Genomic DNA, 57671 nt, shown 5'->3' with positions numbered 1-57671 from the left:
CGCGCGACCCTGAGGGGCTTCGAAACCGTCCACCTCGATCCCGGGGGCCGGCCAAGTAAGGCGCTACGCCGGCTGCCCGGCGGACCAAAGATCGCGATCCTGACTGTCCGCCTGTTCAAAGCGGGCAGTTTGCTCTATGCCGCAATCCAACCATCTTCGCCCGGCATAGGCGAAACCCGGGATCGAAGAACCATGAACGACGCAACGCCCCCAAATCGCTGCCGCATCGTGCTGATCGCGCCGCCCGGCGTGCCGGCCGACCGCATCGCCACGGCATTCGACGGCGGCGACGTCGCCTCGCTGATCCTGCCCGAAAATGGCATGGACGAAGCCTCCTTCCAGGCTTTCGCCGAACGGATCGTGCCGGCGGCACAGGCCGCGGGCGTGGCCGTAATCATCGCCGGCGATACCCGCATCGCCGGCCGTGTCCAGGCCGACGGCATCCATGTCGAGGTCTCCAAGGCCGAGCTTGCCGAGACGATCGGCCATTTCCAGGCGAAGATGATGGTCGGCGCCGGCGGCGCCAAGACGCGCGACGACGCGCTCGAGCTCGGCGAAGCCAGGCCCGACTACATCTTCTTCGGCCGCTTCGGCTACGACAACAAGCCGGAGCCGCATCCGCGCAACCTGTCACTGGGTGAGTGGTGGGCGCAAATGATCCAGATCCCCTGCATCGTCATGGCCGGGTCCGACCTTGCGTCGGTCGCGACCGTGGCCGCCACCGGCGCCGAGTTCGTCGCGTTGTCGAGCGCGGTGTTCGCCGAAGGCGTCGATCCGAAAGCGGCGATCGCCGAGGCCAATGCGCTGCTCGACGAAACCGCGCCGCGCTTCGAGGATTAATGTGGCCCAGGCAAGGCTTTCCCTTCAGGCCCTGCTTGCGGCGGTCATGATCCAGGCCGCCGCCGCCGAAACGATTCCCTTGCCGCAGCCCAAGCCCGATACCGGCGTGCACACCGACAAGCCGATCGAAAAGCAGCTGCCGCAGCCCGCCACCACGGCGGAGCCCGCACCGCTGCCCTCGGCCGACAGCATCAATCCCGACCGTTTCGGGGCGAAGCCCGCGGACGCGGCCTATGGCGCTTTCCAGCGCGGGCTCTACAAGACCGCTTACAATCTGGCGCTGACGCGGGCGCAGAACGGCGATCCGGCGGCACAGACGCTGGTGGCCGAGATCCTGTCGCGGGGCCTGGGTGTCCCGCTGAACGCGGCCGAAGCCGCGAAATGGTATGCGCGCGCCGCCGAGCAGGGCGTGCCGGAATCGCAGTTCCAATATGCGCTGATGCTGCTCGACGGCCGCTACGTTAAGAAGGACACGAAGGAGGCCTATGCGCTGATGCAGGCGGCCGCCGAAGCCGGCAACCAGCTGGCGCAGTTCAATTTCGCGCAGATGCTGGTGCAGCAGGATCCCGGCGATGCTGGCTTGACCAAGGCGGTCTCCTATTATGAACGCGCCGCCGCGACCGGCCTCGCCGATGCCCAATATGCCATGTCCCAGGTCTATGCCAACGGCGTCGGCGGCAAGCCGCACGACGACGCCCAGGCAAGGCGCCTGCTGGCGCAGGCCGCGCGGCAGAACTACGATACCGCGCAGATCGATCTCGCCGCCTGGATGATCGAGGGCCGCGGCGGCCCGCGCGACCTGAAGTCTGCCTTCGGCTGGACCAAGCAGGCCGCCGAGGGCGGCAATGTCGCCGCCCAGAACCGCCTGGCGAAACTCTACATGCAAGGCATCGGCACCGATCCTGATCTGGTGCTGGCCGGCGCCTGGTACATCGTCGCCCGCCGCGCCGGCCTCATCGATTCCGAGATGGACGATTTCCTGCAAGGCTTGGACGACGACCAGACCAAGCAGGCGCTGCAGAAGGCAAATCGCCTGCCCTGACGGCCCGTGCACCGCACGGCGCCGCTCCCTGCCCGCTCGCTCCCTTGCCTCTTCGGGTGTTTTGTGGTCTTGGGAGCCCGAAATCGCTTTTCCCAGCGACCGTCTCATTCCCGGATCATCCCACCATGGCCAAGATCAATGGCAACGAAATCCGTCCCGGCTACGTCATCGAGCACGATGGCGGACTCTGGGTGGCGGTCAGGACCAACACCGTCAAGCCCGGCAAGGGCGGCGCCTACAACCAAGTCGAGCTGAAGAACCTCATCAACGGCACCAAGCTCAACGAGCGCTTCCGCTCAGCCGAGACGGTCGAGCAGATCCGGCTTGATCTCAAGGATTTTTCCTTCCTCTACGAGCAGGACGACGCGCTGGTGTTCATGGACACCCAAAGCTACGAACAGCTCGAGCTGAACAAGGACTTCGTCGGCGACCGCGCCGCGTTCCTGCAGGACGGCATGATGGTGACGGTGCAGCTCTACGAGGAGAGGCCGATCGGCATTTCGCTTCCCGACTATGTAACGCTGACCATCACCGAGGCCGATCCCGTGGTGAAGGGCCAGACGGCGGCATCCTCCTACAAGCCAGCGGTGCTGGAAAACGGCATCCGCGTTCTGGTGCCGCCCTTCATCGGCGCCGGCGAACGCATCATCGTCGACACCAACGAAATCACTTACGTGCGCCGCGCCGACTGATGCATGTCGCCCAAAATTGGCCCCGGTTTTGGGTCACCGACATGCATCAGGACAAAGTTTAAAGCGCGGCAGCAGGAAGAAACTCTATGGCACGCTCAGCCCTACTCAACGTCATGGTCCAGGCCGCAATGAAGGCCGGCCGCTCGCTGTCGCGCGACTTCGGCGAGGTCCAGAACCTGCAGGTCTCGATGAAGGGTCCGGGCGACTATGTCAGCCAGGCCGACCGCAAGGCCGAGGACATCGTTTTCGCCGAATTGTCGAAGGCGCGCCCGGGCTACAGCTTTCTGATGGAAGAGCGCGGCACGGTCGCCGGCGAAGACAGCCAGCACCGCTGGATCGTCGATCCGCTCGACGGCACCACCAATTTCCTGCACGGCATTCCGCTTTTCGCCGTCTCGATCGCGCTGGAACGCCAGGGCCAGATCGTTGCCGGCGTCATCTACAATCCGGCCATGGACGAGCTCTATACGACCGAACGCGGCGGCGGCGCGTTCCTGAATGACCGCCGCCTGCGCGTCGCCGGCCGCGCCAAGCTGGTCGACGCCGTCATCGGCTGCGGCGTGCCGCATCTGGGGCGCGGCCAACACGGCAATTTCCTGATTGAATTGCGCCACGTCATGGCCGAGGTCTCCGGTGTCAGGCGCCTTGGTTCGGCCTCGCTCGATCTCGCCTATGTCGCCGCCGGCCGCATGGACGGCTTCTGGGAAACCGGCCTGTCGGCCTGGGATATCGCCGCCGGCCTGCTGCTGATCCGCGAGGCGGGCGGCTTCGTCTCCGACATGGATGGCGGGCAGGACATGCTGGACAACGGTTCGGTCGTCGCCGGCAACGAGATCATCCAGCGCGCGCTGCTGAAGACGGTGAAAAAGCCGCTGCCGCCGCGTTGAAGCGCCGCAGTCGCAAAACCGCAAACAAAGCTTGAAATACTGTCCGGCGGTTTCCCAGATACAGGGTGACACAGGACGTGAGATGACCAACACACCGCCGCAACCCGATATTCCGTTCATCGGACGCTGGCACTATTCGCGCGCCGAGATGATCGCCGACGGCATCGTCCACGCTGTCGGCATCGTGCTGGCGATCGCGGCCGGCTCGGCACTGCTGGCGCTGGCGGCGTTTCGGGTCGGGCCGGGCGAATACATCGCCGCCGCCTTCTATGTCGTTTCGCTGCTCACCGTTCTGTCGGTGTCGCTGACCTACAATCTGTGGCCGGTGTCCTCACCGGCCAAATGGGTCCTGCGGCGCTTCGATCACGCCGCGATCTATCTTCTGATCGCCGCCACCTACACGCCTTTTCTGGCCCAGCTCGGTGGCTCGCCGCTGGCCAGCGGGATGATCGCGCTGGTCTGGATCGCGGCGGCGACAGGCATCGCCATAAAGGTGTTTTTCCCCGGCCGCTTCGACCGGCTGGCGATCGGCTTCTACCTCGCCATCGGCTGGAGCGGCATCATCCTGGTCAAGCCACTGGTCGAAACGCTGCCGGCCACGTCGATCGTGCTCATCGCCGCCGGCGGCGTCGTCTATTCCTGCGGTGTCATTTTCTTCGCCTGGAAGGGGCTACGCTTCCACAACGCGTTGTGGCATGGCTTTGTCGTCACCGGCGCCGGCCTGCATCTGGCGGCCATGGTCGACTGTCTGGTCATCAACCGCCTTTGATCGTCGAAACCGAATTCGGTTTCCGAGCTGCAAACTTGCGCCAAGGCAATATTGCCAAGCGCCATTCAATTTGGTCACAATTCCGTTTAGAGTCGCCAACTACGTGATCGGCGGCAGCGGCATCGGAAACGGGGCACGGATGGCTTTTCTCAGATCCTTCGGCATGGGCAGGCGCTCCGACGTACTGATCTACGATCCGCATAAACTGTCGAGTCCGCAGGTTTTTCTGCTGACCATGGTCATCTTCCTTGCCATCGTAGCCTTCATCGCCGCCATCCTGACGCGGCAGGTCTCGACGGCTTTCGTCACCAATCCCGGGCTCAACGGGCTGATCATCGGCGTGCTGGTGGTCGGTATCCTGCTCGCCTTCGTCCAGGTCGGGCGGCTGTTTCGCGAGGTGCGCTGGGTCAACTCCTTCCGTGCGGGCTCGGAGACGACCGAACCGGTGCTGCTGGCGCCGATGAAAGCGATGATCGGTCGCTCCGCGACCATGGCCTTCTCGACCTCCTCGATGCGCACCATGCTCGATTCGATCGCCACGCGCCTCGACGAAAGCCGCGACACCTCGCGCTACCTGGTCGGCCTGCTGGTATTCCTCGGCCTGCTCGGCACCTTCTGGGGCCTGTTGAACACGATCGGCTCGATCCGCGAGACCATCGAATCGCTTGATCCCGGCACCGGAGACGCGGCCGCGGTGCTCGAATCTCTCAAGCAGGGGCTGTCGGCGCCGCTGGCCGGCATGGGCACGGCCTTCTCGTCCTCGCTGTTCGGCCTGTCCGGCTCGCTCGTGCTCGGCTTCCTCGACCTGCAGGCGGGTCGCGCCCAGACCCGCTTCTACACCGAGCTTGAGAACTGGCTGTCCTCGGTCACCGATCTGTCGTCCGATATCGTCGTCTCCGATCCTGCCAAGGCCGAACCTTCCGATGAAATCCGTCTGTTGTCGGAGCGGCTGCGCAGCCTGCAGGAGAATGGCGGCGGCTCCAACCCGCGCGTCGCCACCGCCATGGCCAATCTCGCCGACGGCATTTCCGGCCTGGTCAAGAACATGCGCTCCGAGCAGCAGATCATGCGCGACTGGGTCGAGGCCCAATCCGACGAGCAGAAGGCGATGCGCAACACGCTGGAAAAGATCGCCGATGCCCTGAAGAAGCCCGGGGTGCACTGACATGGCGCTCGCCAGGGGCCGGCGTACGGACCGCCGCATCGACTACTGGCCGGGCTTTGTCGACGCGCTGTCGACGCTGCTTCTGGCGATCATGTTCCTGCTCACCGTTTTCGTACTGGCGCAGTTCCTGCTCGGGCGCGAGATTTCCGGCAAGGACGCCGTGCTTAACCGCCTCAACTCGCAGATCAACGAACTGACGCAACTCCTGGCGCTGGAGCGCTCGACGACGCAGGACAAGGAGGATTCGCTGGCCAACCTGCAGGCGTCGCTTTCGGCGGCGCAGGCGGAAAAGAGCCGGCTCGAGCAGCTTTTGGCACAAGGCGCGGGGGCCGGCGACGCGGCCAACCAGCGCGCCGTCGCCCTGTCGGGGGAACTCGACAGCCAGCGCCAGATCAGTCAGCAGGCGCTGAGCCAGGTCGAGATCCTCAACCAGCAGATCGCCGCGCTGCGCAAGCAGATCGGAGCGCTGGAAGATGCGCTCAACGTTTCCGAGACCCGCGACCGCGATTCCAACACCAAGATCGCCGATCTCGGCCGCCGCCTGAACGTGGCACTGGCGCAGCGTGTTCAGGAGCTGAACCGCTACCGCTCCGATTTCTTCGGGCGCCTGCGTGAAATCCTCGCCGACCGCGAAAATATCCGCATCGTCGGCGACCGCTTTGTCTTCCAGTCCGAGGTGCTGTTTCCGACCGGCTCCGAGGTGATCAACGACGCCGGCAAGGTCGAGATGAAGAAACTCGCCGACGCCATCATCGAGTTGCAGAAGGAAATCCCGCCCGAGATCAACTGGGTGCTGCGTGTCGACGGCCATACCGACAACAAGCCGCTCTCGGGTACTGGCCGCTACCGCGACAACTGGGAGCTGTCGACGGCGCGTTCGACCTCGGTGGTCAAGTTCCTGATCGAGAATGGCGTGCCGGCCAACCGGCTGGTCGCCGCCGGCTTCGGCGAGTTCCAGCCGCTCGACCCCGCCAATACCGACGAGGCGCGCAACAAGAACCGCCGCATTGAACTGAAGCTCACCGAACGGTGACTACTCATCACTTAAAAGTCACGCGAACTTGTTCACCGCCTCAACTCTAGCGCGCACATTGAATCCGGCAAGGGCTGAAAAGATTATCTTTTTTTAATTACACTTCGCACCGGAGCGCTCCTAGCTTGCTGCGCAGGGCCGAGAACCGCCGGCGATGCCTCCCATCGCGACGCGACGGAACCGGACGGCCCGCGTCCGGGACGCGGAGTGGCAAGACCGCTCCCTTCCCATGTAAAAGGAGGCGCCGTCATGCGCTCTTCAGCATCTCTCAAGATTGCAACCCTCACCGCGATTCTCATCGCCGCCCCGCTGGCGGGCGCCTATGCCGCAGGCCATCACAAGGGCGCGCTCGACGCGACCGATCCGACCGACATGACCGGCCCGCGCATCGAGGGCCTTATCGGACAGGTACAAGGTGTCCACCAGGGCATTGTGGACGCCAGGAACGCCAACAGCATCACCCCGGCCGTGGCGGAACGCCTGGAAATGCGCACCGCCCGCATCAGCCAGGCGGCCGAGAGGATCGCCGCATCGGATCATGGCAGGATACCGGCCGCCCAATACCATGATCTGCTGCGCCGTCTCGACAATGTCGACCAGAGGCTGAGGGTCGATACCGGCAGCGGCTTCATGATCGGCGACGGCGCCGACGGCGGGAACTATCCGAACGGCTGAGAATTCCTTGTTCACAAAGGTCCAAGAGGAAGGGACCACCTGGCGCCTTCGGGACCCCAATCCCGCGGGCGTCCTTTTCCTCACCAGCCGAGCCAGATCGCGATCAGGGCGATCGCCGCCGGCACGGTCTGGACAAGTAGGATCTTGCGGCCGACCGTTGCGCCGCCGTAGAGGCCTGCAATGGCCACGCACAGCAGAAAGAAAACCTTGATCTGAAAGCCGGGGGCACCGAGGTATAGCCCCCAGATCAGGCCGGCAGCGAGAAAACCGTTGTAGAGGCCCTGATTGGCGGCGAGCACCTTCGACGCGCTGGCGAAGTCCGGCGTCAGGCGGAATGTCTTTTGCCCGCGCGGCGTGTCCCAGAGCACCATTTCGAAATAGACGATGTAGACATGGATCAAGGCCACCAGGGCGACCAGTATGTTGCCGATCATATGCTTCCCCTTCCCGTGTTGCCGGCAGCATTTCATGCACGGCATAGACCGTGCAAGGAGCACCCGTCTGACGGCATCTGAGGGTTGCCAACGCATTTGCGTTGGTGTCTTTTCGCGCCGTCCTCAACCACGGAAGCCGCCATGTCCTTTCACAAACTTGACGACCTCGGCCACAAGCTCGAAGCGCTTGAGCATGCGCTGGCCATCCTCGGCGCCGACGAAGCGACCCACATGGCCGTCGGCGGTGGTGAGAAGCGTGCCGAGGCGATGGCGGCACTTGCCGGCATGTATCACACCAGGGCGACCGCGCCGGAAATATCCGACTGGATCGCCGCGGCCGAAAGCGAGGCGCTCGACGACGAGCAGCGCACGGCTCTCGCCGAGTTGCGCCGGCAATATACCAACCTGACCTGCTTGCCGGTCGAATTCGTCGAACGCCTCACGACCGCGCGCATGCGCTGCGAGCAACTGTGGCGCGACCTGCGCCCCAAGAGCGACTGGGCCGGTTTCCAGCCGGCGCTCGAGGGCGTGGTGACACTGGTGCGCGAAGAGGCCGCCTTGCGCTCCGACGTGCTCGGCCTAGCCCCCTATGACGCGCTGATGGAGCAATACGACCCCGGCAACCGCACCGCCGACATCACCCCCGTCTTCGCCGACCTGAAAGCCTTCCTCAAAGGTTTCGTGCCGGAGGCGCTGGCGATACAGGACGCGCGGCTGCGCAAGCATCCGCTGAAGCCGCTTTCGGGCACCTATCCGATAGACCGCCAGCGCGAACTCGGCCTTGCCATGATGGCGGCGGTCGGTTTCGATCTCACGCACGGCTCGCTCTCGGTCTCGCACCACCCCTTCTGCGGCGGCGTGCCCAGCGACGTGCGCATCACCACCCGTTACAAGACATCGGATTTCCTGTCGGCTTTGATGGGCGTGCTGCACGAGACCGGCCATGCACTCTACGAACAGAACCTGCCGAAGGCATGGTCGCACTGGCCGCTCGGCAAGGCCCGCGGCATGGCCGTGCATGAAAGCCAGAGCCTGTTCGTTGAAAAACAGATCGGCCGCAATCCCGCCTTCTGGCACTGGGCACTGCCGGTGGTGGTAAAGCATCTCGGCGAAGCCTGGTCGCTCGACGACATCCTGCCGCATGTGCATCGTGTCGAACGCGGCCTGATCCGCGTCGACGCCGACGAGGTGACCTATCCCTTGCATGTCATCCTGCGCTACGAGCTTGAGCAGGAGCTGGTCTCGGGCGGGCTGGAGGTTGCCGAACTGCCGGAAGCCTGGGACGCCAAGATGCGCGACTATCTCGGTCTCTCCACCATCGACAATCCGGCCGACGGGCCAATGCAGGACGTCCATTGGCCGGGTGCCGCCTTCGGCTACTTCCCCTCCTATACGCTGGGCGCGATGATGGCGGCGCAGCAATGGGCCGCGCTGAGGCGGGAGCATCCTTCCGCCGACGACGACCTTGCCAAGGGGAATTTCGCGGCCATCAACGACTGGCGCCGCAGGACGATTTGGTCGCAGGGGTCGCGCTGGTCGACGCCGGACCTGCTCGAACGCGCCACCGGCGAAAGGCTCAACGCCGTGTATTTCGTCAATCATCTGAAGCAGCGCTACGGCGGATAAGATCGGCCGTCGTGCCATCCCGATTACCCTGACCTGCGGCGACTGCCGTCGAACAGGAATGCAATGAGGCATCCTTGCAGGACGGTAGCCTTGCGGGATCGCCTCTACTTTTCTATCACTGGTGGTATCCGACGGTATCTGGCGAGACGTGCGGATCATGCGGGCCGGCTGCCCGGGGCAACCTTCGACGTGTTCCGGCGCGAGAAGGATCCCGAGAAAGGCCTGTTCGACGGCTGGCTCACGGCTTATGTGAATGTCGATGATGTTCGCGTCGGCGACATCATCGATTATGGCAGGACCACCGTCAGGACACCGATCGTTGGTGCGGATCTGTTTTTCCACTCGGTCGCAGTGGCCTGGGGCGGGCCCATCGCGCTCATCCGCGAAAAGGTGACGTGGCCGGCAAGTCAGCCCTTGAACATCCGCCAGATCCGCACCGAGATCCAGCCGGAAGTCAAAACCGAAAGCGCATCGAAGTCCTATACCTGGCAAAGCATCAATCCTGCGCCGGTCAAATCCGAGGACAACCTGCCGGCGGATTTCCCGACCTATCCGACAATCCAGATCTCTTCGACAAGCAAATGGCAGGACATCGTCGACGCGATGTTGCCCTATTACCGGCTCGATCAGGAATTGCCCGCCGCGTTCGCATCGAAGCTTGACGACATCGCCGCCAGATACGCCAATCCCGAAGACCGGATGATCGAGGCGATGCGGCTGGTCCAGGACACCATCCGCTATGTGAGCCTGTCCATGGGCCGCGGCTCCTATATCCCCGCAGCCCTAGCACGGTGATCGCCAGCGGCTTCGGCGATTGCAAGGACAAGGCCCTGCTTCTCGCCTCCAGCCTGCGCCGACTCGGCATTCAGGCCGATCCGGCCCTGACCGATCTCGATGGCGGGCTGGCACTTGGCGAGATGCTGCCGACCATCCGCGCCTTCGATCACGTCATCGTCAGGGCAACGATCAAAGGCCAGGTCTACTGGATCGACGCGACCAATTACCTGCAGGGCAGCAGGGCCGAGAATCTCGTTCCACCCGACTATGGCTTCGCCCTGCCGATTGTCGCCGGTAGCGCGCGGATCGAAAAGATGGAGCGCAAGGGGCTTTTCGAGCCTACCACCTTCGTCAGCGAGGCGTTCGACTTTCCCAAACTCAAGGGCGAAGCGCTGAAGCTGACGGTGCGCACGACCTATAGCGGTGCGGATGCCGACAGCATGCGCTACAGGCTGGTTTCGTCATCCGCCACCAAGCTCGCCGATGACTATCTCCAATATTACAACCGGCAGTATCCAGGCATGACCAGCCTGGCGCCGTTGTCGACAAATGACGACCGCGACCGCAACATCGTCACGACGGTCGAATCCTACGAGCTTTCCGCTGGCGATCTCGATGCCGATGATCTCATCAAGAACTTCCCGCTCAAGGCCGATGTCGGCATCAGCAATCTGCCGGAGCCGGATATGGTCGGCAGGACCGGCCCAGTCTGGCTCGGCAGTCCGATGTTCAAGCGCCATCAGTGTATCGTCCACAACCTGAAGGCCGAGTTCGTCGGCCCCGAGAAGTCCAACGACGTGATCACGCCCTTTGTCGCCTTCAAGGCGCGCTGGTCGAGCGCGCCGACGGAGTTTCAGGTCGACTGGTTTCTCAAGACGATTGGGGACCGGGTTCCCGCCAAGGAGATCGGCCCTTATCTGAAGTCGCGCAGGAAGATGGCCGACAACGCCTCCTGGAGTTACAATTTCGGCTACGCCGAAACTGAGGCGAACTGAGCGTTATCGGAAATTCCTTATTCCGCCGCGCCCCTGAAAGCGCTGGCGCCGGTCTCGAATTGCAGCTTGGCCAGCCGGGCATAGATGCCGCCCTTGGCGATCAGGCTCTGGTGCGTGCCTTCCTCGACGATACGGCCGCCATCCATGACCAGTATCCTGTCGGCCTTCAGCACTGTCGCCAAACGGTGCGCGATCACGATGGTCGTGCGGCCCTGCATCAGCCGTTCCAGCGCCATCTGCACCAGCGTCTCGCTTTCAGCGTCGAGCGCCGAGGTGGCTTCGTCGAGCAGCAGGATCGGCGCGTCGCGCAGGATGGCGCGCGCGATCGCCACACGCTGGCGCTGACCGCCAGACAGCGTCACGCCGCGCTCGCCGACCTGGCTGTCATAGCCGTTCTCGAGCTTGAGGATGAATTCGTCGGCAAGCGCGTCCTTGGCCGCCGCCTCGATCTCGGCCTGGCTCGCCCCCGGGCGGCCGAAACCGATATTGTCGCGCGCGCTCGCCGCGAAGATGGTGACGTCCTGCGGCACGATGGCGATGCGCTCGCGCACCGCAACCGGATCGGCCTCGCGCACATCAACGCCGTCGATCAGGACCTTGCCGGTTTCAGGATCGTAGAAGCGCAGGATCAGCGAGAACACCGTGCTCTTGCCGGCCCCCGACGGACCGACGATGGCCACCTTCTCGCCGGGCCTGACTGAAAAACTCAGGCCATGGACGGCGGCGCGGTCGGGCCTTGCCGGATAGGAGAAGGAGACGTCGTCGAAGACGATCGCGCCCTTGGCGACTGCAGGCAGCGGCTTCGGCTCGGCCGGCGCCTGGATCGCCGGCTTCTCCGCCAGGATCTCGGTCAGCCGCTCGGCCGCGCCCGCCGCTTGCGCTAGTTCGCCCCAGACCTCCGACAGCGCGCCGAGCGCGCCGGCGGCGAACACCGAATAAAGCAGGAACTGCCCGAGCGTGCCCGGCGACAGATTGCCTTCGAGCACGTCGCGCGAGCCGAACCACAGCACCGCCACGACGGACGAGAAGATAGTGAAGATGGCGAAGAAGGTGAGGAACGAGCGCGCGAAGATCGAGGCGCGCGCCGCATCGAACGCAGCCTCCACCGCGCCGGAGAAGCGCCCGGTGACCAGATTTTCATTGGTGAAGGCTTGCAGCGTGCGCACCGCGCCGATCTGCTCGCTGGCATAGGCTGTCGCATCCGCAAGCGTGTCCTGCGCCTGCCGTGACTTGCGCCGCACCGAGCGGCCGAAGGCGACCAGCGGCAGCACGATGATGGGAATGGCTGCTATGACCAGGCCAGATAGTTTCGGGCTGGTGACCACCATCATTCCCACAGCGCCAAGGCCCAGGATGACGTTGCGCAGCGCGACCGACGCGGTTGCGCCGACCGCCGATTTGACCTGTGTGGTGTCGGCGGCGAGCCGCGAAACGATCTCGCCCGACTGGGCGGTGTCGAAGAAGGACGGCGATAGCGTCGTCACATGGGCAAAGACATCACGCCTGATATCGGCGACGACGCGCTCGCCGAGCGTGATGACGAAATAGTAGCGGCCTGCCGATGCCGCGGCCAGCACCGCGGCCATCGCCACCAATGCGGCGAAATATTCAGCGATGAAGGTGGTGCTGGACGAGGAGAAACCGTGATCGATCATCCGCCTTACCGCCAGCGGCAGCGTCAATGTCGTTGCCGCCGCGATGACCAGCGAGATGAGGGCGCCGACGACCAGGGTGCGATAGTGCCCGATATAGGGGAACAGGCGCCGGAGCGGCTTGAGCGAGCGTCTGCGCTCCTCTGCGCTGCTGGTTTGCGCCATACCGGTGTTTCCTCTAGCCGCCTTGTGATCCATGCGCCTCAATATGCGCTTGCCGCGGCCTTGTGATTCAATTTCGGCTGATGTATAGGCACGCCGACCGTTTTAGAAGCCGTGGCTCTTCAATAGCTCCGGCTTCGAGTTTTAAAAAGGGGCGCATCGACGCAGGCTTATGCCCGTCCGCCGCGCCGGCAAGCCAGGAACAGAGCCATGAAGACCGCTATCCATCCCGACTACCACACCATCAAAGTCGTCATGACCGACGGCACCGAATACATGACCCGTTCGACCTGGGGCAAGGAAGGCGATACGATGAACCTCGATATCGACCCGACCACCCATCCGGCCTGGACCGGCGGCCAGCAGACCCTGCTCGACCGCGGCGGCCGCCTGTCGAAGTTCAAGAAGCGCTTCGAAGGTTTCGGCCTCTAAGCCAGTTGCGCCTGCAGAATTTCGAAAAACCCGCCCTCGTGGCGGGTTTTTTGTTGGGCAGAACTCCCTTCTCCCCGTCACTATACGGGGAGAGGAGCGCGTCCCTGGCGGTTTCGCCAACTGTTAGCGCGATAGGAAGCTCAATTGTCTATTCGCCCAGCAATTCCCTGAGTGCCATGTGCTTGTAGGCGGCGACCAGCCTGTCGCCTTCCTCGCGGTCGACGGAGATCGCCAGCCGCATCGCCGCCTCGCCCATTTGCCAGACCAGAAACGCGGTGGTCTCCAGGGAGACTGGATCGGCGCCGGGACGTAAGCGCTTCAGCACCGCGACGAGGAATTCGGCATTGGCTCGGCTGTCGGCGAGTTCGAGTTGGCGCAGCGCCTTGTCGGCCTGCGTGCCCGACCAGATGTCGCGCATCACCGGCTCGGCCAGGAACAGCCGATAATAAATATCGACCAGCTCCGAAAACGCCCGTCGCAACCCTTCGGCGTCACTGACGCCGGCGAGTGTCGCCGAGATGCAGGCCTGGCTTTCGGCGGTGTAGCGCTCGGCCAGCGCCCAGACGATCGCCCGCTTGTCCGGAAAGAACTGGTAGAGCGAGCCGATCGACACCCCTGCCCGTTCCGCCACTTCACCCATGCGCATGGCGTCACTGCCCTGCTCGGCAATCAGCGCCGAGGCGGCCGCCAGCATGCGCTCGACCCGCTCGCGGCTGCGCTGCTGGCTCGGCGCCCGGCGCGGTGAAGCGATCTGCTCGTTGGCCGGTATGCCTTCCATGACTGTCTCCAACAAACGCCTATCACCGGAGATCGCTTGACTCGCAAAATACGAGGGTTTATCACGTTTCGCAAATATGAGGATTGCTCATGTTTTGAAGCGCAAATGCTCGGCGGCCGCAAAACTCACCGATGGCATCCAGCGCGTGCTCGGCCGCGCCGGAAAGACTTCGCCGCCTACGCAACCGAAACCGCCGCCACCCAAATCTGGAGCAACTGACATGATCGCGAAATCTCTCCCCATCCTCACCTTCATCGCCGCGATCGGCGCCGGTGTCGTCGGCGGCGTGTTCTTCGCCTTTTCCAATTTCGTCATGCCGGCACTTGCCCGTCTGCCCGCGGCCGGTGGCATTGCCGCCATGAATTCGATCAACATCACCGTCATCACGCCAACCTTCATGACGGCACTCTTCGGCACCGGACTGGTCTGCCTCGTGCTCATCGCCGGCGCGGTCGTCGGCTGGAGCCAGCCGGGCTCGTCCTGGCTGCTCGCCGGCGCGCCGATCTATCTTGTCGGCAATTCGATCGTGACCATGGTCTTCAACGTACCGCTCAACGATGCGTTGGCCGCTGTCGATCCGGCCAGCAGCAGCGCCGTCTGGACCGGCTATCTCAGGGACTGGGTGATGTGGAACCACGTCCGCGCCGTCACCGCCATCGTCGCCCTGGGCTGCTTCATATTCGCATGGCAGTGAGGGCAGAAAGGTGTGTTGAGATTCAGGTCACTTGGGTACGCGAGCATCGGAAGCGCGGGAAACCATAATTTGCAGGCCGGCATCGCCTGAATATCAACGCAGCTTAAGTGGGGTCTTTTGACTTGTGGCCCTTGCGATCGGAATGGCCGAGATCGCGGTCGGGGTCGATGACGTCGCGCATCAGTTGCTTCAGCTTCGCCGCATCGGGAAAGCCGCCGTCGCGCTTGCGATCCCAGACCAGCACCTCGTTGCAGGAGATGGTGAAGATGCCGCCAGTGCCGGGCACCAGCGTCACTTCGCCGAGATCGGTGCCGAAGGTGGAGAGCAGCTCCTGCGCCATCCAGCCGGCGCGCAGCAACCACTGGCATTGCGTGCAATAGGTGATGCGGATGGCGGGCAGCGGCTTCTCGCTCATCCCAGGTTGAGCTCCGCTCATACTGGTCGCTCACGCCGCGCTGAGCTTGGCCAAGGTCTCGTCGTCGACTTCGAAGTTGGCGTACACGTTTTGCACGTCGTCGTCGTCCTCGAGCATGGCAACCAGCTTCATCAGCGACTGGGCGCGTTCCTCGTCGACCGGAACGTTGTTCTGCGGCTGCCAGATAGGCTTTACCGATTCCGCTTCGCCGAGCGAAGCTTCCAGTGCCTTGGACACTTCGCCGAGATTCTCGAAGGAACAGTAGATGGTGTGGCCTTCCTCGTCCGACTCGACATCATCGGCACCGGCCTCGATGGCCGCCTCCATGACCTTGTCGGCACTGCCGGCGGAGGCCGGATAGTAGATCTCCCCGACCCGGTTCCACATGAATGAAACCGAACCGGTTTCGCCAAGCGCCCCACCAGCCTTGGTGAAGGCCGCACGGACATTAGAGGCCGAACGGTTGCGGTTGTCGGTCAGCGCCTCGACGATCAGCGCCACGCCGCCGGGACCATAACCTTCATAGCGCACGGCTTCGTAGTTTTCGGCATCGCCCATGGACGCCTTGTTGATGGCGCGCTGGATGTTGTCCTTCGGCATCGACACAGCCTTGGCGTTCTGGACGGCAAGGCGCAGGCGCGGGTTCATCGCCGGATCGGGCGTACCGGTCTTGGCGGCGACGGTGATTTCGCGCGCCAGCTTGGAAAACATTTTCGACCGCACCGCGTCCTGGCGGCCCTTGCGGTGCATGATGTTCTTGAACTGTGAATGGCCAGCCATGGCACCCCTGTCGTGTTCGGCTAGAGCATCGGCAGCCAGGTGAACTCCACCGGGGGTTTTGCAAAATGCTCTGATACAAATTTCAGAACGCCTCTGGCGTGTCCGTCAGGACGCAGGGCACTCTATCTCGGAATGGCCGGCTTATAGATAAATCGGCTCAATTCGTCCAGCCGCGCCCATGGCGCGGGTCACCGAACCCGCGACATTCCCCCAATCCGGAGATTTTCCGGTCGCGTTCAGCCTTCGAGATGCGATTCAGCCGGTCGATGATGCTAAGCGTACAACCCACTCAAAACTCAGTGTCCGCCGCCGGACTTCGACTTCTTCCGGCTGCGCGCCAGCATGTTGAGCCCTTCGACCAGCGCCGAAAAACCCATCGCCGCGTAGATGTAGCCCTTGGGCACATGATAGCCCATGCCGTCGGCGATCAGCGTCATGCCGATCATCAAGAGGAATCCCAGCGCCAGCATGACGATGGTCGGGTTCCTGGCGATGAAGTCCGCCAGCGGCCCGGCGGCCAGCATCATCACGGTGACTGCCGCGATCACGGCGACGTACATGATGACGATCTCGTCGGTCATGCCAACGGCGGTGATGATGGAATCGATGGAGAAGACGAGGTCGAGCAGCAGGATCTGGAAGATCGCACCGGCAAGCGAGATCTTGAGCGTCTCGCCCAACATCGCGTCCTGGTGATCCTCGGGATCGACGGTGTGATGGATTTCCTTGGTCGCCTTCCACACCAGGAACAGGCCACCGGCGATCAGGATCAGGTCGCGCCAGGAGAAACCATGGCCTAACGCCGTGAACACCGGCGTCGTCAGTTGGACGATGATCGAGATGGTTGCGAGCAGCACCAGCCGCATGATCAGCGCCGCCGAGATGCCGAGCCGGCGGGCACGGGCCCTCTGCCCCTCGGGCAGCTTGTTGGTCAGGATCGAGATGAAAATCAGATTGTCGATGCCGAGTACAATCTCAAGCACCACGAGCGTCAATAACGCGACCCAGGCGGTTGGATCAGAAACGAATTGAAAATGCGGCGCCAGGAATTCAACGAGCTGCATGGAGGTCGTCCCCTACGATCTAGAGCAGTTTCGTCGCCAGTTAGGTACTATACTCCAGCATATCAATGTCATGACCAGAAGGACGGAGCCGTTTCTTCGAGCCGCGGCCCGCGACGAAACGGCGCGATCCGCTCGGTCAGCCCCGTGCGGTCGGAAATATCGACGCCGACACCACACAATGTCGCCGGTCCGGTCGCTGCCTCGAAACGCCCTTTCGGCACTTTCGACAGGAACCGGTTGAGCGGCTCCTCCTTGTCCATGCCAAGCGAGGAATCGTAGTCGCCGCACATGCCGGCATCGGAGATGTAGCCGGTGCCGCCGTTCAGGATCTGGTGATCGCCGGTCGGCTGGTGCGTGTGGGTGCCGACGACGAGGCTGGCGCGGCCGTCTACAAAATGCGCGAAGCACATCTTTTCCGAGGTCGCCTCGGCGTGGAAGTCGATGACCACCGCATCCGCCTGTTCGCCGAGCGGACAGGCGGCAAGCTCGCGCTCGCCAGCCTGGAACGGATCGTCGAGTTCGGGATGCATGAATACCCGGCCCATGATGTTGGCGACCAGCACGCGCGCGCCGCTTCTGGCGATGTAAACGCCGGAGCCGCGTCCGGGCGTGCCCTTGGGAAAATTGGACGGCCGCAGGAAGCGCTCTTCACGCGGCGCGAAGGCGAGTGCGTCGCGCTGGTCCCAAACATGGTTGCCGGTGGTCACGACATCGGCGCCGGCCGCGATGGTCTCGCGAAAGATCTCTTCGGTGATGCCGAAACCGCCAGCGGCGTTCTCGCCATTGACGATGACGAAATCGAGCTTGAAGTCGGAGATCAGGCCGGGCAGTTGTTCCCATACCGCCGTGCGGCCCGTCTTGCCGACCATGTCGCCGAGAAAGAGAAGTCTCATCTGCGCTTGATCCCGAAAAGTTGCATGACTTTTCGGCAAAGATCATGCGTTCCAAAGAACTATCTACAATTCTGGCGTGAAGCGGCGCAACCCGCTCTCGGTGAGTATTTCCGGGATGATGACATCATGGTCTTCGTCGGGCACCAGCGCGACCTCCTGGCAGTCGAAGGCAATTCCGATCAGCCGCGGCGGCTTTCCCTTGTCGACCAGCCTGGCGATGGCACGGTCATAATAGCCGGCGCCGTAGCCGATGCGATGGCCACGCTTGTCGAAAGCGGCGAGCGGCACCAGCATCACCGAGGGGTCGAGCACCTCGGCCTCTTCGTGCGGGCCGACCGTGCCAAAGCCCATCTCGACCATCGGCGCGCCGCGCACCAGTTCGCGAAAGACGATGGTGGTCTTGTCGAGAATGGCAGGCAGGCAAAGCCTCGCGCCTTTCTCGCGCATGGCGAACATCAGCGGCCGCACGTCAACCTCCGAGCGCATCGGCCAGAAGCCGGAAACAACCTGGCCGGGCTCGAAGGCAATCTGGTCGCGCGCCGTCTCAGCCATTTCCAGCGCGACTTCCACCCGCCAGAATTCATCAAGCGCATCGCGGCGTCCAAGTGCTTCCTTGCGCAGCTGTTTTTTCAGGTCTTTTAAGGATGTCATGTAACCACGGTAGAAAAGGTCAGATTTGGATGGAGTTTTAGGAGCGACGTTTTCTACCGCATGATCCACCGAAGTGTCAGCGGTTCGGTGAAAAAGATCATGCGTAAACGACAAACAGCGGAGCGAACTTTTTCATTCGTGAGCCCGCACAAAGCGGCGTGACGACAAAATCCGCCCAATATAGCCTTTTTCGGCAGGTGACGATCCACACAACCGGTGGAGAGGTCGATCCCGGGTGCCTACAAAGTAGGTGGGCGCCGTGTGAGAAAACCCACGGGTCTTCCCAGGGACAGCTCCCTAAGGATCGTTAAGGCCCCGGGGAAAAGTGTCTCCTGCCGGGAAGCGCAGACCGTCTCGTCCAATATAGGCCGATGGTGCCCTGAGCACCAGAGAGTTGGCATTCTTTCCCTGCGGTTCTCACGGCTCGCCATCACCTGCCCACTCTTGCGCCGGCAGGGCCGCATCCTTACGGTCGCCCGGAACGAACCGAGGAGCAAAGATGCGTTTCGAAGGCACGGCGGCCTATGTCGCCGACAAGGACCTGATGCTGGCAGTCAACGCGGCGATCGCGCTGGAGCGGCCCTTGCTGGTCAAAGGCGAGCCCGGCACCGGCAAGACGGAACTCGCCCGCCAGGTGGCGGCGGCACTTGGTCTGGAGCTCATCGAATGGCACGTCAAATCGACGACGCGGGCGCAGCAAGGCCTCTACGAATATGACGCGGTCTCACGCCTGCGCGACAGCCAGCTCGGCGATAGCAGGTTCAACGACATCAAGAACTATATCAAGCGCGGCAAGCTTTGGGAGGCTTTTGCCGCCGGCAAGAAGATCGTGCTTCTGATCGACGAGATCGACAAGGCCGATATCGAGTTCCCCAACGACCTGTTGCAGGAACTCGATCGGATGGAGTTCTTCGTCTACGAGACCGGCGAGACCATCCGCGCCGCCGTCAGGCCGATCGTCATCATCACCTCCAACAACGAGAAGGAACTGCCGGACGCCTTTCTGCGCCGCTGCTTCTTCCACTACATCCGCTTTCCCGACGTCGACACGCTGCACAAAATCGTCGACGTGCACTATCCCGGCATCAAGCAGAACCTGGTGCGGGCGGCGTTGACCCAGTTCTACGAAATCCGTGAGGTGCCGGGGCTGAAGAAGAAGCCGTCGACATCCGAGGCGCTCGACTGGATAAGGCTGCTGGTCGCCGACGACATCGCGCCTGAGGATCTGCGCGCCGACCCGAAGAGCGCCCTGCCGAAACTGCACGGCGCGCTGCTCAAGAACGAGCAGGACGTGCATCTGTTCGAGCGCCTTGCCTTCATGGCGAGACGGCAGGGCTAGGCTGCCAGCAACAGCGCTTTCCCACGCTGTGGACCGTTGCCGGCAACCGGCCATGGACGCAGCTTCGGGCCGAAGCATCGAAGGGAACCAGAAATGTCCGAAATCATCGTCCGGCCGCTCGCGCAATCCGACCACGCCGACTGGCGCCGCCTGTGGACCGACTATCTGACCTTCTACGAGACGAAGCTGCCGGAAGAAGTTTACGCCCTCACCTGGAAACGGCTGTTTACGGAAGGCGAATTCGAGCCGAAGGGTTTTATCGCCACGCTCGACGGCAAAGCCGTCGGCCTCACCCACTATCTCTACCACCGCTCCGGCTGGTCGGAGAAAAACAACTGCTATCTGCAGGATCTGTTCGCCGACCCGGATGTGCGCGGCAAGGGCATAGGTGCGGCCCTGATCGAAGCCGTGAAGCAGGAGGCCGGCAAGATTGGTGTCAAGAACGTCTACTGGATGACGCACGAGACCAACGCCACCGCGCGCAAGCTCTACGACCGTGTCGCGCGCCGCACCGGCTTCATCGAGTATGATCTACTCTGATGAAATCGCCGGCAGAGCGCGCAAGGCTGATCTGGAACGCTGACCGGTTTGAGGCTCTGAAACACATAAGCGCGGTCTTGCAGGAAAGCGAGTTCCAGCCGCTCTATGCCAGCTATATCGGATATCTCGAGTTGCGGGAGCGTGGGCTAAGAAAGCAGTCCTTCGCGCAACTTGATGCCTTTATTGAACAGATAGTATCTGATCCATTCGAGATTCGACTGTCCGTCGTCCGGCATCTTATCGCTGCAATTGAAGGCTGTTGGCATAGTTGGCCTGCACCGGACAACTGGCAATTGCCCGAACAAGCGTTTCGGCGCCTGATTGGACCTCTCTGGCAGGAGTGGCGGCAACGGGAACCTGCCAATCCCGAGGCTTGGGTGTATAGCTTCGGCAATCTGTCGCATGACGTTGATTGCAGGGAGGTTGCATTCCTGTTGAACCCAGCTCATCCACGCTATCAGTATGCTCATCTGGATGGTCTCTGTCGGCAGTTGAACTACGAACTGCACGAACTCGGGCACACCGAACGGATTCTTTGCAGCCCAGAACATTTTAGCGAACTGACCAACTCGGTTTCCACCGTTGCGGGGGCAATCGGTGACAACATAGCTGATGAGGTGGTGCAAACGCCTGCTAAACTGAACGATCTGGCGGCTGCCTATCGCAACCACCGGGAGGAGAGAGGCGGCTTCCTGCGGGAACTCCTGCTGCTCGGTCGCCAGGACCTTATCGACTTCCCCATATTGCCCGCCAGACGATGGTTTCGCGTCCTGCCTACTTTCCTCTTTGTTGGATAGGTTATGTTCATCCCCTTCTTCCTCGAGCTGAAAGCCGCACGTGTTCCCGTTTCGCTGCGGGAATATCTGTCGTTGCTAGAGGGGCTTGAAGCCGGGCTGGTCGACTACGATGTCGAGGGTTTTTACTACCTCGCCCGCACCGCGCTGGTGAAGGATGAGCGCCACATCGACCGCTTCGACCAGGTGTTTGCGCATATCTTCAAGGGCGTCGAGGCCTTGGGCGGCCCGGATGCCGTCGATGTCGCCGACATTCCCGAGGAATGGCTGCGCCGCCTAACTGAAAAGCACCTGACCGAGGAAGAGAAAAAGCTGGTCGCAGCACTTGGCGGTTTCGACAAGCTGATGGAGACGCTGAAGCAGCGGCTCGAGGAACAGAAGGGGCGTCATCAGGGCGGCTCGAAATGGATCGGCACCGGCGGCACCTCGCCGTTCGGCGCCTATGGCTACAACCCCGAAGGCGTGCGCATCGGCCAGCATGAAAGCCGCCACAGGCGTGCCGTGAAGGTGTGGGACAAGCGCGAGTTCCGGAATTTCGACGATGCGGTCGAGCTCGGCACCCGCAACATCAAGATCGCCTTGAAGCGGCTGCGCCGCTGGGTGCGCGAGGGTGCTGAGGAAGAATTCGACCTGCCCGGCACCATCCATGCCACGGCCGAGCACGGCTATCTCGACGTGCGGACGCGGCCCGAGCGCCGCAATGCGGTGAAGCTTCTGATGTTCTTCGATGTCGGCGGCTCGATGGATGACCATATCAAGAGCGTCGAAGAGCTGTTTTCGGCCGCCCGCGCCGAGTTCCGCCAACTTGAATATTTCTACTTCCACAATTGCCTCTATGAGGGCGTGTGGAAGGACAACCGACGCCGCCATGCCGAGACGGTTCCGACCTTCGATCTCATCCACAAATACGGGCCGGACTATAAGGTGATCGTCGTCGGCGATGCCTCGATGAGCCCCTACGAGATCGCGCACCCCGGCGGTTCGGTGGAGCACTGGAATCCGGAGGCCGGCACCGTCTGGCTCGGCCGCCTTCTGCGGCAATGGCCGAACGCGGTTTGGCTCAATCCGGAGAGCGAAAAGAACTGGGACTATACCCATTCCATCGCCATGATCCGCGATATCTTCGGCGGCCGCATGTTCCCGCTGACGCTCGCCGGGCTTGAGGCCGCAACCAAGCAGCTTTCAAGGAAGCACTGAGCCCTCGGGACACATCGGTGCTGGGCAGGCGTGTAACAAATGCCTATGTTGACGCGAATATGAGGCTGCAACCAATAACGAGCCGCCAAGGCTGAGGAGATCAAATGGACACCCACACCTACCCCGTCACCCGCACCGATGCCGAATGGCGCGCCCGGCTGACGCCGGAGCAATATGCCGTCATGCGCGGCCATGGCACCGAGCGGCCGGGAAGCTGCGCCCTGCTCTACGAGAAGCGCGCCGGCACCTTTTCCTGCGTCGGTTGCGACCAGCCGCTGTTTGAATCCAAGTTGAAGTTCGAGAGCGGCACGGGCTGGCCGAGCTTCAACGACCCGGTCCCGGGCTCGGTGGAGACCACGGTCGACCGCAGCTACGGAATGGTCCGCACCGAATGCCACTGCGCCCGTTGCGGCAGCCATCTCGGCCATGTCTTCGAGGATGGCCCGCCGCCGACCGGCCTGCGCTACTGCATCAACGGCGTGGCCTTGAAATTCGAGCCGGCGGCCTGAACAGGGCCCGGTCGACATTTCCTGCGAAGGGCGGCTCCGGCCGCCCTTTTTCATAGGCAGGCAGCCCGCGTCAGACGACGACTGTCGCGATCAGCCAGAGCGCCGACCCCAGCATGACGAGCGAAGCCTTGGCGCCGCCAACTTTCTCGGCCGTCCGCCACACGGCCCATGTCAGGAAGATGTTGTAAGGCACCGGCGCGAAATGCACCGCCAGCACCAGGACAAGCGGCAGCTTCAGGCTGAGCAGGACAAGTGCCGCCACCGATGAGACGATGCTGATAGTGGTGGCTACGAAGACCATGTCGCGCCAGAACAAGCGGTCGAGCGGCACGGTGCCGCGCCAGCGCGAACGGAAGAAACCGGTTTTGTCGCCGATTCCCCTGGGCACCGCGCCCGATGGATCAAAGTCGTTCATCAATCGAGCCTCGCTTGAGTGCAACGCCGAAGGTTTCGGCCGCGTATCGACGGCAGGACGCCACGAAATTCGGCGCTGACAATGCAGAAATCTGCCGTCAAAGCGTGTACGATCACAGAACTGTGACACTCATCATATTCTGTCATTTGCAGCGCAAACACGGAGGAGTTCGCAATGGGCGACCATGTCTACAATGTCCTCTTTCTCTGCAACGCCAACTCGGCCCGGTCGATCATGGGCGAGGCCATTCTCAATCGTCTCGGTGCCGGCCGCTTCAAGGCCTATTCCGCCGGCTCGCGGCCGAAGGGAACCGTCAACCCCCATGCGCTGCAGCTGCTGGAGAGCCTGAACTACGACACGTCCTTCGCCAGGTCGAAAAGTTGGGACGAGTTTTCCAAACCCGGTGCACCGGAAATGAACTTCGTCTTCACCGTCTGCGACAGCACGGCCAATGAAAGCTGTCCGGTGTGGCCCGGCCATCCGATGACGGCACTTTGGGCGGTACCGGATCCGGCCAAGGCCGAAGGCACCGAAGCCGAGCGGCATTTTGCTTTCGCCGAGGCCTTTCGCATGATGAGCAACCGCATCGCACTGTTCGTAAACCTGCCGATAGGATCGCTCGATCGACTGGCTCTGCAGCAGGAGCTGGACGAAATTGGCCATGATGAGCGGTCAAACTGAAGCCGGGCAGCAAGGCACGACCGGAGTCGTCAGATTTGCGGCCGCCCGTCGTCTCCCAGCACCTCGACGACGGCGCGCTCGACGCGCGAGCATTCCGTAACCAGCCAGTCGGCCATCGCAGGCCAGTTGTCCTCGGCAAAGCAGTTGACCCGCCACATCGAGTTGATGCCGAGGCCCTCGCAACTCTGCTCCGGCCTGAGCCTCAGCCGGCCTTCGATCGCTGGCTGAAACGGCTTCAGCCGCGACCAGCTTTGCGTGGCGCCGAATTTCTCGTTGCGGCCGAAGAACACGCCGACATGGTTTTGCGCCGGCGCGACATACATGGAAAGGACCAAGGCGAAGTCGGGCAGCCCGCGCTGCCAGAACCAGGGCCCGCGCCGCGCCAGCCGGGCTCTCTCTTCCGGGTGACGCTCGGCGAACAGCGTCCAGAAGCCGCGATAGCGGAACTCCGAGGCCCGTCGGCCACCGAAGTCGAACTCACTCATGGCCGGGTGTCCCGCACATCCTGGCCGAGACCGTTTCGAAATTCGCTCCGGCGAGTCATATGGTGGTGGTTTCGAGAACCGTAGCGCAGCGGACACTTGGGTCCGTGAGCAACGGAAGCGCGGAAAACACCATCAGGTAGCCGCCGGAGTAGAGTTTCCAAACGGTCTCCTTACACCATGCCGAGCGCGGCCATGTACAGATCGAGGATGGCATCCTCCTCCTGGCGCTCGGCCTGGTCCTTCTTGCGCAGGCGGATGATGGTGCGCATCGCTTTTGTGTCGAAACCTTGTCTCCCCTACGCGATTCTGTCGCCCATCTCTCATGCCTCTGACTCCCCTCAAACCCACGCAGACCAACGGATTCCATCCAGGCACCATCTCCCCTAGGCGACACCGACCTGCGTGTGCGGGGGGCGGCGCGTAACTCAATAACGCTGTAGCCGCCCCCCGCATGCACGGTGGTTATAGATGGCATTGGACGCCTGAGAAAGCGCCGTCACCCCTTCGGCTCATCGTGCGGATATCGGTGAAAGCGGGACCTCGCCCATCCCGGATGGGTGTCCGTGTTGCACCCAACTGGCAGCCTTTGATATCGCCGCTGAAGGGGGCATCGCATTAGGCTTTTTTGGTGACCGGCGATCATGCCGAACTCGCGTGCCGCGAGGCAGAAAGCTATTCGACGAATGCCGTCTTTGGCCCTCGAGCCGAATCCAGCTTCCGTGACGACTGTCGAGAGTGTGCGATGAGCATCGGCTGGGCGGTTAACGCCGACTTCATTTTTCGCTGGCCTGATGTCCCTTGCGAGTGTTTACTTTTGTGTGTAGTGGTGACACCAACCCCGGGGAGAGGAAGATGGTTCGCTTCAGGCACGCGCCCGTCGAGTACGTGCTGGCCGTCCTGCGCTTCCCGCTCGTCTCGGACTTCGGGCGCTTTGCCAGCGAGATGCAGGCCCTCCTTGAGGCCGAGTATCCGCTGTCCAAGTCGTTCGAGGCCATGAACTATCGACTGGAGATCGGCCAGAACGGAATGCAGGTCACGGAAGAGAAGGCGCCAATGTGGCAGTTCTCTAGTCTGGATCAGCAGTGGGCGGTCATCCTTGGTGCGAACTTCGTTGGGCTTCACACGGTGCAGTACACGGACCACAAGGACTTTCTGGGCAAGTTTGTCCATACCGTCGGCCTTGCGATGAAGCCGGAGCGCGTCGGGGTAAAGGTCGTTGAGGGCTTGGGTCTTCGATATCTCGACCTCGTCGTCCCGGCGGAGGGCGAGGCCGCGGAAGACTACTTGGTGCAGGCCGGATTGCTGCCGTCAAAAATCTGCGGGGTCGATGGCCTCCAGGTTGTGGAAGGCATTCATGCTTGCAGCTACAAAACCAGTCGCGGCAACCTGCGCTTCCAGCTGCTCAGGAACCCGCCCTCGGTCTTCCCGGCCGAACTGGTCACGCCACTGACGATGGCCAACGGCTGGGCAGACAAGAAGGTCGAGAGCGACTTCTTCGTGATCGACACTGACCACGGATCCGACTTCCGGCCTCCAGTGCGGATCGGTGAAATCGATGTGCTGGAGAGCATGGTCGGCTTGCGGCAAGCTATCAGCGACATATTTCTTGCTACGGCAAGCGACCACGCTAAGGCGGTTTGGAACGGAGAGAAGTGATGGCATACGCAATCAGAAGCAGGGCTGCTCTCGCAACCGCGACGGCTGCCGGCATCGCGTTCGCAGGCAATCTCGCCTTTCCGTCCGCGCTCCGAATTCCAGCGCCGACCACTTTGGCCGCTTCGCCATGGGCACAACCATCGCAGGTGCGCGCCCTGACCGTGCAGGAACGGGTATCGGAGTTCCGGGACAACGGCCTGCCAGTCGCGGTGATCGCCGAGTTGGCTCAGGTCGAACGGAAGACTGTCTATTCATGGCTGGATGGCACGGCGACCCCGCGCCAGGAACATGAAGACCGCGTGGCGGCTCTCCACGAACTTCTCCAAGGGCCGTTCGGCGGCAACTACAAGGTGCTGCACCGAGTTTGGAAGTCCAAGGGCGGAGACGGGCTATCACTGCGTGATCTCCTGACGGCATCGAAGGTCGACTTCGATTCCGTCCGCGAAAAGCTGGCGGACATGGCTGTGACGATCAGCCGATACGCCAAGCTCGAGACTTCCAAGGACGGTCCGGCCAAGGTTTCGCGTGATAACCCGGCGATTAGCGAATCCTTGGTTGTCGACATAGGCTGAATCTGTTCTCCTTGAAGCGAATTTGGGCTTCTTGGGGTTTTCAGTGCAGGAACTGGGTGTCGCGGAGGCAGAACGCCTTTTGGCCGCGGGATGGCGGCAGGGTTCGGTCTTTCGGCCGAACGATCTTATTCCCCTTCCCGCGGGCTACGCCGAGGATGCCGTCCTAGTCGTCGTATCCCAATCCTGCACCGTTGTGTCCCAGACTTGGGACAAGGATCCTGTCGTTGAGATTGCGGTCGCCGTTCCGGGTAACAAACCTTTTGCGAAACAGCAACGTGGTCCCGAGGCCGTCGGAAAGAACTATCGCAGCCTCCTGATTCCGATTGCCTGTGGCGATGCTGATTGCCTGGCGATCGACGTTTATTCGAGGTTCTTCGTCCGCCGGCATGTGCTGCTCCAGTTCGAACCGGATATCGCGATTGGCAGCGCCGAAGCAGGAAGGCGGATCGCTTCCTGGATGGGGCGTCATTTCACGAGGGTGGCACTTCCGGACCGCCTCGTTACGCTGATGAAGGATCCGGTCTTGGCACCGCTCGAGAAGCACCTGAGGGCGAAGTTCGGCGAGGGGCCGGTTCATGAAGGGGTGCACGCGATCTGGGTGAGATGGGAACCCGACGACGAAGAAGGCCCGTACGAGATGGAGTTTCTCATCGCGTGCGAGGACGAAGACGCGGCGAACAACCTGGACGCGCTCCTGACGGATACGTTTGGGGACGAGGGGCCTGTCCGCATTAAGACTAGCGAGATGCGAGTCTCAGTGACTGTCACTAGCGCCGGCGGGACGACGCTCGCGGACATTGAGGGCCACTCACGCCTGTCGTTCTTCGACCACTTCACAAGCTTGGCGGAACCTGTTGCCTGACCGCAATCAGGTCGACATGATTCAGCTCTTCAAATCGGATGTTTTCGGACGAAGGGAGGCGTGCAGCTGACATCGACAGAGACCTGTCGGGGCTTCGTTAGAGGTGAAACCTCAAGGCTCCGCCATTGCGTTTGAGTCTTCGGTGTCGGGAGCCAACCATCATCTCGAAGTTGACCTCGGCGGCGACCTCTCGGCGACCAGAATCCGTTCGGCTTTGTCGAATTGGGTATGGAAATCGAGAGGGTGAGGCATGCACGCCAGGCACGCAGCTGGGGCCAACAGAATGACATCCTCTGCGGCGCACCGGATGCATGCAAAGAGAGCCCAGCACCCGACGAACGTGGCGCTATCGAGCTGATGAATAACCTTTTTTCCGGTTAGCGGCCGCGCTTGCTCGGGTCACTCTTCAGCAACCACGCCGGTAAGTCCGAGGCGCGAATCGGCAGTCTGAGATTGCGCATGTCGCTGATCGACGTCAGCCTTTCCTGGACGCGGCTAAAGGTGAGAAATCGCTGCCGCGAATCGGAAACGCAGCATCGAAATGGATGGCAAAATGGAACTTCAAGACAGCAACGCAGCATCGGCTGCGGAACATGAACTTAAGGTCGAGATCAAGCGGCATACGGTGAGCGACCGCACGTCAGAGATGGCCTTTGCCGAACAGCCGAAGCTCCCCGACTCGCTTCCCGTAGAGTACGGCGAGCTCGTGGAAACCGTCACGCTCGGGCCCGAGACCGGCGAGATCGCTAGATACGCCGCGCAGCATAAAGGAATCGCGGTGTTCCGCTGGGGGTGGTCTACCTTTGACCGCGACGACGACGACTTCGAGTCTCTCGAACAAGCGAGAGAGGACCTGGTCGTAAGGCTTCGTCTGGACATCGATGCCACGGAAGAAGATCGTCGGAATGCAGAGAATTGGCTGCAGCGAGAGCGCCGGAAAGCTGTCGATGCCGCTGAATGACAAGAACGTCTCAGTGATCGGAAGCGATCTGCCTCAATGTTTCTTCGATCGGGCGCTGGCTCGGGTTGAGAATCCGCTTGAGCAGCAGGTCGAGGTTGTAGCCGACGGCCGCGGATTCCTCATCAGGAGCCCCCCGGACCCGGGCTTTCTGAGCTTGATATGTCTGAACTGCCATACCGTACTGGTCCTGCGCAGGTGATTAAAAGCAAAGCGCGCTTGTTGCGTTTATCTAGTCGACGTGCCAAACGCTTTTGAGAGGGCGCGGTGGACGCCCTGTCAAAACAAAGACGCATACGCGACATCCACCACCTCTCCGCCAACGAATCAGTTGCGCAAAGTGCTTCGCATCCGGCAATTTTTGGACGTAAAATCCCACATCTGAGCCACGTCTTATCCAGATGGCAGCCTAACGACTATTGGATCGGCGAAGGGTCGAGCTTAGGCGACACCGACACGGGAGTGCGAGGGCGGCACGTAACTCATAACGCCGTAGCCGCCCCCGCATGCACAGTAGCACCTGGACGGAAGAATCGAGAGTGCCGCGTTCTGATTGGTAGGCGGGGCACCTCAGTCTCTTCCACCAATGCGGGGCGGTTGTCTCGATCGGACTGCGACTGCCTTATTGTGGCCAGCAGGGGATCCATCCAACCTGCTTGGAGAGCGGATGGAGAGCGACTGATGCCGACGGAATTGAACCCAAGCGAGCGGAATATGACAATGGTCACCAAGGCGTCGTGGGGCAGGACCACGGAGAACGATGATGGGACCGCACTGAGAGCGATGCTGCATGCTGAGGATCGTGGCTCTTACACCGTGCTAGCACGCTTCATGGCACGATATGGACAAAGACTAACGGAGTCGCCTGATTACGAAATCAGAGCGACCTACTTGGGATTGGCTGAAAGGGCCAGCAGCGCTTTCAACTACGAGGCGAAGCATGGCCGCCGCTCTCTCATGAAATGGGACCATTCGACCAACGTCGAATGGGTCAGGATCGGTTTGATCAAATTGACCGAAGGGGAACGTCGGTCCTTCGAAGCATGCAATGGCTCCGCGAGACCTACCGCGGAGGAAGCGGAGGCCTGCGGCTTTCCCAGTGTTCCTCTGCCGCATTCCTTGCATCCTCTGGCGAGTTGAATATACGCCGGGTATCGGGTCGCCGCCTGCATCAAAAACGAGGTACCAACTTCCGGTTTCGTCTTCCAGGGTCAGCATCGAATACCAATTGGGAAGAGCATCGTATCGGCAACGACGAAATCTGCGTTGAGCCAACCAAGCTTGATCTGGATGGAGCTTAGCGGCAAGTTCGCCCGAAATATGCTTGTCGCTGGAAAGAGGTACAGGAAGCTTTGGTAACATCGAATTTTCGGTGTTCAAGGTACCGGACTCCATCCTGTTCTGCCCTTATCTGATTCTTCCGACACTACCATGCCGACCGCCATTCCCTCGGCCGACATCCGAGGAAGTCATCTTTCCAGCTGACCTCAAGTCTCTAGGACATCGAGTCAGTTGGAGCTGAGTTCGAGGAAATCGACCTCCGAGCTATGCTTGGAGGAGAACGCCACCGTATTGCGCCCAAAGGCGCTCGCAGTCCCAGGCTCTCAGGCTTGGTGTCCCTTGTTCGCCGTACAGGACGATTGCGCCGCGAACATCGTATCCAAGCACCGAAGCGTTAGCGACGAACTGGATGGCTTGTCCTAAACTGATGGCACCGATCCGGGTTTCGATTTTGCCGGTTAGATCGATTACTCCGAAGATTTCCGCGGCCACGCCTCTTCCGGCCAAAACAGCCGACGAGACCGCATCGTCCAAGGCAAGGAGCATCCGGAGTCCCCCCGTAACCACCGCCAGCCTAAACTTCGATGCGCAAATTTGGTTCCCACTCCCGCGATGAATTTGGAATTCAGCGGCCTTTGGCTGACTGGTTCGCATCCCGTCCGCGAAAGGCGCACGCACATCGTGATCGTGTAAACCGTTGAGAAGGGTCGTCACGCACTACGATTCCCGCATTGTTGCCGCCCGGTTACAGCGCGAACCGACGGAGGTGCGAGAGTTCTGGATATTCCGACGGGCCATCCGGAACAGGTCCAGTTCGAGGAAGAAGGCCGTCGGCTCCGGCCGACGGGTTTTTTTGGGCCTGTCGCTTTCGAGTAAGAAGACGTCACTGGGAGCGGGACCAAGGCCCTGACCATGTTGGGAACAAAGATCGGATAACCGGGATATCGTTTGGCAAAAGCCCCCCAAACCGCCGCAGTGCTTTAACCGGAAGTCCGGTGAGGTCAGCGCGATCATGGGTAGAGGTGGAGTTGAACTAGGTATTTACGGGAGGCGATGGTTGCGAGTTCGCATAACGTTGCACCCAATCGCATTGTTGACAGGTGTTCAATGCCAGGTCAGAGGTTGACCGCAAAGGATGGGCGACTTACCGAACGAGCTATGCCCGCTCTCTCGAAAGAGAACATTCTCGGCGCTAAGCCCGGTAACTATCCGCCTCTTCCAGACGGCGTGTTCGGACCGCCTATGAAGCGGGGCCCGGAGTGGCCGGAATTTCCTAACCTGCGGATGGCCGTGGACTGGTTCAAGGGCTTCCTCACGCCGGAGGATTGGGAGCAGAGGCGGACAGCGGCATTCTTCCTTCTGCACCAGCGCACGCTCGGCATGACAGACCCCAACGTCCGGGGACGCTACTTCGACGATGGCGATACCTTCGGCTGGTATCTCTTTCTCGCAGAAGCTTTTCTTGACCATATCTGGAATTACGAGCCCATGTTCGGTTCGCGCGTGGTTCCGGTGTTCGCGGCCATCGGGCGCAACCTGCCGCTGATCCGGAACATCAAGAACGTCGACGAACGCGTGCATCGCATGGTGGGAGCGGACAGAAGGCAACCCAACGGCTGCGTCTTCGAGCTACTCGTGGCTGCCGCCTATCGCAGGCACGGCGCGAGCGTCGAATTTCGCCCAGAGCAGCGAGGTATTGCGCGATCTTGGGATCTCGACATCGTGCTCGGCGACAAGAAATACGCAGTCGAATGCAAGCGGATGGAGACGAGCGAGTACGGCGATCGCGAACGATCTCGAATGCGCGAACTGTGGCGCGACTGCTCCCGGTTGCTTGCCGCAGAGAGCGTGAGCGCCTTCTGCAACGTCGATGTCCGAGTCCCAGCAACAGAGGTTCCCGACGGCTACTTCGTGGAAAAGGTGAGGAAGTGGCGCGCCGACGGGCGGCCCTCGCTTCTCTGGAGCGACGAGCTGTCCGAAGGGGTGATAGGCGAACTGGACATGGATCCGCTACAGGATGTCCTGCAGCACAATGAGGTTCTCGCGGCCGGCACGCGCCTGCATGAACTGCTGGCTGGGAAGTACGTCCGACATGCGAACTACAATCAGGTCATACGGTACAAATGGGAGATGTCACCTAGATACATCTCTCACTGCGACCTAGCGATCCTGTTCCGTTGGAAGAACTCCTCGGATGCCTCTGTGAATTCCAAGGCCCGCGACGTGTTTCGGAAGCTGGTCGAAGCGCACGACCAGCTTCCAAGCGATATCGACAGCATCGTTCACGTCGGCTTCGAGGCTATCGAGGGGGACGATATCGAGAGAGCCCGCTACGAAAAAATCCTGGCGAGTGCGCAACGCTTCGATGCCGGAAACAAACCCTTGCGATACGCCTACTGCCACTACTTCATGCCCGAGAATCCGCCCGATCAGGCGTGGGCTTTCGACGAGACGGTCCAATGGGTCCCCATCGCTGGGGGCCAGCGGCGCCCCCTGACCCACCCTCTGCTCGTCCTTGAGGAGGACAGTAACATGGATCCCGTTCCGCCTTGGGAAAGGTAGGGAAACGAAATCTCGTTGACGCTCCGGATCGCACGGCAACCAACTATTCCGCAGTCGGCCATTTGGCCGGAGGCCGCGCTCTCCCCTGCTCGTGACATCGACACCAAGTTCTCGGGTGATCACGGCCGACGAAGTCTACAAGGCGACTGGTGTCCCTGGCACCGATTGCCGGGCAGCTATCAGACCCGACTCTTAACCGCTTTTCCGGTTACCTGGCGCTCGTGCCGCTGTCACCTTCCGGTAAGCACGCCCAGACCCTTGGACCCGACATAGCATTCCGCGCATTGCCTCAAGCGCCGCTCCGCACAGCGCGAGCAGTACCGACACCGCAATCACGGAGCGGATTGCGGTGTATAGCCCACACGCGGTCCCGACACGCACAGGGAAGCTCCTAGGCGATAAAAAGCAGAGCGCGCATGTTGCGTTTAGCTCGTCGATGTGACAACGCATTTGAGAGGGCGCGGTGGATGCCCTGTCAAAACAAAGACGCATACGCGACATCCACCACCTCTCAGCCAACAGATCAACTGCGCACAAAGCGCTTCGCATCCAAAGTGGTCTATAACGACCTGAAGAGCAGTGTATCCGCATAAGGCGCATCGCGCGGACCACGGCAAATCAGCAGTGACCGACTAGGTGTGCAGGTTCGGTGGGTCGGCCCGACGCTACCCGGTCGTGGCAGACGACATGGCAACGCTGACGAACAGCGCAATATCCAGCCCCACTTCGCCTTCGTAATGGCATGTCTTTACTGAGCGGTCGCTATGCCTCGACTGCGCAAATATGCTTTCGGCGGAGCGCACGAGCGGCAGGAAGCCGGTTCCGGAATAGTGCGGATAGAAGAGGTAGTAGCCCATACCCGTCGCGAGGAGCTCGTCCAACTGCTTGAAATTGGTCCTCGATATATCTGAGGAACCTCTTCGCCTCTCTTTTTTGGCTTGCATAAGCACGACTCTCAAGCGCGGGACACCATGGACGATCGCGCCCGTCACAATGGCCAGGTCGCTGCCCAGATAGTCTCGGTGCCCCTGCATGGAAGCCATGTTCAGGCGCAAATGGCACCCTTCCGGAAACGCGAGCTTCGACTGTCGCATTGCCGGGGCAACCTTGTAGGCCAGTATGCTCAACAGCGCCTCGATAAACCGTTCTGTTATCGTCTCCTCGTTCGAATGGCCATGTCTCCTCAGCACCTCATGGATCGCAACCTGCGTGGCCGAGTACAGCAGCCCGTTTACGGGATGGCGCCAGAGGCGGGGCTCGAGTGCGGCGTACTGATAGGCGAAATATGCACGTTCCGGGGCGGCAGGAATGTCTTGGCCCGTTCCTATGTTCATCGCTCTGTGCAAATGCTGGAATTTGCCCGGATCGGAAGCGATCTGGCTCAATGTTTCTTCGATCGGACGTCGGCGCGGGTTGAGAATCCGCTTGAGCAGCAGATCGAGGTTGTAGCCGACGGCCGCGGATTCCTCTGGAGTCAAGGATTCGGGAGCTACCATCCAGCCATCTAGTTTTGCCAACTCCAATTTCTCTTGGACATCGATAAGCAGATCGGCTGCAGCGGAACCCTGCGCGAGTTGACACCGTATCCTTTCCACCCAGTTCCACCCCCAAAAAAGAGAACAGGTGTTGAGGTAACGGAACCCGGCGAGGTTGGCAAACCGCCGCCCTTCAAGGGCGGCGGCAAAGGTCGCGGTGTCGATCGGACTACCCGCCTAATCGCCGCAGACAAAAACGACGCTAGCAACAATTCCTCACATCCGCGATCGACGACCGCTTCTCGCTCGTCGACAACCGCCGAGCATGCGAGGGATCGCTCATGAAACATTGAACGAGACCACCGCGTCCGATACCGACGGCTCTCTTATTTCTGGCCTGATGCGTCTTCGCTCTATTCCAGCCAGTTCCTCATTGGCAAGCCATCGTTTCCTTCATCCAAGGCGATCCTTATCCCTCGCATTCTTGCGTCGAACATCTTCACCACGCGACGACAAGAACCATGGCGAAGGCATAGAGCGCGAAGCCGAGGATGTCCTGAAAACCACGCCATAGACGCTTCAACCTAAGGGGCTTCCAGCGTGAACTCTTTTCGGGCGCAGCCACGGTTGAGGGGTCCACCATGGCCAAGGACCCGATCCTATACAACTAGGCGAGTCCCGGGGATCGGTCCACAAGGGCATAAAGCGAGAGGGTTCGCCTCTGCCTGTCCAAAGGCGAAATGCGACAGGTTTCGCCCCCTCCAGCGACACACCTTGTCGGCGGCAGGTTGACACGATCCGCACTGTCTCCTTACGTCTGCTGTTGGCAAACGTTGATCCCACGTCTGGATGCCTGAACATAAGAGCCACCATTACGTGCCGCAGATGTACATGCGTCTGTTTGCGCGCGTCGGCGACAACCGCATCGGCATCTATGTCATTGACCGTGCCAAGTTCATCCCCAATGCACCGATACGCGGTCAGGCCTGCCGCAACTATTTTTATGGAAAGGATCGGCGCGCTGAGCAGGCGCTTGGCTACATGGAGGGTCATGCTTCTAGGATCTTCGCTGAAGCGATCAATCACGCCAGGCTGCCGACACCGGGGAGCCAAGGTCATGAATGGCTTGTTTTCTATCTCGGCATGCAGCACGCCCGGACGGTAGGGGCAGCAGAACAGCACAATGAGGGTTCAGAAAAAGTCGCCAAGGCGATGCTCCGCCACAGGGCCAAACTCGAGGGGAATGGCGAGATCATCGCCGCGCTCGACAGAGTTCGGATCAGGCCGAGCAACGCGGTTTCCGAGCTGTTGAGGTACACGACGGTCGGCTCCAGACTGCTCGCCGATCTCTCGTTCATCCTCATCCGGAACGAAAGCCATACACCGTTCATTGCGTCCGACACGCCCGTCGTCCTCCACAATAAGCTTTACGAAGGCCAGCACATCAGCGTCACCGGCTACGCCAATGTGGGGTTACAGTTATTCCTGCCACTGGGTCCACAACTGGCTATCTTCGGTTTCGACAGCAAAGCCTACTCCGTGGAGACCGATGTAGGAGGTCTTGTGGAAGTCGACAATGCCTCACAGGTTCTGCTGATGAACGACCTCCAGTGGGAAGCTGCCCATGAGGTGCTGCTGGTATCGCCGGACATGTCAGAGCAAGCTTTGCAGGCATCGGCATTGGATTGGTCGTCGCGCCGTCGCAGAGAGCGAACGATCCTCCGCCAAGAGATCGTATACCAGTCGGACAGCGAGGCGCGAATGCGGTATGGATCAGGCGAGGCGCCCTCGAGGGTCTCGCTCGATCTTCCGTTCGTCACCTGCAAGCTGCCCAAGCCGGCACCGCTTGCCCCCTGGGAAATACCGCCGTTTCGTGACGCTGAGCGTGTCACTCGCGTCGACCGAGATCTTGGGAGTTTCGATGAATGAGGGGACAGTATGTGCAATGACTATGAGCAGCACGTCGCCTGGGCCGAATATTGCCGGATGATGGCCTCGCTGGCATTGAAGATTCCGGCACATCAAACCGAACTCGACCTTCCTCAGGCCGACGATATTCGCATCAACGATCCGGCACCGATCATGCGCGCCGCTGGGGATGCGATTGAACTGGCATCAATGACATTCGGGTTTCCGCCGACCGGCCCAAAGGGCAGCCCGGTGTTCAATTTCCGCTCAGAAGGGCGTCAGTTCGCCAACAGCAAGCGCTGCCTGGTGCCGGCATCGGCGTTTTTCGAATTCACCGGCACGAAATATCCGAAGGCGAAGCACCGCTTCACGCTAAACGGCGCGCCGTTCCTGGCGATCGCAGCCCTCTGGCGCGAGGCCGTCGGCAACAAGCCGCCCACGTTCACCATGCTGACGATCGATCCGGGGCCGGATGTCGCGCCTTACCACAATCGACAAGTTGTGGTCCTTCAGCCCGAAAACTGGTCGACGTGGCTTGATCTATCGAAATCGGAAAGCGAACTGTTGCGACCACTGCCGGCCGGGTCGCTGTCGGTGGAGACGGTGCGGCCCGAACGGTCCTAAGATCACTTGCGTAGAGCCTCCATCACACTGAGATGTCCGATTTCCAGAATGCGCTCGTAGGTGCCCTTGCGATGCCAGATGCCACGGGCGCGCCCGTTCTCCCTGTCTCGCTTGGGATCGAACACGATGCCCCCGAAGTGATCAAGGAAGGCCGCCGCGGCATAGCGATCAGCGAAGCAATGCAATCTCCATTGCTCCTGCTTGACGTCTTCCCAAGCCGCAATCACCGCCCTGGTCCGGCATTTCAGGCCGCGCTCCCGTAGAAAGCGCGTAACGAGCGTGTAGTTGTGATCGATGGAGATGTCGTCGGGCAGGGCGACCTGGTTGCATCGGGTCATAAGTTTGCACTCGCCCCGGATACCATCTGCTTTCGTGTGCGGGCCTTGAACGCCTCGTCAGCCAGCCATCGGCTCAGGGCCTCTCGCTCTTCAAGCGGCTCGATATGATGGTACACCCGAAGGTCCTCAGCCAGGTCGGCCAATCCTTCGGCACGAGGCCAGGAGTTCATTTTCAGCCTGACCGTGCTTAGCAAGGAATCGTAGCGACACCACGCTTCCCAGGCCGAGGCGTATGCCCCGTTGCTTAGTAGGCGCCGCTCGGCCTCTTCGAAGTCTAGGTCATGAACCCGGTGCGGCAACGCGCTGTTTATGCAGTCTCGCAGATCCGTCAGCTTAAGATACGCGGATTCCAGACTGCGGTTGCGCTGTCGCACCGAGCGGGAGATCTCAGAGCAGTCAGAACACAGGTGCACGGTGTCGTAGCCGCATATCCAGGCTTTGTTGGCAAATCCAGGAAATAGGCGTCGTCGGGCGGCAATCCTTTCGGGGTCGCGCTCATCCACGTATTCCTGATGCTCGCGTATGCCTCCCGTCCACTTGTTTTTGCCACTCCGGCGAAGCAATTCCCGTTTGCTTCGCCCGCAGACGGGACAAGTCCATTCCGTCGGCATCGCGTTCCAGCGTTTCGTGGAAACGGGGTCCGCGTATGCGGCGAATTCCTCGTCCGACGGCATTTCCACGCGCGATGTCACGCGGCCGAACGACAGAGTGGCGGAATCCCTAGATGTCGATCGCGCCAGGAACTCCTGCCTGTAGCCGGTAAGCTGGCTCCATCGCTCGTCATCTCGGACTTCGTCGATGAAGCCCTTCCTGAGGAGATCGTCGGAATCCATGCTCATCCACATCGGGCGAAGGCCGCCCTGGCCTGCGCGTTCGCTGGCAAGGAGACCATCGCCGAGTTTCACCAAGAGAGAGTCGAGCAACTCTACACGCGCCCGATGCCCCCTTTCCTGCTCGCGCCAGAGAGTAAGCGCAGTGTCGTAGTCGATGTCATGATCCGCGTTACGCCGGGGCCTGATGAACCTTGCTATCTCGGGAACTGTGAAGGTGAACCGTGGGTCGATCTCGGAGCGGTGCCGGGCCTTCACCTTTCCGTCGGCCGTGTTGCACTCCGAACAAACCATTGCTTCGCGGAAGCGGGAAACTATGTCCTCTATGGGATCGAGAACGTTAGTAGCTCCGGGAACGGCGGTTTCTCTCCAATCCGCCCCATAGAGCTTTTCGGCCTGCGGCCAAACCTCGTCGCGCATGTGGTCGTGGTGAAGCTCAAGCTTGGCTAGCAGAATGCCTCGCTTCGACAGTCGGAAAATCTCCGCCTTGGCGCGCCCACAGGACTGACAGCGCCAACTTGGCTCAACCAAGGCCCAGTTGTCGTTGAGGTCCAGCCCGATCGCCCCATTTTTGAGAACAGCGGCCTTGGTCTGCTTGCTCCAGCGGCCGTCGCGATCCCGGAAATGAAGCTGCATCTCCTCGTCGGACAGCTTCGATGGACGAGGAAAGATCAACGAAACCGACCACCAAGGGGAAGACGGATCGTGGCCAGTCTGGAATTCGGAATCGTCGTCTGGTTCCGCCCACTCGGGCGAGTCGCACCCCTCAGCCATAGTCGACGACTAGCACATGTGCTGGATCGAGCCTACCGGGAAGGCGAACGATGGTCGACGGCGGCGGAATACTGCGGCTTCGTCTCACCATGCCTGGGGCAGAAAGCTATCAGCCTGCAAGCGCATGGCCGCCAGCGTGAGCGCGATCGCCGTGTTGGCCGGCGGTTTCTCCATGTGCATATAGCCATCCGGACAGCGCCACGCGGCAACGCTCATATCGTCGTCTTCGTCGCGCTCAGGCTGGATGATGCGGGCATCGCAGGGTTCTTGGTCGATCTCGATCTTCCAGCCGGGAAGGGATTTCTCGGTAATCTCGGCTGCATCGGGCAAACTGCCCGTGAGATAAGGTAGACCCAATTCAACGGCTTCTTCCGGCGTGCCCGGTTCGTTGATCCACCCCATGACATAGCAAACGTCGATGTCGAGTTGTCGGTCGGGACCGGTGGCCGTTTCAAGGCGTTGAACGATCTCCCGGTAGCGCCGCTGTCTGTCGGGCCAAGTCGCGAGATTGACAGTTTTCACCTTCGGTTCGACGGGACCGATCCCTAAAACCCTGTGAGCTCGAACGACCTTGTCCTCCGACCATCCAGCGCAGCATGCCTCGCAGGCGGCGCGCTCGGCCTCGAACCAGACGCTGGCCGCCGCATCCTGTTCCTCAGTCGGCTCCGCGTCTTCGGGAAATCCCTTCATGTCCCATAGCTCGACCGCGAGCATGCCGCTTGCGGCATCCTCGTAGGAAATCCCAGAGCTTTGGAAAACGGCCTCTGCTGCGGCTACCCCGCGAGCGAGTTCTTCATGCGACGCACTTTCAATGACCAATCGAAGCGGCATTTTCGCCTCCTGTGACTGTGCTTCCGCCAGTGAACAAAAACAGAACAAAGGAGTCAAGAGGCACTTGACCAGACGGGAAAATGTTCCTTATTCGTTACGATCTCGGAGAGCGGAAAAGGGACATGTGGACCCCGTTGAAAGACGACGATCGGCGAAGCCATGGCGAAGACGGCAGAGGACAATTTCCGGATCGAAGTCTGGGACCGCGAGGAAAAGGAGCTCGTGGAGACGATCAGCCGCTCTCCCGATTCTTCGATCAGCCAGGCCGCCTGGCAGGCGGCGATACGGCGTCGGCCCGGCATGCTCCTGATCCACTACAACAGCCGCCATGTGATGGAGAAGCTCCTGACGCCAGGCGACATACCCGTCGAGCCCCGGACGATCGTCGACGGCAGCGTCCACGCAGGCCTGGACGTTTCGCTTGGGGATCTGCGGGAATGGCACACGCTCAGGGCGTGGTGCAAGAACTGCGGTCATCACGCTCAGGTCAAGGCGGCAGGCCTCATTAGGCGGTACGGTAAAGGAGCCTTGTTGAGCACGGTCGAAAGAGCGCTCTTTTGCACCAGCTGTGATCGCGGCGGGCCCGTGCGGATTGAAATTCACAAGCTGCCACGGAACTAGCCGCCGCCTGCGCGCGAACGCGGCAGCGACTGAACGATGCCTCACCTACACGAGTTCGATTCGGTAGCGTCATCCGTGCGCGATAGCTTCCAAGGCAGCGACCAAGTTTGCATGGATCCAACGCGCTTTCTCATCGGCGGTCATGAAGCCGTCGAAGTAAGAGGCATAGACGCAGAAGCTCAGGTCGATCATGTCATTGCTCATCCTGTCCATCCGCCTGACGGGCTGGCTGCCGCTGCTGATCCACCAAAGCAGATGAATGACGAGCCCGAGCGCATATCGAAAGAGATAGGTTCGAGCGATGCGATTGTCTCCAAGGTCCTGCCATGGCAGGCCGTATGTGTGCGCGAGAGTCTCCCATATCTGCATGGCGGCACCGTAAATGGTTTCCATCATCGCGGCCGGATACTGCCTGCTCGTCCTGATGATGCGGATTTCGGCCTTGGTGAACATCTGCTCTTCCATTTCGGGCAGAGATGCCGCGATTTCGACGGCACCTTCAATCAGCTCGGGAAGCAGGCCGTTCGCAAAACTCCAGTGACCGTGGACTTGCTTCAAGACGGCCGCATCGTCGACCGTGGCGCTTCTGAATATAGCGGCCATCTCACGAATGCTGTCGGCTGTTCCCTTGAACTGCATACGGTCACGCAAGTCCGGCTCAATCGGGTCTAGCTGGATTATCTCGCCGTTGGCGCGCAGCAGGACAAGCTGATCAGGGAAGTCGCCTACGACGGACAGGCCGTGTTTGATGGCTTCCACCGTTTGCTGCTTGTAGATTTCGATCCAGGCATAGTCGGCGAGCACGGCGAAGTTGTGCGGGCTCCCCTGAAGATAGGATCGCAATTCCTGCGATTGCAGCATGCTGCTGTCGATGACCAGAAACGGCAAATCGACCCCCCAAATTGCGGCACAAATCGTCGACCTTCTTTGCATCAGTCAGACTCGTGCGCCAGCTACCTCTTGCTCAACGCAACCTGCTGCCAAGCGCATCAAACTCCGAATGACGAAGACGAGGCACGCAAGCGATCAGACTCGGAAATCGCAAGTAAGTTCTTGCAACCATTTTTATAGGGGGCAGAACCGCTCCGATACCCTCCTGCCGGAGATAGTATGACAAATAAGACGCTAGGGTCGGGCGAGACAGTTCTGGACCCTTGGCTTCGTCGAGTATCTAACCGGAAGCCCGGTTACGACCGAAGCCAATGAGACCCGCCGAGGTACTGGTCGAATGGCACGACCGAGGGCGACAATGTTCACCATCCTGACGTGAATGCGCGAGCCCTCGTGTTACAATTTCCTGTGACACCAGATTCACTGCCGTTGATCGAAAAGGAGTAGCCACCACGTCCAAGATCAGCCGCCGCGTATTGCTGTTCCACTCCGGCAGCGCTGTAGTCGCCTCGACGGTCACAGCAACGGCGATCACCTCAGAGGCCATGCGGCAAGAACTGGAGCCGTCCAGCGAATTGCGCGACCTGATAGAGACGCACAAGGTAGCATACGCCGTATTTGGCAAGGCTGTTTACGAAATCGGGGGAAGCATCTTCGACCGCGACAGAGCGAGCCAAGCAGAGGAAAAGGCCCTGCTGGCGCTGTGTGCTTACCCGGCGGTCAGGGGAGGTGATCGCCTGGCAAAGGCCGAATACCTATTGGAGATCGAGGCGCGAGGCGAACTCGACCTGCCGGAACACATGCAGACCTTACTACGCTCAACCATGTGGAAGGCGTGAGACCACCGGGGAGAGGCTGGTCAGATTCTCGCCTTCTCCGCTCAGCAATTGGTTCTGCCATTGCCATCAGCGTGCTGACGTGCGGGTCTCTCTCGGCAATCAATTGGGGAGATATCCGTCCTCTTCATCGGGACGAAGCTCCAACAAGTAGCCGCTCTCCTTGCTATCCCTTGGAGCGGTCGGTGATGACGGGGGTGCGGCTGTCGCCGGTCCGGCCAGAGATGAAGGTCACTACCGGACGTTTGAGCGTATGATCCACCCTTATGGAAGGCCCATCGGAAATGCGCTGTCCAGTGCCCCCGTCAAAAGAGGCACGCGATGGGTCTGACCGGATGCGCAAGGCACTTTCCTCGTCCTTCGTCCGTCCTATCTCCCAGCGATTGACAAGGGAGGCGAAGACTAGGTCCGGCGAAGGCACGCCAGCTCCCTCCCAGTTGCCACTCGGACAGAGTATTGCCTCCAGACCGAACAGGTGCTTGCGGAGATGGCTCAGCCGCTTGTGATGCTTCACCGACTTCGGAGTGGCTTTCGCGGCCTTGAGCTTTGCCGCCAGTTCCTGCGCGATATCGGCTGCAAAGGCCAGGTTCACCCCGCTCACCGCCGGGACGGCACTAGCGAAGTAGCCGTCATCCGCCGCAGATTGATGATTGTAAAACATGTAAAGCGGCACCCAAGGCGCGGGGGCCTCGAGAAGGGTCTCAAACTGGAACTTGACCGCCCGCGGGGGCTTGTGCAGCAACTCATGATAGGAGCGATGCAGAATATTCACCGCCTTCTTGGCGTAGCGGGCGGCACTGAGGCGTTTGGCTTGTATCCTCACTTGGAGCTCGTGCCCAGTAGCTACGTGCCAGAACCGCAGATCAAGGTCACCGCCTGTCATGGCCTCATCGGGATACTGGATGATAAGCTCGGGTCCGGCGAATGCCGCAAGTGCGCCGGTGAAGATGTCGGTCATCGTCTCCTCGCGGAACCGCCCCCGCTTAAGTTTCGTCTCCCGGTCTAGGAGACGGCCGATCAGCAGCGGCAGCGTCTTAGCCAGATCGCACATCGTTGTAGACATTAATTCCCTCGCCCTTCCCCCTGCCACGATCCTGAGACTGCACAAGTTCTACTCCGGGTCCAGCCAGAAACAGCTTCAGGGCAGTCTGGCGATGCAAAAAGTGCGGCGTGAACTATCGCCTCGCGCGCGACCCAATCGCCTTGCTCCACCAAGACTGGTGAACGGATTGAAGACCGAATTCACGGGCGTCTTGGCTGCTTACCCAGCAAGTAATGTCCAAGTAGTCTTGCGCGATGGGAGGTTTGCGTTAGGTTGTGCTTCGGGTTTGGGGGAAGGCTGCCGGAACGTCGAGGATGCCAGAGGGAAATGCCGCAACAAAACTTCGACGATTCCACCCGGCACCTGCCATCCTGCAGCTCGCGCTGTCCTGCCCCGCCGAGGCATGGAGCTAACGGGTGCTGGAGTTCTTCCGTTCGGCCAGCCGTTTCGCTGGAGCGCTGCTACGTCGCACGCTAACTATCTTTCGCGGCCGGAGAACGGTGCCGCTAGCGCCGGATCCGGCCCGCAAGGTCGAAGTGTCGGCGGCAGCGAGGCCTGAAGGTCCGCTCGAGCCGCCATCAGCAATGGGGATGGCACGGGGCGAACCGGACGGCATGGGCAATGTCGCCGAGATCGCTGGCGTGTCCGCCACCGCGCACTCCAATATGGGAGACATGGCATCGGCCAGCATCGTTTCCACCGACGCGAAGCCGATAAATGCCGCCCGAGAGCACGTCCCCAACAAATCCCCTCACAGCGCGCCCGGTGAGGAGCTGGCTCAGGCAGCGGAAGCAGAGACTGGGAGGCAAGGACGTGATGCCGCCGAGGCCGCGGCATCCCTGTTGCCACAGGAGCCGGAGGGCCCCTGGCCTGCAGTTGAAGCCCATCCGCCCCCAGCCGAGTCTGCAGGCATCGCACGGGCCGCATGCGCCGAAAGGGCCCCGCCTCTTGTTACAGCCGAGATCGCAAACGAGGAGGCTTGCCTCGGCGCGCTTGTGGCCGTCGACTCGGCCGCTCCGCCTACCATTGACGCACCTGAAATCCTGTCCCCCTCTCCGGACACGGCCGATGCCTACCTGGACGGGTGCGCCAATGAGCCGGGCCAAGAACCAGCGAGCGACCCGGCATCCCGGTGCAATTGGCCCGATGGAGCCAATGAGGACGACACCATCATCCCCCCGAGCGGCCTAAGCCAACTGATACTCGGAGATGCCGGGGGAACCGCGATCACCGGAATGGGAACGGCCGGGGATACTCTAGATGCCGATGCCCCGCCCAATGAGCGGATCGGCATCACCGCGTTGGCCCCGTCTGCCCCACCGGACGACGGTATTCCGGCCGTGATGACATTCGATCTCGAATCTGATGCCATCGAGGCCCCGCGTGTGCAGATAGGCTCAGATGTCGACGATGCAACGTCCTCAGGGCCCGAGCGGTCCGCCCCTGCGCCTGGCGTGGGAAAATATGGCCCGGAGCCCGGGCCTATCCGGCCGCCGATATACCGCCCAAGACTCGAGCGGTCGCGGATCAGGCGTGAGCCCCGGCTTCCCTCTGGCGACACGGAGCGGGAGTATCAGGATCTGGAAGCGGACCTTCGGCTATTGTTCGGCCCAGGAGACTGGGGGATCGAACTGAGCGCGCTGCTACGGCAGCCGGCCGGGGCTGAAGAAGTCGAGGTACTGGAAGGCGGAGAAGAGACTTGGCTGGGCGCGCTCGACGACCGCCTCCTTGAGCCGCTTGCATTAGCGGATGGTGCCCGTGTCCTCTCGGAAGGGCTGTCAATCGAGGCCATTGGGCTCCCCGTTCGGTGGCACCGCTCATCACGCGAGATCCACATATTCGGGGAGCATCCGAGCGTCGCGGGATTCGTCAGCCAGCCTCGTGTAGCGATCGGGCGCGAGAACGTGGTCGTCTGCAGGGACGAGCTCGCGGGCGTGGCACTCGCTCAGATCGCGGCCACAGGTGGGAACGCTCCCACTAGGATCGACGGTCCGGGAGTTCCGGCCGGCTGGCTCTGCTGGCGCGGGATCCGCCCTGCGCGGCCCTCAGCTCCCCAAGGTGGCCTGGCGATCTTACATGCACTCGATCCGCTGCCCGCCGTCTCGATCGATTTGCCGGGAGGACTGCGGCTTGCTCGCGGAACGTGGCTGGAGGGACACCCGCCTTCAATCCGTTTGCTGGGGCTCCTGGAGTTTGGCGAATCCGTGCGTATCGACGGCCGTCCCGCGTCGATCGAGGGCGATGGCACCTGGACCGCGGAGGGCTGGGACCGCCTAGGCAGTCACCGAATTGAATACGGCGGCATTACCGCCGCCTACGAGATCGAACCGGGCACCATGGCTTGGGATTGGTGGCCCGCGTGGGATGGCCAGACAGCTCTGGCAGGCGCGCTCGCCTCGGCGAACGGAAAGGAGTACTTCCAAACGGATCCCTACGCGCATCTCATCGGCGCGATGCCTGGCGAGATTTGCAGCTTCCGGCCGGCGGTCGGAGGCATCTACGTCGCTCGGCCAGAATTCGCTCCGGTATGGCTTCTGGCGCGCACTGCAGGCATGCGAAACTCAAAACCTGCTCTGATCGGCGCGCCGCTAGCGCCCTCTGCGGCGGCCGATGCCGGGGCGGCTGCGATCATCCAGTGGGCACGTACCGTGTGCTCCGTCGGACGCGCTGGAGCGCATGGTTCTGCGGAGCGGCGGCTGTGGGACCAATATCTGGCGGTCGCCAAGAGAAAGCGAAGGCGGCCGCGATGAACGATCTGCTTCTCTGGGCATCAGCGGTTGCGTCCGGTAGCGATAGCACTTTCAAGCGGAAAGCGGCAGAGCTGCTTCCCGCGCTGCGCGGCGGGCCTGCGGCGCACTATCGGGCAATGTGGGCGTTCGGCAGCCTGGCACACTGCGAGTTTGGCCCGGCGGCCGGAGGCGGATGGCGCATGACACCACCCGCGCTTGCCGCGGGCGATCCCGCGATGCCGACGACCGCAATCCTCTGCGGCGCCCGCAGCGACGCGCTCCTCGCGAGCCTGGTTTCTGCAGCAGGGGGAAAGATGTCCACTACTCCGCTGAGAGGGGCACCCGATCTAGTGCGCGTCGAGGCGGTATCTGCCGGAGAGCTGATCAGCTTGGCACGTGAAGTCGGCATCCCCGTGCAATGGAACGCACCGCTGGCGGTGCTGGCGGCATTCCGCGCCCCTCCGCCTGCGAGCTTTCCAGAGACGGCGCTGCCCATTGGGGGATGGAAGGTGTATCGTTTCTCCCGATCACAAATGGCGTGGACCGCCTCCACAGCGGCAGAAGCCGGGAGCGCGCACCGCGGCCTGTTCCGATTTAGCTCCGACTACGGCACCCGCCATATATTCAGGCACGGCGGGACCTCACGCGAAGCGCCTCCCGCCGTGGCGAAGTTCTGGGTCCTGGGCCGGCACCAGCGAGCTTTGCGGCTCGACCTGTCCAAGGGTACCGCCAGCTTTCCTGTCACGCTTCGGCCGCCAGGCCTCATCGATCGCGCGCTGACAATCTGCTCCGGCTCCCTGCCATCGGTCGCCGAGCGACAGCTTGTTTACACTGGGGTGACCGCCCCGGTTGCCGCGGCGGTGTCTGCCGCCCTGCGATACATTGGAGAGGGAGCTAAGTAGATGACCAACCCGGTCTCGATTTTCGAGCGCATGCGCGACACCTATCTGCGTTACCTCGATAGCCCGTTCGACCTCCGCTATGACAGCCTAGTCGCCGAGCGCCGCGCGCTTCTCGATGCCGATGGGCGCCTCTACCGCCGACCGCTTATCGAGCCGGCACCGCCATACGCAATGAGCGGCCGCAACTTCACTTCCACGGCGGCCGAGATTCTCGATGGTCTCCTCCCGCCCGCACTCATCACCGACATATCAGATTTCGTGTCACAGGGCCTTTTCCGGGCCGACCGCGAGCTCTTCCAGCACCAATTCGACGCGCTTGATGAGTCGATGCGAAAGCAGAGGGATGTCATCGTCACCAGCGGTACGGGTTCTGGCAAGACCGAATGCTTCCTCCTCCCGATCGCCACCGCGCTTGTTGCCGAATCCGCGGGCTGGGGAGCGCCCGGGACCCCATCGGCCGAGCACGACTGGTGGAACCACGACGGCCCGCAAGGACAGCGATACCACCCGCGGATCTCCCAGCGAGGTCACGAGAATCCTGCAACGCGCCCGCCCGCGATGCGCGCATTGGTCATGTATCCTCTGAACGCGCTGGCGGAGGACCAGCTCGTCCGCCTCCGCCTGGGCTTCGACAGCGACCATGCGAAAAGCTGGCTCGACGGTCACCGCCGGGGCAACCGTTTCTATTTTGGCCGCTACACTGGTCGCACGCCAATCTCGGGCGATCCGTCATCCGCGAGCAAAGAAGGGGAGCTGCGGCGTGAGCTCGCATCGCTTGAGCGGGATGCACTCGCCGTCGCCGGATCACCCAAAGCTGCCCGTTTCTTCCAAAGCATGGACGGGGCGGAGATGTGGTCGAGGTGGGATATGCAAGACAGCCCGCCTGACATCCTGATCACGAACTACAGCATGCTGAACATCATGCTGATGAGAGGTGTCGAGGCACCCATCTTCGATGCCACCCGCGACTGGCTCAGCCTCGACGCGCGCAACGTGTTCCATCTCGTCATCGACGAGCTGCACACTTACCGCGGCACCCCTGGAACCGAGGTCGCGTACCTTCTACGGGTCTTGCTCGATCGGCTCGGGCTTCATCCCAATCACGATCAGCTCCGCATTATCGCGTCATCCGCTTCTCTTTCTGACGATGCCGCAGGGCGCGGCTACCTACACGGATTCTTCGGCCGCGACAGGTCGCGATTCGCTGTGATCGGCGGCTCACGGCGGCCGCTATCAGCGACGGCGGCATCATCCATCGCGCCACACGCGGCCGCGCTTGCCGCGTTTCCTGCGGCAGTCGCGTCGATTGGGATCGACGGAGCTGCCGGCGCGCTCGAAGTCGCGATCGGGGTCAGCCAGAACGGCCACCTCCAGGCCGGGGAAAGGCTTGGCCGCACGCTCGCGCGCATCGAGGCGGCCGATGCTCTGCGATCGGTCTGTAGATCCGACGATGGCTCTGGCAGACTGGAACCAAGACAGACCGCCGATGTAGGCACACGGCTATTCCCTGCCGAGACCCGGCAGACAGCGGCGGCCGCGGCAGAGGGCTTGGTGACTGCACTCGCCAGCGCCGAGCTCCCTAACGGCGATCCATTACTGCCGGTTCGCGCCCACATCATGTTCAGGAACGTGCAAGGCCTCTGGGCCTGCGCCGATCCCGCCTGCGGACACACCGCGCCTCGGTCTGACGCGCCACCTGTCGGAGCGCTCCATCACGTTCCGGCCTCCGGGTGCGGATGCGGTTCGCGTATGCTTGAGCTCCTTTATTGCGAGCCCTGCGGCGAGGTATTCCTGGGCGGATATCGCGGCGGCACCAACAATCCGAACCAGTGGCGGCTGACACCGGACTTTCCCGATCTCGAGCAAGTGCCGGACCGCGCCGGCGCGGAGCGCGACTACAGCAACTACGCGGTGTTCTGGCCTTCCGCCGGGCTTACCCCGCGGTCGGCGGCATGGAGACAGGGAAACGTCCCGCGGGAATGGCGGCGGGCACGGCTGGATCCGGCTTCGGGTATCTTGACAGCGGGCGTGACCGGCAATGGGCATGTCTACTACGTTCCCTCCCAGCACCGGCCGCAGCGTGCTGGCGGTGCAGCTCCGCCGACACCGGGAGCATTTCCCTCCCGCTGCCCGCGCTGCGACGCGGACTGGGCAGGCCGCAACGTGGGCTCACCAATCCGAGGTCAGCGGACGGGTTTCCAGAAGATCGCACAAGTTCTTGCAGACTCGCTCCTGCGCGACATCGCTCCTCCGGGCAGCGAGGAGAACCGCAAGCTGGTCGTCTTCTCCGATAGCCGGCAGGACGCGGCCAAGCTCTCAGCCGGCATGCGCCAAGCCCACCATCTCGACGCAGTTCGCCAAGCCGTAGTGGACGCGCTGGAAGTGGCTGGCCAAGGACCCCCAGCCTTCCAAAGACAAGCCGCTGGCGGAAACCTCACGCCGCAGGAGGCGGCCGCGGCGGCTGCCTTCCTATTAAGTTCGCCGCACGATGCCATGATCATCGCGTCCGCAGCTGGCCCGCTGGCGGGGCAGCAGTGCCCCTATTCGCCCGGCTCCACTTTCGCACAGGCGGCGGCAGCGATCCTAGCCCTGACTGCGGGTCCTTTTCTCGTGGGCGATCTGTTTCGCGATGCAGAGCTCCGTCTTCTCGCAGCAGGCATCAATCCGGGAGGATACGCCCAGGACAGCCTCTGGACCGATCCCAGCCGGCAGACGGGAAGCTGGCGGGAGCTCTTCGATTGGACAACCTCGCCGCCCTCGCCGTTGCCTGGAGGCCTGTCGGTCGAGCAGGATGACCATCTTAGGCGGCTGCGCCGCAACGCCCATGCAGCGGTGCTGAACGTGATATTTGCCTCGGGACGCCGAGGACTGGAGGCGCTTCAGATCGCTCACGCGGCCGTCGGATCGGGAGCGCCAGGAGACGGCGACGCAGTTGTCGTCCAAGCGGCAGACAGCACGCTTCGGCTTCTTGGCGAGCGCCGCCGCATCGATGGCGAGCCCTACACCGCGCAGGGTGTACCGGCCGCGCCGGGGTTCGTCCGGGATTATCTGGACGAGGTCGCAAGGGTCAATGGCAGGTCTGCGGCAGCTCTGGTGACGGCGGTTGAGACACGCCTCTCCCATGGCGGCTTAGTCACAAGCTGGCTGATCCAGCCGAACCGCCTGCGGATCGCCCGTCCTGTCGCAGGATCGTGGGAATGCGCTGCCTGCCGACGCATCCATCTCCATCCGAGTGGATCGGTATGCACCGATTGCCAGGGCCGGCTGGTAGGACCCCAGCCTCTCGGGGCCGGCGCGACGGCGGAGGATTATTATCTGTTTCTGGCGCGGGACGCGGGACCCCTTTTCCGCCTCAATTGCGAAGAGATGACGGGACAGACCGGAAAAGCCGAGGCGCGCACGCGTCAACGGCTCTTCCAAGGTGCCTGCCTTCCTGCTCCTGAGGAAATTGAGCTCGTCGACACCATCGATCTTTTAAGCGTGACCACGACGATGGAGGCTGGTGTCGATATTGGAGCGCTGCTCGCAGTCATGATGGCCAATATGCCGCCGCTGCGGTTTAACTATCAGCAGCGAGTCGGTCGTGCCGGCCGCCGCGGCACTGCGCTCTCCATCGCTCTGACGCTCTGCCGCGGCCGGAGCCATGACGACTACTACTTCCAGCGGCCCGAGAAGATCACGGCCGATCCGCCGCCCCAGCCATATGTCGACCTCACGGTGGAGCCGATAGTCCGGCGCGTCCTGGCGAAAGAAGTTCTCCGCGAGGCGTTCGCGGCGCTACGACTATTTCCGACGGCATCCGGAGATAGCGTCCATGGGGAGTTTGGGGAAACCGCAGCATGGATGCGGCCCGCACTTGGTGGCGGGGCTGGCTCGACCGTCCGTGCCCAGGTCTCCGCCTGGATCGGTGCCAACGGAGCCAGGATATCCGCGATCTGCAGCGTGCTTCTTCAGGCCGCTCCCGCCCTTCAGACGCAACAGGGCAGCTTGGTGGCATGGGTGGCCACGGGCCTCGTCATGGAGATCGATGCTGCCGTTGCTAGCCCGCACCTCGTGCAGACGCAGCTCAGCGAGCGCCTGGCCAACGCGGGCATCCTTCCGATGTTCGGCTTCCCGACTAGGACGCGCTACCTCTATCATGGCCGCCCTGGCCGGGGGCAGTTTCCGCCAGCCGACATCATCGATCGTCCCCTCGATCTCGCGATCAGCCAGTTCGCCCCCGGGTCGGAGACCGTTAAGGAGGGAATGATCCACACGGCAATCGGCGTGGTCGACTATCAGCTCAGGGGCGGAATTCCCACAGAGATGCCGGATCCGCTCGGGCCGCCGATACCGACTGGCATCTGCCGCCGGTGCCAGTCGATCGACGCAGCCGCCGTCCCCGCGCTCACCTGCATAGTTTGCGGCGCGGGAGGCACCGAGTATCAAGTTGTAGATCTCTCGGAGCCCCGCGGCTTCCGTACCCATTTCGGGTCCGAGCGCGATTACGATGGGACCTTCGAGTGGACACCGCGTGCAACGCGGCCGAAGCTTGGCCTGGCGGGCCCTCCCCTCGCGCCCCACTGCAATTTCGGCATCCACAGCGGCGGCCAGACGGTCCACGTGATCAACGACAACAACGGCCAGCTCTTCGAGTTCGAGAGGTTCTGGGACGAGACCTGGGCGACGCGTCAGGCACTTAGCAAAGTCAACGTAACGCCTCGGACCCCTACGGGAGGCCCCGATCGCCGCGCTCTGGCTGCAATAAGCCGCACCGACGTTCTCGTGGCCGGGGTCAACGTGTGGCCATCCGGCGTGTTTGCCGATCCGCTGCGTGTCGAGGGCCGGGCGGCACTATACTCGTTCGGGTTCCTGCTGAGGCGGGCTGCGGCGGTACGCCTGGATGTTAGCGATAGCGAGCTCAAGGTCGGACTGCGGACAACAGTTGCGGCGGGAAACGTCGTCGGCCAGGTGTTCCTCTCAGATACGCTTGAGAACGGCGCCGGTTACAGCACCTTCCTGGGAGCCCCTGCCGAGTTTGAGGCGGTGCTGCAGGATGTGCTTGGACCCGGCCTCCTCGGCCGGTTCCAAGTCATGGCCGGCCCACACGACCATGGCACGGTGTGCCAGACATCGTGTCACGAGTGCATGCGGGACTACGGAAACCTAGCCTACCATAGCATCTTGGACTGGCGTTTGGCGGTAGATGTTGCGCGGCTTTGCCTTGATGCGGGAGCTCCGATCGACTTTTCGCCTTCCTATTGGGCCGGAGTTGCGCAGTATGCCGCAGACCGAGTGCATGGCGCGCTTCCGGGATCGCTGCGCACGACCCTCGCAGGGCTGGAGACGGTCGTCGCCGGGAGCCGCGCGATCGTGATCGGACATCCGCTCTGGGATGTCCGTCAAGGCATGACCCATCCTGCGCTGAGCGCAGCCGAAACCGCTGGCAGGCAGAACGGCCTGGCCGTCGAGTTCCGCTCGACGTTCATGGCGATCAGGAGGCCAATCTGATACTGCTGGACACAGCGCGAGGTGCGCGTCAAAACGGCACCCGCCGGGTCGCATGCGGCCGCCGCACGGCCCAGCGGGATGGGGGGACTGATGCAGGATCGCGCTGAACAGCTGGCGCTTGATATACGCCGTGGCCGCGAGAGCGGAGAGGTCGTCAAGACGACGCTCAGTGTCGACGACCGCGTGCTCGCACGCGTCACTGACGGCATCTATCGCCGGCCGTCGTCTGCGTTCCGCGAGCTGATCTCGAACGCCTACGACGCGGATGCCACCGAGGTCATCCTGCAGACCGATGCGCCGCGCTTCGAGCGTATTGTCGTCCGAGACAACGGCCTCGGCATGTCGCCCGAGGTCCTGGCCGATCTCGTGACCCACATCGGCGGCAGCTCAAAGCGGACATCCAAGGGCAAGCGCCTGGGGACTGCGAACCTATCAGACCCAACGCTCTCTCCCGGTGGGCGGCGGCTCATTGGAAAGATCGGGATTGGGCTCTTCTCGGTCGCACAGCTGACCCAGCATTTCCAGATGATCACCAAGCGTCGCGGCGACGATTTCCGGACCTCAGCGGTCGTCGTGCTGAAGACACACACCGAGGAGATGCTCGCTGCCGACTCCGACAACCAGGTCTTCGAGACGGGAACCGTCGCGATCACAAGCGAACCTGCGGCCGACATCGAGACGCAGGGCACCGAGATCGTCCTGATGGAGCTTACGCCACAGGCACGTGAGCTGCTCCAGGGCCTGGACCGCTGGACCTTGCTCGACCGCGCAAAAGACGGGGATGTGGATGGCGCACCGCCGATGCCACCGAGCTACCATATCGGGCGCGTGGCACGCGACGACGCCGATGTCTATCTCGAGCAGCCGCAGCTGCCATGGGACCCATCCGATGGTCCGGATGCCAGGTTCCGGAAGCTATATGCGGCGGTCCGCCAAGAGGTCCGCACGCGCAAAGCTACGCCCAACATCGAAGAGTCTCTCGATCACTATCTCGGAATGATCTGGCTGCTTAGCCTGGCGGTGCCCGTCCGCTACATTGACCGGCATCCGTTCGAGCTGACGGCGGACGATGGGATCGGCTTCTACAGTTTCACAAGCAAGTCGGCGGAGCCGGTGAAGCTGACGGGCACGGAGACAATCGGGGAGCGGCTTGGGCTGACGAGCATCATTGATCCAGTCGGCTCGTTCCGGGTCATCCTCGACGATGTTGAGCTGTTGCGCCCGATCTCCTTCGACAGGGATCTCCACGGCACGAGCGAGATCGGCCGCCCACTGATGTTCTTCGGCAAGGTGACATCCGGTCTGGGAGCAGTCCCGCCCGATATCGGTGGAGGGGCGCTGTCTTTCGAAGCGTATTTATACTGGAACCAGAAAATCACTCCTAAGGAGAACAACGGCTGCCTCGTCCGCGTGAACAACGCCAGCGGCGTCCTTTTCGATCCGTCCTTCCTGGGCTACCAGGTTTCCGAACTGACCCGCTTGCGTCAGCTCATGTCGGAGGTCTTCATCACCGAGGGGCTCGATGCCGCGCTCAACATTGACCGCGAGTCGTTCAACTACAGCCACCCGCACTATCAATATCTCCAGAAATGGGTGCATTTCGCCGTCCGCCAGACGACGAACAGGCTAAAGCAGCTCAACAAGGAGCTGCTCGATGCTCGGCGAGCGGCCGCGGCCGGTCATCGTGTCTCGCGCCTTGAGAACCTTGTCGAGCGGGTCTGGCGCGACCGAAAGGGCTCGGATGCCGAGCCTCCGCCTGAGATCAGGCTAGCGCCGGGCGGCCAAGCACTCCTCTCGGACCGGGAGCGCGGCGTCCTGGTGTTCAACACTGACACGCTCGAGGCCGAGGCTGCGGCTCGCGGCAGTGTCATCGAGAATGCCAAGCTCGAAGCGCTGGTGAAGGTACTGACCGCCTGGGGCCTGCTAGAGAGCCTCTCGTGGGAGGAACAGCAGTCGCTTGTCGCCGACATCATGGCAGTATTCGGGGACCAGCGCTGATGGAGGAGTTCGACGACGACGAAATTCTCGGTCGAATCCTGCGCAGACCGACCGTTGAGGAGCCTCCTCAGCGTCCTTTCAAGCCCTGGCACCGCCCGCGCAAGCAGTGGGTCCGGCGATACCAGTGGCACGACTCGCTTCTTCGCATGCTGCGCGAGACCCACTTTCCGGACGACGCGAGGACCGTGCGCTACCTGAGCCTGCCTGGCGAGGATCTCCTGGACGTGCGCGTGCTCCGCGAGGCATGCGAGCAGGCGGGCCTCGATCTCCGCTTCACCGGCCTCAACTCGGTGCGGCGGGGGTCGGCAGACGACGTGCAGCTAAACATCGCTGAAAGTGAAGTCCGCGGTCTTGCGCGGATTCACAGCGGCTCGACGATCTTGCGCGAACGGTTCGAATCTATCGCGAACCAGAAATCGCTTGCATACGCTGAGGTGCACGGCGGCGGACCCTTTCATGCGGTGAACATCGATCTGTGCGATCACATCGCGCTGCGCGCGGCCGGTCCGGGACGCACGACCGTGATCGACGCGCTCGCAGAGGTCATCCAGTTGCAGCTGACCAATGCGATTCATCCATGGCTGCTGTTTGTCACGACACGCGTGGTGCCGGACCGTATCGATGCCCAAAACCTTGCCGCGCTGATCGAGGCCATCTTGGACAATGTGGAGGCGAGCGACGAGTTCGCACGACGGACTGGAGAGCTGCTGCGGGCTGAGGGCGACAGGCTGCGTGCCGTGCTCGCCGATCCAGGCACCTTGGACCCGCGGTCCTTTATGCACCTATTCGCCCTCGGGTTCGGCAAGTGGCTGCTGCGATTTGTCGGAGCGGCTCATCCGGAGCGCACCCTTCAAATGCTGCCGGGGTGCTTCTACGCGGTTGTTCCGGATCATCCCGACATGCTGTCGCTCGGCTTCCGCTGCGATGTCGTGCAGGCACCTGCGCGCGACCGCTATCGCTTGGTCGGCGGGGGCACTGACATCGCCGTCGCAAACGAAGTGGACCATGGGCTACGCCTGCTTGAGGCGACCGGCGAACTATTCGATCTCGACGAGATGCTCCGGCGCGAGACTCAGCTGTTCGAGTCTCTGACGGTCGAATCCGCAGATCTGCTACGGTCGGCGCATTACGAAGTGGATGGCGCCGCTGGATACCGCGGCTGGTTGGAAGTCGATGCGGCTTAGTGCGAAGCACATCAAGCAGTCGGAGTCTCTTTTTGCACGACATATCCAGCGTGGCATGAGGTGCCTCCCAGCGCGGAGGCTAGGGAGCTTGCCAGCTCCGGCTTCCTTGCGTCGCATTCCCAAACGACGAGGACCCGCCAACCTAGCGCCATGAGGTCAGCGGCGATCTTGGCATCTCGCTCGCTGTTGCGCTGGAACTTCGCGGACCAGTAGTCCTGCCTCGTGCGGGGCATTCGAGCATCCCGGCAGCCGCTGTGCTGATGCCAGAAGCAGCCATGCACAAGTATGACGGTCCGATGTCTGGGGAGCACTATGTCCGGTGTGCCGGGAAGATCGGGGCGATGCAGCCGGAAGCGGTATCCGAGCCTATGCAGTGCGCGACGCACTATGACCTCAGGCTTAGTGTCCTTCGATCTGAACTGCGCCATCATCTTTCGACGAGCCAGGTCGTCGAGCACGTTCTTGATCACCTGCATTATCCAAAGCTCGGCAATGAGCCTTAGATTTTCAAGTGGCGAGAAGCAGATTCAACCCCGCGCGCGCTGTTTCCCAGATCGGCTGCCCACGATCTCTGCATCCAGCTCCGCGACCTGCGCGCGTACCGAGGCTGCGACGGCCGCGGCGACCGGAGGAGGCACCGCCTCGCTCACCTGGATGATCTGGGAGGAGAGACTGCCGAGGAGCTCGTACTTCTTGGGGAAACCCTGGAGCAGCATCGCCTCGTAAACACTCAGACGGCGGTGGCAGTCCGGATGGATATGCACCTCCCGATGGCCGTATGCGACCGTTGGGCTTGGTGATTGCCAGTCTAGCGTCTTAAAGCTGCGGTTGCGGCCATCGCCTGGCCGAAGGGCACCTGGTGTTGTGAACTTCGGTGATTTCGGCCGCATGCACCAGTGGTTGGGATGGTGGGCAATATCGGCCGGCTTTAGGTCGCGGTCGAAGAACGTGGCATCCGGGAGATCACCGATGGCACCCCGGACATCCGGTCGTCGCCCCTCTGCGCTGACTACTTTGGCTGGTGGCGACCAGGCCGCCTCTCCGTATAGATCGCGGTTCAGGCCGACCACGAAGAGCCGCTCGCGTATCTGCGGCGTGGCGTAGTCGGTCGCCAGCAGGACCGTGCGGGTTAGTGAGAAGCCCGCATCCTCGAAAGCCGTCTCTATTTGTCGGAGTCGATGCCCGTGCCGGTCGCTCATCAGGCCTGTCACGTTCTCCATGACGAAGAACTTCACTGGCTTGCGCTGATTGAGCGATTTCAGAAGCTGGGCGTATGCCAACGGTAGAGAATGCCGCGGATCGGCCTCGAGATAGACGGTATTGGCGCGGCTGAAGCTCTGGCACGGAGGGCCGCCAATCACACCTTCAGGCTCGAAGGTGCCCTGGTGCAGCCGGTCGAGCTCATCGAGAGTCAGCTTCGAGACATCCCCGACATGCCCACGCTTCGTGCCCTTTCGGTTGTGATTGTAGGAGCCGATGCTGTCGACACGGAGGTCAAAAGCCAGCCCAATTTCATAGTCTGCGGCCTCGAATCCCAGGTCGAGTCCACCTGCCCCGCAGAAGAGGCTGAGTAGCATATAATGCCTCCCCGGAATTGGCAGTGATCGTCAACAGCACCCCTACGCGCAAGCACGCGCGCGCCGACACTGTCAGTCATCGCCCATTGCAACCAGAAAGTCGAGGGCAAAGCGCTGGCGGTCTGCAACGCATCTGCGCTCGTCTCGCGAAAGACTGCCCCACCGAATGCCAGGAGGTCCGGCTTGCCTTCGCGGACGACCGAGAACGTGGAAAGGCAGGGACCGTCCAGCGTAGTCTGCGAGGTCCGGCCGCTCGACCGATTTCCGGGCGAGTTTTCCGAACGTTAAACTTTCTGGTCTTTACCGATGGCAACGACAGGGCCGGGGCTGAGCGCTTGACTGATCAAAACGAACTCTACCTATACGTAGATGACTCAGGGAGCAGGTTTGTCACGAGACACCCTGGTGACATCCCAAAATTCGACTACTTCGCGCTTGGCGGGGTGATTATTCGGGAGAGCGACAAACCTGCTGCTAAATCGAAATACGGTCATTTCTGCAAGAAATGGAACATCGACTATCCACTTCATTCCGTAAAAATCAGAAACGCATCCGGTCCATTTCGGTGGATTGCGAGGCTCGGTGCGAGGCGTGAAGAATTCTTTACAGATCTTCATGAAATGATGCGTTCTCCCGGGCTGCACGCACTTGCGTCGACTGTGCATCGACCTGGTTACGTGGCCCGGTACAAGGAAAAATTTCCAGACAGTAAATGGAAACTATGCCAAACTGTATTCCCAATCCTTGTCGAACGAGCGGTTCGTTACGCTATTCAGCTGGACACCAAACTTCACATCTATGTCGAGCGCAGCGGCGGAAAGGAAGACCGTCTGATTGAACGCTACGTTGATGAGGTTCAGGTGAAAGGTATGCCCTTCGACAAGTCCAATTCGGTTAAATATGCGCCGCTGCAGCCTACCGACTTCTCGCAACGTATTTCGGAGTTCGATTTCAAGAACAAGGAAACGCGCCTGATGCAGATAGCAGACTTGATGCTTTATGCCGTCGCTCGCGGTCGATATGAACCAACGTATAAAGCCTACGCCGCCTTGGCGAGAGACAAAATGCTTTTCGATAGCCTCTTCTCAGCTGAGGAGGTTCCCTTTCGAGGATCGAAGTACTCATGCTTTGACAACATATCGGAAAAACCAGAGGCAAGCGGAATAACCGCTTGTGAAAACGAATTTGAACCCGTATAAAGAAGCTGGGCAGTGCCCGCCGGGTCTCCCTCTGGAGGCCGCCACTATGCTCTAAGCGAAAGCTTGGGGCATTTTTGGTTTTTGGGCTTTGGCATTATAGGCCTCTCTCCCGACG

Annotated in this window: 55 protein-coding genes, 1 other RNA gene and 2 pseudogenes (1 of these 58 running past the window's edge); 34 read left to right on the top strand and 24 right to left on the bottom strand. The window is 61.7% G+C overall.

Translation table 11 applies throughout. From position 1 onward, the window contains the following. Positions 1-8 (bottom strand): annotated as a pseudogene (locus FJ938_RS14700) (Lrp/AsnC family transcriptional regulator); its annotated part reaches 139 nt to the left of the window's first position; the annotation flags it as partial. Between the two features lie 184 nt (positions 9-192). On the opposite strand from FJ938_RS14700, the gene FJ938_RS14695 reads away from it, so the two are divergent. From FJ938_RS14695 to FJ938_RS14660, 8 genes are all read left to right on the top strand, one after another. Then, complete coding sequence (locus FJ938_RS14695; protein ID WP_140694864.1) at positions 193-840, top strand: thiamine phosphate synthase; 648 nt, start codon at positions 193-195, stop codon at positions 838-840. Position 841: 1 nt separating this feature from the next. Next, positions 842-1882: a tetratricopeptide repeat protein gene (locus FJ938_RS14690; protein ID WP_140608326.1), complete on the top strand. Its 1041-nt coding sequence runs from the start codon at positions 842-844 to the stop codon at positions 1880-1882. A gap of 125 nt (positions 1883-2007) precedes the next feature. Next, on the top strand, positions 2008-2574 hold the full coding sequence (gene efp, locus FJ938_RS14685) for an elongation factor P (protein WP_019861758.1): 567 nt from the start codon (positions 2008-2010) through the stop codon (positions 2572-2574). Between the two features lie 86 nt (positions 2575-2660). After that, entirely contained in the window at positions 2661-3461 is an 801-nt protein-coding gene (locus tag FJ938_RS14680) for an inositol monophosphatase family protein (protein ID WP_140694861.1), read from the top strand. 82 nt (positions 3462-3543) lie between these two features. After that, on the top strand, positions 3544-4230 hold the full coding sequence (locus FJ938_RS14675) for a hemolysin III family protein (RefSeq protein ID WP_140694858.1): 687 nt from the start codon (positions 3544-3546) through the stop codon (positions 4228-4230). Between the two features lie 139 nt (positions 4231-4369). Further along, positions 4370-5395 (top strand): MotA/TolQ/ExbB proton channel family protein, encoded by a 1026-nt coding sequence (locus FJ938_RS14670; RefSeq protein WP_140694855.1) that lies wholly within the window; start codon positions 4370-4372, stop codon positions 5393-5395. Between the two features lies 1 nt (position 5396). Continuing rightward, positions 5397-6428, top strand: a complete 1032-nt coding sequence (locus FJ938_RS14665) for a peptidoglycan -binding protein (protein ID WP_140608334.1) — start codon at positions 5397-5399, stop codon at positions 6426-6428. 249 nt (positions 6429-6677) lie between these two features. Beyond that, the gene (locus FJ938_RS14660) at positions 6678-7103 is read left to right on the top strand and encodes a hypothetical protein (RefSeq protein ID WP_140694852.1); all 426 of its coding nucleotides are present in this window, start codon (positions 6678-6680) and stop codon (positions 7101-7103) included. A gap of 80 nt (positions 7104-7183) precedes the next feature. Here FJ938_RS14660 and FJ938_RS14655 read toward each other — a convergent pair whose 3' ends face one another. Then, complete coding sequence (locus FJ938_RS14655; RefSeq protein WP_140694850.1) at positions 7184-7537, bottom strand: DUF1304 domain-containing protein; 354 nt, start codon at positions 7535-7537, stop codon at positions 7184-7186. Between the two features lie 141 nt (positions 7538-7678). On the opposite strand from FJ938_RS14655, the gene FJ938_RS14650 reads away from it, so the two are divergent. From FJ938_RS14650 to FJ938_RS14640, 3 genes are all read left to right on the top strand, one after another. After that, on the top strand, positions 7679-9163 hold the full coding sequence (locus FJ938_RS14650; RefSeq protein ID WP_140694848.1) for a carboxypeptidase M32: 1485 nt from the start codon (positions 7679-7681) through the stop codon (positions 9161-9163). A gap of 90 nt (positions 9164-9253) precedes the next feature. Next, a complete protein-coding gene (locus tag FJ938_RS14645) occupies positions 9254-9958 on the top strand; it encodes a DUF3857 domain-containing protein (RefSeq protein WP_181169103.1) in 705 nt (234 codons plus the stop codon). Beyond that, positions 9955-10935, top strand: a complete 981-nt coding sequence (locus FJ938_RS14640; protein ID WP_140694842.1) for a hypothetical protein — start codon at positions 9955-9957, stop codon at positions 10933-10935. The genes FJ938_RS14645 and FJ938_RS14640 overlap by 4 nt, the downstream gene beginning before the upstream one ends. A gap of 17 nt (positions 10936-10952) precedes the next feature. On the opposite strand, the gene FJ938_RS14635 is transcribed toward FJ938_RS14640, so the two are convergent. Further along, positions 10953-12752: an ABC transporter transmembrane domain-containing protein gene (locus FJ938_RS14635; protein ID WP_140694840.1), complete on the bottom strand. Its 1800-nt coding sequence runs from the start codon at positions 12750-12752 to the stop codon at positions 10953-10955. 207 nt (positions 12753-12959) lie between these two features. Here FJ938_RS14635 and rpmE point away from each other — a divergent pair, with 207 nt between their 5' ends. After that, positions 12960-13181 carry a 50S ribosomal protein L31 gene (rpmE, locus tag FJ938_RS14630; RefSeq protein ID WP_140608344.1) on the top strand — a complete coding sequence of 74 codons (222 nt, stop codon included), beginning with the start codon at positions 12960-12962 and terminating at the stop codon, positions 13179-13181. 148 nt (positions 13182-13329) lie between these two features. On the opposite strand, the gene FJ938_RS14625 is transcribed toward rpmE, so the two are convergent. Further along, positions 13330-13959, bottom strand: a complete 630-nt coding sequence (locus FJ938_RS14625) for a TetR/AcrR family transcriptional regulator (protein ID WP_140608346.1) — start codon at positions 13957-13959, stop codon at positions 13330-13332. Positions 13960-14179: 220 nt separating this feature from the next. Here FJ938_RS14625 and FJ938_RS14620 point away from each other — a divergent pair, with 220 nt between their 5' ends. Then, positions 14180-14653: an anthrone oxygenase family protein gene (locus tag FJ938_RS14620; protein WP_181169102.1), complete on the top strand. Its 474-nt coding sequence runs from the start codon at positions 14180-14182 to the stop codon at positions 14651-14653. 103 nt (positions 14654-14756) lie between these two features. Here the strand turns inward: FJ938_RS14620 and FJ938_RS14615 are convergent, their stop codons facing one another. The 6 genes from FJ938_RS14615 to ssrS all read right to left on the bottom strand — a co-directional run bounded on the left by FJ938_RS14615 (position 14757) and on the right by ssrS (position 18810). Further along, positions 14757-15068 (bottom strand): SelT/SelW/SelH family protein, encoded by a 312-nt coding sequence (locus tag FJ938_RS14615; protein WP_140694837.1) that lies wholly within the window; start codon positions 15066-15068, stop codon positions 14757-14759. A 30-nt stretch (positions 15069-15098) separates the two neighbouring features. Beyond that, on the bottom strand, positions 15099-15848 hold the full coding sequence (locus FJ938_RS14610; protein WP_140694834.1) for a YebC/PmpR family DNA-binding transcriptional regulator: 750 nt from the start codon (positions 15846-15848) through the stop codon (positions 15099-15101). A gap of 296 nt (positions 15849-16144) precedes the next feature. Then, a complete protein-coding gene (locus tag FJ938_RS14605) occupies positions 16145-16912 on the bottom strand; it encodes a TerC family protein (protein WP_140694832.1) in 768 nt (255 codons plus the stop codon). Between the two features lie 68 nt (positions 16913-16980). Next, positions 16981-17805, bottom strand: coding sequence for a YmdB family metallophosphoesterase (locus FJ938_RS14600; protein WP_140694830.1), 825 nt, complete (start codon positions 17803-17805; stop codon positions 16981-16983). Between the two features lie 63 nt (positions 17806-17868). Beyond that, positions 17869-18456, bottom strand: a complete 588-nt coding sequence (locus tag FJ938_RS14595) for a 5-formyltetrahydrofolate cyclo-ligase (protein WP_140608356.1) — start codon at positions 18454-18456, stop codon at positions 17869-17871. 198 nt (positions 18457-18654) lie between these two features. Further along, positions 18655-18810, bottom strand: a non-coding RNA gene (gene ssrS, locus FJ938_RS14590) — 6S RNA. Between the two features lie 145 nt (positions 18811-18955). Between ssrS and FJ938_RS14585 the strand changes: the two genes are divergently transcribed. From FJ938_RS14585 to msrB, 5 genes are all read left to right on the top strand, one after another. After that, positions 18956-19795 carry a MoxR family ATPase gene (locus FJ938_RS14585; RefSeq protein WP_140694827.1) on the top strand — a complete coding sequence of 280 codons (840 nt, stop codon included), beginning with the start codon at positions 18956-18958 and terminating at the stop codon, positions 19793-19795. 93 nt (positions 19796-19888) lie between these two features. Beyond that, positions 19889-20335, top strand: a complete 447-nt coding sequence (locus FJ938_RS14580) for a GNAT family N-acetyltransferase (protein WP_140608360.1) — start codon at positions 19889-19891, stop codon at positions 20333-20335. Further along, positions 20335-21132: a hypothetical protein gene (locus FJ938_RS14575; protein WP_140694824.1), complete on the top strand. Its 798-nt coding sequence runs from the start codon at positions 20335-20337 to the stop codon at positions 21130-21132. The genes FJ938_RS14580 and FJ938_RS14575 overlap by 1 nt, the downstream gene beginning before the upstream one ends. Positions 21133-21135: 3 nt before the next feature. Beyond that, complete coding sequence (locus FJ938_RS14570; RefSeq protein WP_140694821.1) at positions 21136-22326, top strand: VWA domain-containing protein; 1191 nt, start codon at positions 21136-21138, stop codon at positions 22324-22326. A 104-nt stretch (positions 22327-22430) separates the two neighbouring features. Continuing rightward, positions 22431-22835, top strand: coding sequence for a peptide-methionine (R)-S-oxide reductase MsrB (gene msrB / locus FJ938_RS14565; RefSeq protein WP_140608365.1), 405 nt, complete (start codon positions 22431-22433; stop codon positions 22833-22835). 70 nt (positions 22836-22905) lie between these two features. Here the strand turns inward: msrB and FJ938_RS14560 are convergent, their stop codons facing one another. Continuing rightward, positions 22906-23250 (bottom strand): hypothetical protein, encoded by a 345-nt coding sequence (locus FJ938_RS14560; RefSeq protein ID WP_140694818.1) that lies wholly within the window; start codon positions 23248-23250, stop codon positions 22906-22908. Between the two features lie 174 nt (positions 23251-23424). Between FJ938_RS14560 and FJ938_RS14555 the strand changes: the two genes are divergently transcribed. Further along, positions 23425-23931, top strand: coding sequence for an arsenate reductase ArsC (locus FJ938_RS14555; protein ID WP_140694816.1), 507 nt, complete (start codon positions 23425-23427; stop codon positions 23929-23931). A 29-nt stretch (positions 23932-23960) separates the two neighbouring features. Here the strand turns inward: FJ938_RS14555 and FJ938_RS14550 are convergent, their stop codons facing one another. Continuing rightward, a complete protein-coding gene (locus FJ938_RS14550; protein ID WP_140694813.1) occupies positions 23961-24416 on the bottom strand; it encodes a hypothetical protein in 456 nt (151 codons plus the stop codon). A 170-nt stretch (positions 24417-24586) separates the two neighbouring features. Further along, positions 24587-24703 (bottom strand): annotated as a pseudogene (locus tag FJ938_RS14545) (GapR family DNA-binding domain-containing protein); the annotation flags it as partial. 565 nt (positions 24704-25268) lie between these two features. On the opposite strand from FJ938_RS14545, the gene FJ938_RS14540 reads away from it, so the two are divergent. From FJ938_RS14540 to FJ938_RS14525, 4 genes are all read left to right on the top strand, one after another. Further along, complete coding sequence (locus tag FJ938_RS14540; RefSeq protein WP_140694811.1) at positions 25269-26072, top strand: TIGR04255 family protein; 804 nt, start codon at positions 25269-25271, stop codon at positions 26070-26072. A gap of 146 nt (positions 26073-26218) precedes the next feature. Continuing rightward, positions 26219-26644: a hypothetical protein gene (locus tag FJ938_RS14535; protein WP_140694808.1), complete on the top strand. Its 426-nt coding sequence runs from the start codon at positions 26219-26221 to the stop codon at positions 26642-26644. A gap of 43 nt (positions 26645-26687) precedes the next feature. Further along, positions 26688-27506, top strand: coding sequence for a hypothetical protein (locus FJ938_RS14530; RefSeq protein WP_140694805.1), 819 nt, complete (start codon positions 26688-26690; stop codon positions 27504-27506). Positions 27507-28059: 553 nt separating this feature from the next. Then, positions 28060-28467 (top strand): hypothetical protein, encoded by a 408-nt coding sequence (locus tag FJ938_RS14525; protein ID WP_140694802.1) that lies wholly within the window; start codon positions 28060-28062, stop codon positions 28465-28467. 10 nt (positions 28468-28477) lie between these two features. Here FJ938_RS14525 and FJ938_RS29495 read toward each other — a convergent pair whose 3' ends face one another. Continuing rightward, on the bottom strand, positions 28478-28642 hold the full coding sequence (locus tag FJ938_RS29495; protein ID WP_181169101.1) for a hypothetical protein: 165 nt from the start codon (positions 28640-28642) through the stop codon (positions 28478-28480). 1367 nt (positions 28643-30009) lie between these two features. Continuing rightward, the gene (locus FJ938_RS29940) at positions 30010-30459 is read right to left on the bottom strand and encodes a hypothetical protein (RefSeq protein ID WP_246673329.1); all 450 of its coding nucleotides are present in this window, start codon (positions 30457-30459) and stop codon (positions 30010-30012) included. Positions 30460-31035: 576 nt separating this feature from the next. Here FJ938_RS29940 and FJ938_RS14515 point away from each other — a divergent pair. Next, the gene (locus FJ938_RS14515) at positions 31036-32307 is read left to right on the top strand and encodes a hypothetical protein (RefSeq protein ID WP_181169100.1); all 1272 of its coding nucleotides are present in this window, start codon (positions 31036-31038) and stop codon (positions 32305-32307) included. Positions 32308-32972: 665 nt separating this feature from the next. Here the strand turns inward: FJ938_RS14515 and FJ938_RS14510 are convergent. Beyond that, entirely contained in the window at positions 32973-33824 is an 852-nt protein-coding gene (locus tag FJ938_RS14510) for a hypothetical protein (RefSeq protein ID WP_140694797.1), read from the bottom strand. 457 nt (positions 33825-34281) lie between these two features. Further along, positions 34282-34431 carry a hypothetical protein gene (locus FJ938_RS29490; RefSeq protein ID WP_181169099.1) on the bottom strand — a complete coding sequence of 50 codons (150 nt, stop codon included), beginning with the start codon at positions 34429-34431 and terminating at the stop codon, positions 34282-34284. 200 nt (positions 34432-34631) lie between these two features. Here FJ938_RS29490 and FJ938_RS14505 point away from each other — a divergent pair, with 200 nt between their 5' ends. Together FJ938_RS14505 and FJ938_RS14500 are read left to right on the top strand one after the other, a co-directional pair. Next, positions 34632-35711 carry a DUF4238 domain-containing protein gene (locus FJ938_RS14505; RefSeq protein ID WP_140694794.1) on the top strand — a complete coding sequence of 360 codons (1080 nt, stop codon included), beginning with the start codon at positions 34632-34634 and terminating at the stop codon, positions 35709-35711. Positions 35712-35720: 9 nt separating this feature from the next. After that, on the top strand, positions 35721-36314 hold the full coding sequence (locus tag FJ938_RS14500; RefSeq protein WP_140694791.1) for an SOS response-associated peptidase: 594 nt from the start codon (positions 35721-35723) through the stop codon (positions 36312-36314). 2 nt (positions 36315-36316) lie between these two features. Here FJ938_RS14500 and FJ938_RS14495 read toward each other — a convergent pair whose 3' ends face one another. The 3 genes from FJ938_RS14495 to FJ938_RS14485 all read right to left on the bottom strand — a co-directional run bounded on the left by FJ938_RS14495 (position 36317) and on the right by FJ938_RS14485 (position 39087). Continuing rightward, entirely contained in the window at positions 36317-36652 is a 336-nt protein-coding gene (locus FJ938_RS14495) for a hypothetical protein (protein WP_140694788.1), read from the bottom strand. Beyond that, a complete protein-coding gene (locus FJ938_RS14490; protein ID WP_140694785.1) occupies positions 36649-38118 on the bottom strand; it encodes a hypothetical protein in 1470 nt (489 codons plus the stop codon). Before FJ938_RS14490 ends, FJ938_RS14495 begins: the two co-directional genes overlap by 4 nt. A gap of 222 nt (positions 38119-38340) precedes the next feature. Further along, entirely contained in the window at positions 38341-39087 is a 747-nt protein-coding gene (locus FJ938_RS14485) for a hypothetical protein (RefSeq protein ID WP_140694782.1), read from the bottom strand. A 159-nt stretch (positions 39088-39246) separates the two neighbouring features. Here FJ938_RS14485 and FJ938_RS14480 point away from each other — a divergent pair, with 159 nt between their 5' ends. Then, positions 39247-39708 carry a hypothetical protein gene (locus FJ938_RS14480; RefSeq protein ID WP_181169098.1) on the top strand — a complete coding sequence of 154 codons (462 nt, stop codon included), beginning with the start codon at positions 39247-39249 and terminating at the stop codon, positions 39706-39708. A gap of 69 nt (positions 39709-39777) precedes the next feature. Here the strand turns inward: FJ938_RS14480 and FJ938_RS14475 are convergent, their stop codons facing one another. Further along, entirely contained in the window at positions 39778-40596 is an 819-nt protein-coding gene (locus FJ938_RS14475) for a hypothetical protein (protein WP_140694779.1), read from the bottom strand. 548 nt (positions 40597-41144) lie between these two features. Between FJ938_RS14475 and FJ938_RS14470 the strand changes: the two genes are divergently transcribed. Further along, entirely contained in the window at positions 41145-41438 is a 294-nt protein-coding gene (locus FJ938_RS14470; protein WP_246673327.1) for a hypothetical protein, read from the top strand. Between the two features lie 163 nt (positions 41439-41601). Here FJ938_RS14470 and FJ938_RS14465 read toward each other — a convergent pair whose 3' ends face one another. Then, entirely contained in the window at positions 41602-42486 is an 885-nt protein-coding gene (locus FJ938_RS14465; RefSeq protein ID WP_348640933.1) for a DUF6615 family protein, read from the bottom strand. Positions 42487-42893: 407 nt separating this feature from the next. Between FJ938_RS14465 and FJ938_RS14460 the strand changes: the two genes are divergently transcribed. The 5 genes from FJ938_RS14460 (at position 42894) to FJ938_RS14440 (ending at position 54780) form a co-directional block, all read left to right on the top strand. Beyond that, positions 42894-45227, top strand: a complete 2334-nt coding sequence (locus tag FJ938_RS14460; protein ID WP_140694770.1) for a hypothetical protein — start codon at positions 42894-42896, stop codon at positions 45225-45227. After that, positions 45224-46108 (top strand): hypothetical protein, encoded by an 885-nt coding sequence (locus FJ938_RS14455; protein ID WP_140694767.1) that lies wholly within the window; start codon positions 45224-45226, stop codon positions 46106-46108. The genes FJ938_RS14460 and FJ938_RS14455 overlap by 4 nt, the downstream gene beginning before the upstream one ends. Then, positions 46109-51598, top strand: a complete 5490-nt coding sequence (locus FJ938_RS14450) for a DEAD/DEAH box helicase (protein WP_140694764.1) — start codon at positions 46109-46111, stop codon at positions 51596-51598. Positions 51599-51688: 90 nt separating this feature from the next. Beyond that, positions 51689-53596: an ATP-binding protein gene (locus FJ938_RS14445; protein ID WP_181169097.1), complete on the top strand. Its 1908-nt coding sequence runs from the start codon at positions 51689-51691 to the stop codon at positions 53594-53596. After that, positions 53596-54780, top strand: a complete 1185-nt coding sequence (locus FJ938_RS14440; RefSeq protein ID WP_140694758.1) for a hypothetical protein — start codon at positions 53596-53598, stop codon at positions 54778-54780. The genes FJ938_RS14445 and FJ938_RS14440 overlap by 1 nt, the downstream gene beginning before the upstream one ends. Before the next feature lie 11 nt (positions 54781-54791). Here FJ938_RS14440 and FJ938_RS14435 read toward each other — a convergent pair whose 3' ends face one another. Both FJ938_RS14435 and FJ938_RS14430 read right to left on the bottom strand, forming a co-directional pair. Then, the gene (locus FJ938_RS14435) at positions 54792-55256 is read right to left on the bottom strand and encodes a very short patch repair endonuclease (protein WP_140694756.1); all 465 of its coding nucleotides are present in this window, start codon (positions 55254-55256) and stop codon (positions 54792-54794) included. A gap of 51 nt (positions 55257-55307) precedes the next feature. Then, positions 55308-56357 (bottom strand): DNA cytosine methyltransferase, encoded by a 1050-nt coding sequence (locus FJ938_RS14430; protein WP_140694753.1) that lies wholly within the window; start codon positions 56355-56357, stop codon positions 55308-55310. 23 nt (positions 56358-56380) lie between these two features. Between FJ938_RS14430 and FJ938_RS14425 the strand changes: the two genes are divergently transcribed. Further along, complete coding sequence (locus FJ938_RS14425; protein WP_181169096.1) at positions 56381-57556, top strand: DUF3800 domain-containing protein; 1176 nt, start codon at positions 56381-56383, stop codon at positions 57554-57556. The last annotated feature ends 115 nt before the right edge of the window (positions 57557-57671 follow it).

It is taken from the genome of Mesorhizobium sp. B2-4-14, assembly GCF_006442155.1.
In the GTDB taxonomy this organism is placed as follows: domain Bacteria; phylum Pseudomonadota; class Alphaproteobacteria; order Rhizobiales; family Rhizobiaceae; genus Mesorhizobium.
This window is presented reverse-complemented; position numbering and strand designations above follow the sequence as displayed.

Coding starts and splice junctions, on each gene's coding strand:
- FJ938_RS14665 (WP_140608334.1), top strand. CDS start 5,397: ATGGCGCTCGCCAGGGGCCGGCGTACGGACCGCCGCATCGACTACTGG.
- rpmE (WP_140608344.1), top strand. CDS start 12,960: ATGAAGACCGCTATCCATCCCGACTACCACACCATCAAAGTCGTCATG.
- FJ938_RS14465 (WP_348640933.1), bottom strand. CDS start 42,486: ATGTGCGATCTGGCTAAGACGCTGCCGCTGCTGATCGGCCGTCTCCTA.
- FJ938_RS14660 (WP_140694852.1), top strand. CDS start 6,678: ATGCGCTCTTCAGCATCTCTCAAGATTGCAACCCTCACCGCGATTCTC.
- FJ938_RS14570 (WP_140694821.1), top strand. CDS start 21,136: ATGTTCATCCCCTTCTTCCTCGAGCTGAAAGCCGCACGTGTTCCCGTT.
- FJ938_RS14580 (WP_140608360.1), top strand. CDS start 19,889: ATGTCCGAAATCATCGTCCGGCCGCTCGCGCAATCCGACCACGCCGAC.
- FJ938_RS14655 (WP_140694850.1), bottom strand. CDS start 7,537: ATGATCGGCAACATACTGGTCGCCCTGGTGGCCTTGATCCATGTCTAC.
- FJ938_RS14600 (WP_140694830.1), bottom strand. CDS start 17,805: ATGAGACTTCTCTTTCTCGGCGACATGGTCGGCAAGACGGGCCGCACG.
- FJ938_RS14675 (WP_140694858.1), top strand. CDS start 3,544: ATGACCAACACACCGCCGCAACCCGATATTCCGTTCATCGGACGCTGG.
- FJ938_RS14450 (WP_140694764.1), top strand. CDS start 46,109: ATGACCAACCCGGTCTCGATTTTCGAGCGCATGCGCGACACCTATCTG.
- FJ938_RS14595 (WP_140608356.1), bottom strand. CDS start 18,456: ATGACATCCTTAAAAGACCTGAAAAAACAGCTGCGCAAGGAAGCACTT.
- FJ938_RS14490 (WP_140694785.1), bottom strand. CDS start 38,118: ATGCAGCTTCATTTCCGGGATCGCGACGGCCGCTGGAGCAAGCAGACC.
- FJ938_RS14625 (WP_140608346.1), bottom strand. CDS start 13,959: ATGGAAGGCATACCGGCCAACGAGCAGATCGCTTCACCGCGCCGGGCG.
- FJ938_RS14505 (WP_140694794.1), top strand. CDS start 34,632: ATGCCTGAACATAAGAGCCACCATTACGTGCCGCAGATGTACATGCGT.
- FJ938_RS14500 (WP_140694791.1), top strand. CDS start 35,721: ATGTGCAATGACTATGAGCAGCACGTCGCCTGGGCCGAATATTGCCGG.
- FJ938_RS14635 (WP_140694840.1), bottom strand. CDS start 12,752: ATGGCGCAAACCAGCAGCGCAGAGGAGCGCAGACGCTCGCTCAAGCCG.
- FJ938_RS14445 (WP_181169097.1), top strand. CDS start 51,689: ATGCAGGATCGCGCTGAACAGCTGGCGCTTGATATACGCCGTGGCCGC.
- FJ938_RS14470 (WP_246673327.1), top strand. CDS start 41,145: ATGCGGCAAGAACTGGAGCCGTCCAGCGAATTGCGCGACCTGATAGAG.
- FJ938_RS14575 (WP_140694824.1), top strand. CDS start 20,335: ATGAAATCGCCGGCAGAGCGCGCAAGGCTGATCTGGAACGCTGACCGG.
- msrB (WP_140608365.1), top strand. CDS start 22,431: ATGGACACCCACACCTACCCCGTCACCCGCACCGATGCCGAATGGCGC.
- FJ938_RS14680 (WP_140694861.1), top strand. CDS start 2,661: ATGGCACGCTCAGCCCTACTCAACGTCATGGTCCAGGCCGCAATGAAG.
- FJ938_RS14435 (WP_140694756.1), bottom strand. CDS start 55,256: ATGCAGGTGATCAAGAACGTGCTCGACGACCTGGCTCGTCGAAAGATG.
- FJ938_RS14555 (WP_140694816.1), top strand. CDS start 23,425: ATGGGCGACCATGTCTACAATGTCCTCTTTCTCTGCAACGCCAACTCG.
- FJ938_RS29495 (WP_181169101.1), bottom strand. CDS start 28,642: ATGGCAGTTCAGACATATCAAGCTCAGAAAGCCCGGGTCCGGGGGGCT.
- FJ938_RS14525 (WP_140694802.1), top strand. CDS start 28,060: ATGGAACTTCAAGACAGCAACGCAGCATCGGCTGCGGAACATGAACTT.
- FJ938_RS14670 (WP_140694855.1), top strand. CDS start 4,370: ATGGCTTTTCTCAGATCCTTCGGCATGGGCAGGCGCTCCGACGTACTG.
- FJ938_RS14560 (WP_140694818.1), bottom strand. CDS start 23,250: ATGAACGACTTTGATCCATCGGGCGCGGTGCCCAGGGGAATCGGCGAC.
- FJ938_RS14650 (WP_140694848.1), top strand. CDS start 7,679: ATGTCCTTTCACAAACTTGACGACCTCGGCCACAAGCTCGAAGCGCTT.
- FJ938_RS14440 (WP_140694758.1), top strand. CDS start 53,596: ATGGAGGAGTTCGACGACGACGAAATTCTCGGTCGAATCCTGCGCAGA.
- FJ938_RS14495 (WP_140694788.1), bottom strand. CDS start 36,652: ATGACCCGATGCAACCAGGTCGCCCTGCCCGACGACATCTCCATCGAT.
- FJ938_RS14455 (WP_140694767.1), top strand. CDS start 45,224: ATGAACGATCTGCTTCTCTGGGCATCAGCGGTTGCGTCCGGTAGCGAT.
- FJ938_RS14610 (WP_140694834.1), bottom strand. CDS start 15,848: ATGGCTGGCCATTCACAGTTCAAGAACATCATGCACCGCAAGGGCCGC.
- FJ938_RS14430 (WP_140694753.1), bottom strand. CDS start 56,357: ATGCTACTCAGCCTCTTCTGCGGGGCAGGTGGACTCGACCTGGGATTC.
- FJ938_RS14485 (WP_140694782.1), bottom strand. CDS start 39,087: ATGCCGCTTCGATTGGTCATTGAAAGTGCGTCGCATGAAGAACTCGCT.
- FJ938_RS14585 (WP_140694827.1), top strand. CDS start 18,956: ATGCGTTTCGAAGGCACGGCGGCCTATGTCGCCGACAAGGACCTGATG.
- FJ938_RS14480 (WP_181169098.1), top strand. CDS start 39,247: ATGGCGAAGACGGCAGAGGACAATTTCCGGATCGAAGTCTGGGACCGC.
- FJ938_RS14540 (WP_140694811.1), top strand. CDS start 25,269: ATGGTTCGCTTCAGGCACGCGCCCGTCGAGTACGTGCTGGCCGTCCTG.
- efp (WP_019861758.1), top strand. CDS start 2,008: ATGGCCAAGATCAATGGCAACGAAATCCGTCCCGGCTACGTCATCGAG.
- FJ938_RS14695 (WP_140694864.1), top strand. CDS start 193: ATGAACGACGCAACGCCCCCAAATCGCTGCCGCATCGTGCTGATCGCG.
- FJ938_RS14550 (WP_140694813.1), bottom strand. CDS start 24,416: ATGAGTGAGTTCGACTTCGGTGGCCGACGGGCCTCGGAGTTCCGCTAT.
- FJ938_RS14615 (WP_140694837.1), bottom strand. CDS start 15,068: ATGAGCGAGAAGCCGCTGCCCGCCATCCGCATCACCTATTGCACGCAA.
- FJ938_RS14605 (WP_140694832.1), bottom strand. CDS start 16,912: ATGCAGCTCGTTGAATTCCTGGCGCCGCATTTTCAATTCGTTTCTGAT.
- FJ938_RS14620 (WP_181169102.1), top strand. CDS start 14,180: ATGATCGCGAAATCTCTCCCCATCCTCACCTTCATCGCCGCGATCGGC.